Annotated in this window: 63 protein-coding genes and 1 other RNA gene (1 of these 64 cut by a window edge); 37 read left to right on the top strand and 27 right to left on the bottom strand. The window is 67.0% G+C overall.

Going from position 1 to position 53,314, the window contains the following annotated elements; translation table 11 throughout:
• The 7 genes from VSO01S_RS03200 to flgB all read right to left on the bottom strand — a co-directional run.
• A partial coding sequence (locus VSO01S_RS03200) for a flagellar basal body L-ring protein FlgH (RefSeq protein ID WP_174544703.1) occupies nt 1–270 on the bottom strand: 270 nt, incomplete at its 3' end.
• On the bottom strand, nt 267–1,049 hold the full coding sequence (flgG, locus tag VSO01S_RS03205) for a flagellar basal-body rod protein FlgG (RefSeq protein WP_068640357.1): 783 nt from the start codon (nt 1,047–1,049) through the stop codon (nt 267–269). The genes VSO01S_RS03200 and flgG, both read right to left, overlap by 4 nt.
• A gap of 35 nt (nt 1,050–1,084) precedes the next feature.
• Nucleotides 1,085–1,828 carry a flagellar basal body rod protein FlgF gene (locus tag VSO01S_RS03210; protein ID WP_068640358.1) on the bottom strand — a complete coding sequence of 248 codons (744 nt, stop codon included), beginning with the start codon at nt 1,826–1,828 and terminating at the stop codon, nt 1,085–1,087.
• A gap of 22 nt (nt 1,829–1,850) precedes the next feature.
• On the bottom strand, nt 1,851–3,065 hold the full coding sequence (gene flgE / locus VSO01S_RS03215; protein ID WP_068640359.1) for a flagellar hook protein FlgE: 1,215 nt from the start codon (nt 3,063–3,065) through the stop codon (nt 1,851–1,853).
• A gap of 61 nt (nt 3,066–3,126) precedes the next feature.
• Nucleotides 3,127–3,804: a flagellar hook assembly protein FlgD gene (locus VSO01S_RS03220; protein WP_068640360.1), complete on the bottom strand. Its 678-nt coding sequence runs from the start codon at nt 3,802–3,804 to the stop codon at nt 3,127–3,129.
• A gap of 76 nt (nt 3,805–3,880) precedes the next feature.
• On the bottom strand, nt 3,881–4,276 hold the full coding sequence (gene flgC / locus VSO01S_RS03225; protein WP_068640440.1) for a flagellar basal body rod protein FlgC: 396 nt from the start codon (nt 4,274–4,276) through the stop codon (nt 3,881–3,883).
• Nucleotides 4,277–4,303: 27 nt separating this feature from the next.
• A complete protein-coding gene (flgB, locus tag VSO01S_RS03230) occupies nt 4,304–4,711 on the bottom strand; it encodes a flagellar basal body rod protein FlgB (RefSeq protein ID WP_068640361.1) in 408 nt (135 codons plus the stop codon).
• 177 nt (nt 4,712–4,888) lie between these two features.
• On the opposite strand from flgB, the gene flgA reads away from it, so the two are divergent.
• From flgA to VSO01S_RS03260, 6 genes are all read left to right on the top strand, one after another.
• Nucleotides 4,889–5,608, top strand: a complete 720-nt coding sequence (gene flgA, locus VSO01S_RS03235; protein ID WP_084241656.1) for a flagellar basal body P-ring formation chaperone FlgA — start codon at nt 4,889–4,891, stop codon at nt 5,606–5,608.
• A gap of 60 nt (nt 5,609–5,668) precedes the next feature.
• Nucleotides 5,669–5,959, top strand: a complete 291-nt coding sequence (gene flgM / locus VSO01S_RS03240) for a flagellar biosynthesis anti-sigma factor FlgM (protein ID WP_068640362.1) — start codon at nt 5,669–5,671, stop codon at nt 5,957–5,959.
• On the top strand, nt 5,956–6,411 hold the full coding sequence (locus VSO01S_RS03245; RefSeq protein ID WP_153305119.1) for a flagella synthesis protein FlgN: 456 nt from the start codon (nt 5,956–5,958) through the stop codon (nt 6,409–6,411). Before flgM ends, VSO01S_RS03245 begins: the two co-directional genes overlap by 4 nt.
• A 114-nt stretch (nt 6,412–6,525) precedes the next feature.
• A complete protein-coding gene (locus tag VSO01S_RS03250) occupies nt 6,526–6,930 on the top strand; it encodes a GFA family protein (protein WP_068640363.1) in 405 nt (134 codons plus the stop codon).
• A 96-nt stretch (nt 6,931–7,026) separates the two neighbouring features.
• Nucleotides 7,027–7,623, top strand: coding sequence for a DUF6088 family protein (locus VSO01S_RS03255; RefSeq protein ID WP_068640364.1), 597 nt, complete (start codon nt 7,027–7,029; stop codon nt 7,621–7,623).
• On the top strand, nt 7,616–8,650 hold the full coding sequence (locus tag VSO01S_RS03260; RefSeq protein WP_068640365.1) for a nucleotidyl transferase AbiEii/AbiGii toxin family protein: 1,035 nt from the start codon (nt 7,616–7,618) through the stop codon (nt 8,648–8,650). The genes VSO01S_RS03255 and VSO01S_RS03260 overlap by 8 nt, the downstream gene beginning before the upstream one ends.
• On the opposite strand, the gene VSO01S_RS03265 is transcribed toward VSO01S_RS03260, so the two are convergent.
• Complete coding sequence (locus VSO01S_RS03265; protein ID WP_068640366.1) at nt 8,647–9,174, bottom strand: GNAT family N-acetyltransferase; 528 nt, start codon at nt 9,172–9,174, stop codon at nt 8,647–8,649. The genes VSO01S_RS03260 and VSO01S_RS03265 overlap by 4 nt on opposite strands.
• A 66-nt stretch (nt 9,175–9,240) precedes the next feature.
• Here VSO01S_RS03265 and VSO01S_RS03270 point away from each other — a divergent pair, with 66 nt between their 5' ends.
• From VSO01S_RS03270 to moeA, 5 genes are read left to right on the top strand one after another with little or no spacing between them, the layout of a single operon-like run.
• Nucleotides 9,241–10,674, top strand: a complete 1,434-nt coding sequence (locus VSO01S_RS03270; RefSeq protein ID WP_068640367.1) for an aldehyde dehydrogenase family protein — start codon at nt 9,241–9,243, stop codon at nt 10,672–10,674.
• Nucleotides 10,667–11,590, top strand: a complete 924-nt coding sequence (locus VSO01S_RS03275) for an NAD(P)-dependent oxidoreductase (RefSeq protein WP_068640368.1) — start codon at nt 10,667–10,669, stop codon at nt 11,588–11,590. Before VSO01S_RS03270 ends, VSO01S_RS03275 begins: the two co-directional genes overlap by 8 nt.
• Nucleotides 11,591–11,638: 48 nt before the next feature.
• The gene (gene moaA, locus VSO01S_RS03280; protein WP_084241657.1) at nt 11,639–12,781 is read left to right on the top strand and encodes a GTP 3',8-cyclase MoaA; all 1,143 of its coding nucleotides are present in this window, start codon (nt 11,639–11,641) and stop codon (nt 12,779–12,781) included.
• Between the two features lie 23 nt (nt 12,782–12,804).
• Nucleotides 12,805–13,443, top strand: coding sequence for a molybdenum cofactor guanylyltransferase MobA (mobA, locus tag VSO01S_RS03285; protein WP_068640369.1), 639 nt, complete (start codon nt 12,805–12,807; stop codon nt 13,441–13,443).
• A gap of 16 nt (nt 13,444–13,459) precedes the next feature.
• Nucleotides 13,460–14,776 (top strand): molybdopterin molybdotransferase MoeA, encoded by a 1,317-nt coding sequence (moeA, locus tag VSO01S_RS03290; RefSeq protein WP_068640370.1) that lies wholly within the window; start codon nt 13,460–13,462, stop codon nt 14,774–14,776.
• Nucleotides 14,777–14,796: 20 nt separating this feature from the next.
• On the opposite strand, the gene VSO01S_RS03295 is transcribed toward moeA, so the two are convergent.
• Entirely contained in the window at nt 14,797–16,161 is a 1,365-nt protein-coding gene (locus tag VSO01S_RS03295) for a M20/M25/M40 family metallo-hydrolase (protein ID WP_068640371.1), read from the bottom strand.
• A 141-nt stretch (nt 16,162–16,302) separates the two neighbouring features.
• Here VSO01S_RS03295 and VSO01S_RS03300 point away from each other — a divergent pair, with 141 nt between their 5' ends.
• A complete protein-coding gene (locus VSO01S_RS03300) occupies nt 16,303–17,886 on the top strand; it encodes a phospholipase D family protein (protein WP_068640444.1) in 1,584 nt (527 codons plus the stop codon).
• Here the strand turns inward: VSO01S_RS03300 and VSO01S_RS03305 are convergent.
• Genes VSO01S_RS03305 through VSO01S_RS03325 form a run of 5 tightly spaced genes read right to left on the bottom strand, consistent with a single transcriptional unit; the run spans nt 17,883 to nt 21,000 of the window.
• The gene (locus VSO01S_RS03305) at nt 17,883–18,548 is read right to left on the bottom strand and encodes a YceI family protein (protein WP_084241658.1); all 666 of its coding nucleotides are present in this window, start codon (nt 18,546–18,548) and stop codon (nt 17,883–17,885) included. The two genes, VSO01S_RS03300 and VSO01S_RS03305, sit on opposite strands and share 4 nt — an antisense overlap.
• 25 nt (nt 18,549–18,573) lie before the next feature.
• Complete coding sequence (locus tag VSO01S_RS03310; RefSeq protein ID WP_068640372.1) at nt 18,574–19,152, bottom strand: YceI family protein; 579 nt, start codon at nt 19,150–19,152, stop codon at nt 18,574–18,576.
• A complete protein-coding gene (locus tag VSO01S_RS03315; RefSeq protein WP_068640373.1) occupies nt 19,152–19,712 on the bottom strand; it encodes a cytochrome b in 561 nt (186 codons plus the stop codon). Before VSO01S_RS03315 ends, VSO01S_RS03310 begins: the two co-directional genes overlap by 1 nt.
• 35 nt (nt 19,713–19,747) lie before the next feature.
• A complete protein-coding gene (gene rnhA, locus VSO01S_RS03320) occupies nt 19,748–20,197 on the bottom strand; it encodes a ribonuclease HI (RefSeq protein ID WP_068640374.1) in 450 nt (149 codons plus the stop codon).
• On the bottom strand, nt 20,194–21,000 hold the full coding sequence (locus tag VSO01S_RS03325) for a class I SAM-dependent methyltransferase (protein ID WP_174544704.1): 807 nt from the start codon (nt 20,998–21,000) through the stop codon (nt 20,194–20,196). Before VSO01S_RS03325 ends, rnhA begins: the two co-directional genes overlap by 4 nt.
• Here VSO01S_RS03325 and gloB point away from each other — a divergent pair.
• Nucleotides 20,999–21,784 (top strand): hydroxyacylglutathione hydrolase, encoded by a 786-nt coding sequence (gene gloB / locus VSO01S_RS03330; protein WP_068640376.1) that lies wholly within the window; start codon nt 20,999–21,001, stop codon nt 21,782–21,784. The two genes, VSO01S_RS03325 and gloB, sit on opposite strands and share 2 nt — an antisense overlap.
• Entirely contained in the window at nt 21,781–23,283 is a 1,503-nt protein-coding gene (locus tag VSO01S_RS03335; protein ID WP_068640377.1) for a transglycosylase SLT domain-containing protein, read from the top strand. The genes gloB and VSO01S_RS03335 overlap by 4 nt, the downstream gene beginning before the upstream one ends.
• A gap of 51 nt (nt 23,284–23,334) precedes the next feature.
• Here the strand turns inward: VSO01S_RS03335 and VSO01S_RS03340 are convergent, their stop codons facing one another.
• The 7 genes from VSO01S_RS03340 to dnaX all read right to left on the bottom strand — a co-directional run bounded on the left by VSO01S_RS03340 (nt 23,335) and on the right by dnaX (nt 29,653).
• Nucleotides 23,335–24,168: an ABC transporter permease gene (locus tag VSO01S_RS03340; RefSeq protein WP_068640378.1), complete on the bottom strand. Its 834-nt coding sequence runs from the start codon at nt 24,166–24,168 to the stop codon at nt 23,335–23,337.
• Nucleotides 24,169–24,189: 21 nt separating this feature from the next.
• On the bottom strand, nt 24,190–25,005 hold the full coding sequence (locus VSO01S_RS03345; RefSeq protein WP_068640379.1) for an ABC transporter ATP-binding protein: 816 nt from the start codon (nt 25,003–25,005) through the stop codon (nt 24,190–24,192).
• Nucleotides 25,006–25,085: 80 nt separating this feature from the next.
• Nucleotides 25,086–26,120, bottom strand: coding sequence for an ABC transporter substrate-binding protein (locus VSO01S_RS03350; RefSeq protein WP_068640380.1), 1,035 nt, complete (start codon nt 26,118–26,120; stop codon nt 25,086–25,088).
• 138 nt (nt 26,121–26,258) lie between these two features.
• On the bottom strand, nt 26,259–26,651 hold the full coding sequence (locus tag VSO01S_RS03355) for an MAPEG family protein (RefSeq protein ID WP_068640381.1): 393 nt from the start codon (nt 26,649–26,651) through the stop codon (nt 26,259–26,261).
• A gap of 23 nt (nt 26,652–26,674) precedes the next feature.
• Nucleotides 26,675–27,265 (bottom strand): recombination mediator RecR, encoded by a 591-nt coding sequence (gene recR, locus VSO01S_RS03360; protein ID WP_068640382.1) that lies wholly within the window; start codon nt 27,263–27,265, stop codon nt 26,675–26,677.
• A 35-nt stretch (nt 27,266–27,300) separates the two neighbouring features.
• Complete coding sequence (locus VSO01S_RS03365; RefSeq protein ID WP_068640383.1) at nt 27,301–27,633, bottom strand: YbaB/EbfC family nucleoid-associated protein; 333 nt, start codon at nt 27,631–27,633, stop codon at nt 27,301–27,303.
• Nucleotides 27,634–27,694: 61 nt separating this feature from the next.
• Entirely contained in the window at nt 27,695–29,653 is a 1,959-nt protein-coding gene (gene dnaX, locus VSO01S_RS03370) for a DNA polymerase III subunit gamma/tau (protein WP_068640384.1), read from the bottom strand.
• Nucleotides 29,654–29,757: 104 nt separating this feature from the next.
• Between dnaX and ffs the strand changes: the two genes are divergently transcribed.
• Nucleotides 29,758–29,854: signal recognition particle sRNA small type (gene ffs / locus VSO01S_RS03375), an RNA gene on the top strand.
• A 131-nt stretch (nt 29,855–29,985) separates the two neighbouring features.
• Nucleotides 29,986–31,605, top strand: a complete 1,620-nt coding sequence (locus tag VSO01S_RS03380) for a site-specific integrase (RefSeq protein ID WP_068640385.1) — start codon at nt 29,986–29,988, stop codon at nt 31,603–31,605.
• Here the strand turns inward: VSO01S_RS03380 and VSO01S_RS03385 are convergent.
• Nucleotides 31,602–32,174 (bottom strand): hypothetical protein, encoded by a 573-nt coding sequence (locus VSO01S_RS03385; RefSeq protein ID WP_068640386.1) that lies wholly within the window; start codon nt 32,172–32,174, stop codon nt 31,602–31,604. The two genes, VSO01S_RS03380 and VSO01S_RS03385, sit on opposite strands and share 4 nt — an antisense overlap.
• A 245-nt stretch (nt 32,175–32,419) precedes the next feature.
• Here VSO01S_RS03385 and VSO01S_RS03390 point away from each other — a divergent pair, with 245 nt between their 5' ends.
• The 4 genes from VSO01S_RS03390 to VSO01S_RS03405 all read left to right on the top strand — a co-directional run bounded on the left by VSO01S_RS03390 (nt 32,420) and on the right by VSO01S_RS03405 (nt 35,132).
• Nucleotides 32,420–33,016 (top strand): SHOCT domain-containing protein, encoded by a 597-nt coding sequence (locus tag VSO01S_RS03390; RefSeq protein WP_068640387.1) that lies wholly within the window; start codon nt 32,420–32,422, stop codon nt 33,014–33,016.
• Nucleotides 33,017–33,312: 296 nt separating this feature from the next.
• The gene (locus VSO01S_RS27005; RefSeq protein ID WP_153305120.1) at nt 33,313–33,627 is read left to right on the top strand and encodes a hypothetical protein; all 315 of its coding nucleotides are present in this window, start codon (nt 33,313–33,315) and stop codon (nt 33,625–33,627) included.
• A gap of 129 nt (nt 33,628–33,756) precedes the next feature.
• A complete protein-coding gene (locus tag VSO01S_RS03395) occupies nt 33,757–34,122 on the top strand; it encodes a hypothetical protein (RefSeq protein ID WP_068640388.1) in 366 nt (121 codons plus the stop codon).
• Between the two features lie 809 nt (nt 34,123–34,931).
• Nucleotides 34,932–35,132 (top strand): hypothetical protein, encoded by a 201-nt coding sequence (locus tag VSO01S_RS03405; RefSeq protein WP_068640390.1) that lies wholly within the window; start codon nt 34,932–34,934, stop codon nt 35,130–35,132.
• A gap of 790 nt (nt 35,133–35,922) precedes the next feature.
• Here VSO01S_RS03405 and VSO01S_RS03410 read toward each other — a convergent pair.
• A complete protein-coding gene (locus VSO01S_RS03410) occupies nt 35,923–36,861 on the bottom strand; it encodes a hypothetical protein (protein ID WP_068640391.1) in 939 nt (312 codons plus the stop codon).
• Nucleotides 36,862–37,073: 212 nt separating this feature from the next.
• Between VSO01S_RS03410 and VSO01S_RS03415 the strand changes: the two genes are divergently transcribed.
• The 10 genes from VSO01S_RS03415 to VSO01S_RS03450 all read left to right on the top strand — a co-directional run bounded on the left by VSO01S_RS03415 (nt 37,074) and on the right by VSO01S_RS03450 (nt 41,713).
• Nucleotides 37,074–37,304: a hypothetical protein gene (locus tag VSO01S_RS03415; RefSeq protein WP_068640392.1), complete on the top strand. Its 231-nt coding sequence runs from the start codon at nt 37,074–37,076 to the stop codon at nt 37,302–37,304.
• A gap of 100 nt (nt 37,305–37,404) precedes the next feature.
• Nucleotides 37,405–37,587, top strand: coding sequence for a hypothetical protein (locus VSO01S_RS27010; RefSeq protein ID WP_153305121.1), 183 nt, complete (start codon nt 37,405–37,407; stop codon nt 37,585–37,587).
• Nucleotides 37,584–37,895: a hypothetical protein gene (locus VSO01S_RS03420; protein ID WP_068640393.1), complete on the top strand. Its 312-nt coding sequence runs from the start codon at nt 37,584–37,586 to the stop codon at nt 37,893–37,895. Before VSO01S_RS27010 ends, VSO01S_RS03420 begins: the two co-directional genes overlap by 4 nt.
• A gap of 180 nt (nt 37,896–38,075) precedes the next feature.
• Complete coding sequence (locus VSO01S_RS03425) at nt 38,076–38,744, top strand: hypothetical protein (RefSeq protein WP_068640394.1); 669 nt, start codon at nt 38,076–38,078, stop codon at nt 38,742–38,744.
• A gap of 115 nt (nt 38,745–38,859) precedes the next feature.
• Nucleotides 38,860–39,342, top strand: a complete 483-nt coding sequence (locus tag VSO01S_RS03430; protein ID WP_068640395.1) for a hypothetical protein — start codon at nt 38,860–38,862, stop codon at nt 39,340–39,342.
• A 12-nt stretch (nt 39,343–39,354) separates the two neighbouring features.
• Nucleotides 39,355–39,705 (top strand): hypothetical protein, encoded by a 351-nt coding sequence (locus VSO01S_RS27015; protein WP_153305123.1) that lies wholly within the window; start codon nt 39,355–39,357, stop codon nt 39,703–39,705.
• Nucleotides 39,706–39,769: 64 nt separating this feature from the next.
• The gene (locus VSO01S_RS03435) at nt 39,770–40,000 is read left to right on the top strand and encodes a hypothetical protein (RefSeq protein WP_068640396.1); all 231 of its coding nucleotides are present in this window, start codon (nt 39,770–39,772) and stop codon (nt 39,998–40,000) included.
• A 74-nt stretch (nt 40,001–40,074) separates the two neighbouring features.
• Nucleotides 40,075–40,539 carry a hypothetical protein gene (locus VSO01S_RS27860; RefSeq protein WP_068640397.1) on the top strand — a complete coding sequence of 155 codons (465 nt, stop codon included), beginning with the start codon at nt 40,075–40,077 and terminating at the stop codon, nt 40,537–40,539.
• An 18-nt stretch (nt 40,540–40,557) separates the two neighbouring features.
• Nucleotides 40,558–41,043, top strand: a complete 486-nt coding sequence (locus VSO01S_RS27865; protein WP_068640398.1) for a hypothetical protein — start codon at nt 40,558–40,560, stop codon at nt 41,041–41,043.
• Nucleotides 41,044–41,053: 10 nt separating this feature from the next.
• Nucleotides 41,054–41,713 carry a BRO-N domain-containing protein gene (locus VSO01S_RS03450; protein ID WP_068640399.1) on the top strand — a complete coding sequence of 220 codons (660 nt, stop codon included), beginning with the start codon at nt 41,054–41,056 and terminating at the stop codon, nt 41,711–41,713.
• A gap of 297 nt (nt 41,714–42,010) precedes the next feature.
• Here the strand turns inward: VSO01S_RS03450 and VSO01S_RS03455 are convergent, their stop codons facing one another.
• A complete protein-coding gene (locus tag VSO01S_RS03455) occupies nt 42,011–42,463 on the bottom strand; it encodes a hypothetical protein (RefSeq protein ID WP_068640400.1) in 453 nt (150 codons plus the stop codon).
• A gap of 200 nt (nt 42,464–42,663) precedes the next feature.
• Entirely contained in the window at nt 42,664–43,245 is a 582-nt protein-coding gene (locus tag VSO01S_RS03460; protein ID WP_068640401.1) for a recombinase family protein, read from the bottom strand.
• A gap of 889 nt (nt 43,246–44,134) precedes the next feature.
• On the opposite strand from VSO01S_RS03460, the gene VSO01S_RS27025 reads away from it, so the two are divergent.
• Both VSO01S_RS27025 and VSO01S_RS03470 read left to right on the top strand, forming a co-directional pair.
• A complete protein-coding gene (locus VSO01S_RS27025) occupies nt 44,135–44,458 on the top strand; it encodes a hypothetical protein (protein WP_153305125.1) in 324 nt (107 codons plus the stop codon).
• 100 nt (nt 44,459–44,558) lie between these two features.
• The gene (locus VSO01S_RS03470; protein ID WP_174544705.1) at nt 44,559–45,404 is read left to right on the top strand and encodes a hypothetical protein; all 846 of its coding nucleotides are present in this window, start codon (nt 44,559–44,561) and stop codon (nt 45,402–45,404) included.
• 354 nt (nt 45,405–45,758) lie between these two features.
• Here VSO01S_RS03470 and VSO01S_RS03475 read toward each other — a convergent pair whose 3' ends face one another.
• Nucleotides 45,759–47,027 carry a TIGR03862 family flavoprotein gene (locus VSO01S_RS03475; RefSeq protein ID WP_068640403.1) on the bottom strand — a complete coding sequence of 423 codons (1,269 nt, stop codon included), beginning with the start codon at nt 47,025–47,027 and terminating at the stop codon, nt 45,759–45,761.
• Between the two features lie 163 nt (nt 47,028–47,190).
• On the opposite strand from VSO01S_RS03475, the gene trxA reads away from it, so the two are divergent.
• Together trxA and rho are read left to right on the top strand one after the other, a co-directional pair.
• Nucleotides 47,191–47,523 carry a thioredoxin TrxA gene (gene trxA / locus VSO01S_RS03480; RefSeq protein ID WP_068640404.1) on the top strand — a complete coding sequence of 111 codons (333 nt, stop codon included), beginning with the start codon at nt 47,191–47,193 and terminating at the stop codon, nt 47,521–47,523.
• A 207-nt stretch (nt 47,524–47,730) separates the two neighbouring features.
• The gene (gene rho, locus VSO01S_RS03485; protein WP_068640405.1) at nt 47,731–48,996 is read left to right on the top strand and encodes a transcription termination factor Rho; all 1,266 of its coding nucleotides are present in this window, start codon (nt 47,731–47,733) and stop codon (nt 48,994–48,996) included.
• A gap of 64 nt (nt 48,997–49,060) precedes the next feature.
• Here the strand turns inward: rho and VSO01S_RS03490 are convergent, their stop codons facing one another.
• Nucleotides 49,061–50,119, bottom strand: a complete 1,059-nt coding sequence (locus tag VSO01S_RS03490) for an oxidoreductase (RefSeq protein ID WP_068640406.1) — start codon at nt 50,117–50,119, stop codon at nt 49,061–49,063.
• 115 nt (nt 50,120–50,234) lie between these two features.
• Between VSO01S_RS03490 and VSO01S_RS03495 the strand changes: the two genes are divergently transcribed.
• The 3 genes from VSO01S_RS03495 to VSO01S_RS03505 form a co-directional block, all read left to right on the top strand.
• Nucleotides 50,235–50,492 carry a type B 50S ribosomal protein L31 gene (locus VSO01S_RS03495; protein WP_068640407.1) on the top strand — a complete coding sequence of 86 codons (258 nt, stop codon included), beginning with the start codon at nt 50,235–50,237 and terminating at the stop codon, nt 50,490–50,492.
• Between the two features lie 105 nt (nt 50,493–50,597).
• Entirely contained in the window at nt 50,598–52,355 is a 1,758-nt protein-coding gene (locus tag VSO01S_RS27935) for a hypothetical protein (RefSeq protein ID WP_068640408.1), read from the top strand.
• Nucleotides 52,352–53,314: the 5' portion of an MATE family efflux transporter gene (locus VSO01S_RS03505; RefSeq protein WP_245684094.1), read on the top strand. It continues 423 nt past the right edge of the window; only the first 963 of its 1,386 coding nucleotides appear in the window; the start codon lies at nt 52,352–52,354; its stop codon lies beyond the right edge, outside the window. The genes VSO01S_RS27935 and VSO01S_RS03505 overlap by 4 nt, the downstream gene beginning before the upstream one ends.

The following is a 53,314-nucleotide window of genomic DNA, read 5'->3' on the forward strand; positions in this document are numbered from 1 at the left end:
TGCGCCCGAGGTCTTGGTGGCGTTCATGCGCTCGGCGATGACGATGGTGAGGATGTCGCCCACGTTGCGCGGGCGGTTGTCCTCGAACAGGCCGTTGCTGCGCCCACCCCCCAGGAAGATGGAGCCGCTGCGGGACTGGCCGCGTGCGGCCATCTGCGCGTCGGCGCGGGCCGTCATCGGCTGCTGCGTGATCGGCTCGCGCGGAATCTGCGTGCAGCCGACCGCGAGCAGCGCCGCCAGCGAAGCGAGGAGCCGCCTGACAAGGCTCATAGCTGAGACAGCCGCTGCAGCATCTGGTCCGACGCCTGCACCGCCTTGCTGTTGATCTCGTAGGAGCGCTGGGTGGCGATCATGTTGACCAGCTCTTCCACCACGTTCACGTTGGACGCTTCCACATAGCCCTGGCTCAGGATGCCCGCGCCGTCCACGCCCGGGTTCACCTGGTTGGGCGCGCCGGACGAATCGGTTTCGGCATACAGGTTCTCGCCCAGGCTCTGCAGGCCGGTCGGGTTCAGGAAGGTCGCCAGCTGCAGCTGCCCCACCTGCACCGTGTTGCTGCTGCCCGCCTGCGTGACCGACACCATGCCGTCGCGGCCGATGGTGAGGCTGGTGGTGTTCTGCGGCAGCGTGATGGCCGGCTGGATGAGAAAGCCGCTGGCGGTCACCAGCTGGCCATCGGCGTCGGCCTGGAAGGAGCCGTCGCGCGTGTAGGCGGTGGTGCCGTCGGGCATCTGGATCTGGAAGAAGCCCTGGCCGTTGATGGCCACGTCCTTCGGGTTCTCGGTCTTGGTGAGGTTGCCCTGCGCATGAATGCGCTCGGTGGCCACCACGCGCACGCCGGTGCCCACCTGCAGGCCCGAAGGCAGGCGCGTCTGGTCCGAGGTCTGGCCGCCCACCTGGCGCAGGTTCTGGTACATCAGGTCTTCGAACACCGCGCGGCTGCGCTTGAAGCCGGTGGTGCCGACGTTGGCCAGGTTGTTGGAGACGACGTCCAGCTGCGTCTGCTGCGCGTCCAGGCCGGTCTTGGCAATGCTGAGGGAACGGATCATGGGAAAGGATTTCTCTCGTTGTTGGGGGTTGCTGCTCAGCCGTAGGCGAGCAGCTTGTTGGCCGATTGCGCGCCTTCGTTGGCGCTCTGGATGGACTTCATCTGCAGCTCGAAGCGGCGGGCGTTGGAAATCATGTCCACCATCGCTTCGACCGGGTTCACGTTGCTGCCCTCGATCACGCCGCTGACCAGGCGCACGGCCGGGTCGGCTTCGGCGGGCGGCAGCCCATCGCGCATGCGGAACAGGCCGTCGTCGCCGCGCACCAGGTCGGTGGTGGGCGGGTTGACCAGCTTGAGCCGGCCCACGTCGCCCACGCCGGTGAGCGGGTCGCCCATGCCGCGCGCGGTGACCAGGCCGTCGGCCCCCACCTGCGCCTCGGCGCCCGGCGGCACGGCCATCGGGCCGGCATCGCCCAGCACCGGCAGGCCGCCCATGGTGAGCAGCTGCCCGTCGGCGCCCACCTGCAGGTTGCCCACGCGGGTGTAGGCCTCGCTGCCGTCGGCGGCCTGCACCGCCAGCCAGCCCTCGCCCTGCACCGCCACGTCCAGCGCGCGGCCGGTGTCGGTGAGCTGGCCATGGCGGAAGTCGGCACCGGGCGTGGTGGCCACCACGAAGGCGCGGGTGCGCGCCTCTTCGCCCACCACCGGCACCGCGCGGAAGGCGTTGACCTGCGCCCGGAAGCCGGGCGTCGACACGTTCGCCATGTTGTGGGCCACCACGGCCTGCTGCTCCATGGCCTGTTTGGCGCCGCTCATGGCGACGTACAGCATGCGATCCACTGCGCGCTCCTGTCCGGTCCGCTCAGCGGATGTTCATCAGGGTCTGCATGACCTGGTCCTGCGTCTTCACCGTCTGCGCGTTGGCCTGGTAGGTGCGCTGCGCGACGATGAGGTTGACCAGCTCGGAGGTCAGGTCCACGTTGGAGGACTCCAGCGCGCCCGAGGCCAGCGCCCCCTGCTTGGTGCCCGCGCCCGGCGTGCCGGTGAGCGGCTGGCCCGAGGCCAGCGTCTCGGCCCACACGTTGTCGCCCTTGGGCTCCAGGCCGTTGGGGTTGGCGAAGGAAGAGAGCACCACCTGGCCGAGCAGCTTGGTCTGCTCGTTGGAGTACTTGCCGGTGATGGTGCCGTCCTCGTTGATCGAGAAGGACGTGAGCTGGCCGGAGGTGTAGCCGTCCTGGCCCAGCTTGTTCACGGCGTTCACGTTGCCGAACTGGGTGGTGCCGCGCAGGTCCACGGCCATGTTCAGCGGCGCCGAGCCGTTGGGGAAGGTCAGCCCGGCGATGTTGAAGCCGCCGCTGGCCGGCGCGGTCATGTTGCCGTTGGCGTCGAAGCTCAGCGTGCTGATGGCCGCGCCGCCGTTGAGCGGCGCACCGTCCGCAGTGGCGTACACGTCCCAGGTGCCCGCGCCCGTCTTCACGAAAAAGGCGCCCAGCTCGTGCGGATTGCCCAGCGAGTCGTAGATGGGGCCGAGCGCGTTCGAATAGTTGTAGGTGCTCGAGTCGTTGGCGTCGAAGGGCGTGGCCGTGGGGGTCACGCTGCGCGAATCGAGGTTGAACTGCGCGTCGATCGCGGTGGTGGCGTTCGGGTTCATCGCCGCCGTCTGGATCTGCAGCGCGCCGGGCGTGCCGCCGTTGATGGTGCCGTTGGCCGACACGCCGTAGCCCGTCAGGCGCAGGCCGGCCGAGTTGACGATGAAGCCGTCCTTGTCGCGGGTGAACTGGCCGTTGCGCGAGTACATGACCTCGCCGCTTTCGCTGGCCAGGCGGAAGAACCCGTCGCCGTTGAGGATGGCCACGTCCAGCGGACGCGAGCTGGACTGCACCGACCCCTGCGCGAAGTTCTGCACCACGCCCGACACCGCAACGCCCAACCCGACGCGCGAGCCGGCGTACACGTCCGCAAAGGTGGCGGCGGCCGACTTGAAGCCGATGGTGCCGGAGTTGGCGATGTTGTTGCCGATGACGTCGAGGTTCGCGGCGGCGGCCGACAGGCCGCTGATGCCCTGGGAGAAGCTCATGTGTGGTTCCTTGGGTTCTGTTCTGTTCGGTTCGGGAGAAGAAATGAGAAGCGGCGCGGCCTCAGAGGAACATGCGCACGTCCGCCAGGCCGATGCTTCGGCCGGCCGTGAGCTCCAGCGCCACGCTGCCGCCGCTTTGCTTGACGGCCGCCACCTGCGAGAAGCTCAGCGCCGTGGCGTTGACCGCCACGCCGCCGTTGGCGGCCACCACGCTGTAGCGGTAGCTGCCCTCGGCCACGGCATCGCCGGCGTCGTTCTTGCCGTCCCAGGTGACGCCGTTCACGCCCGAAGGCAGGGTGCCCAGCTCCATGGTGCGGACGGTCTTGCCGGCGGCGTCGGTGACGACCACCTTCACATCGGAGGCGGACGACGGCAGCTCCACCGCAAAGGGCACGGCCGCCTGGTCCTTGGACACGGTCAGCTCGTTGCCCGGCGAGAGCACCGAGTAGCCGATCATCGAGGCGGCCTGCAGCACCTGGCTGGCGCTGCTCTGGCTCACCAGGCCCGACAGGGCGCTGTTGAGCTTCTCGATGCCGCTCACCGTGCTCATCTGCGCCAGCTGCGAAGTGAGCTCGGCGTTTTCCATGGGGTTGAGCGGATCCTGGTTGTTGAGCTGCGTCACCAGCAGCTTGAGAAAGCGCTGCTCGATGTCGGCGCTGGAGGTGGCGTTGCCCATGGCCGCTGCCGCCGCGTTGGCGGAGGCAGCGGATGCGGCGGAAGTGGTGTCGCTGACGGCCATGACGAAAAAGGCTCCTCGGGCCCGCGCTCACGGCGGGCGTTGAAACAGGTGATCTGAAAAAGGGACGGCCGGGCCGCTACTGCCCGACGCTGAGCGTCTTGACCATCAGCGTCTTGGCGGTGTTGAGCACCTCGACGTTGGCCTGGTAGCTGCGCGATGCGGAGATCATGTTGGTCATCTCCTCCACCACGTTCACGTTGGGCAGGCTCACATAGCCCTCGGCATTGGCATGCGGGTTCTTCGGGTCGTACACGGTGCGCAGGGGCGAGGCATCCTCCACCACCGAGGCCACGCGCACGCCGCCCACGTCGTCGCGCGAGTCGGCATCCACCTGGAAGACCACCTGCCTGGCGCGGTAGGGCTGGCCGTCGGGGCCGGCCACGCTGTCGGCGTTGGCCATGTTGCTGGCCGTGACGTTCATGCGCTGCGACTGCGCCGCCATGGCGGAGCCGGCAACGTGGAAGATGTTCATGGGCATGGGGCCTGGGTCCTTGCTTTGTTATTGCTGCACGGCGGCCAGCAGCGTCTTGATCTTGGAACCCAGCACCGTCAGGTTGGATTCGTAGCGCAGCGCGTTGTCGGCGAAGTTGACGCGCTCGGCATCCATTTCCACCGTGTTGCCGTCGATGCTCGACTGCGAAGGCACGCGATACAGCAGGTCGTGGTCGGGCATGCTGGCGGCCTGCCCGGCCAGGTGGCGCGCGGAGGTGGTGGACAGCGAGAAGGAATCCGACCTGCGGCCCTGCTCCACCGCCTGGCTCAGGCGGCTGGCGAAGTCGAAGTCGCGCGCCTTGTAGTTGGGCGTGTCGGCGTGGGCGATGTTGGCGGCCAGCACCTCCTGGCGCTGCACGCGCAGGTTGAGCGCCTCGCGCTGAAAGCCCAGCGCCGCATCCAGCTTGTCGATCATGAAAGCTCCATCCTTTTGGCGACGCCACACCCGGCGGGGGCTGGCGACAGATGGAAAGCAAGTCTATGCACGAGGCGCGTTCGCAATGGGCCGAACAGCGGGGGGTTTGGCCTGCACTTCATCACTTCCGGCGCGGGGCTGCATTCCTAGAATGACCGCACCGACCCCGGGGTCCCAATGCACGACTACACGCTTCGTATTCAGATTCGCCGCCTGGCACTTGCCGTGGCGACCATGGCCGTGGTTGCCGGTCCGGGCGCGGCCGTGGCCGGCCAGCCGGCCGAACCGCTGCCCGAGGCCAGCCGGCTGGCCATCGAACGCCTGGTGCAGACCCAGTCCAGGGGCCTGCCCGGCGAGATCTCCCTGCAGTTGCTGGCCGCGCGCAACCTGCCGCCCTGCGACGCGCCCGAGGCCTTCCTGGCGCCGGGCACCGAACTGCGCGGGCGCATCTCGATCGGCCTGCGCTGCGTGTCGCCGGCCCCCTGGAAGCGCTTCGTGCAGGCTTATGTCGGCGTGCAGGGCCGCTACTACGTCGCGGCGCAACCCATCGAAGCCGGCCAGCCGCTGGGCCCGGCGGACATCAGCGAACGCCGTGGCGACCTGGCCGCCCTGCCCCGCTCGGTGGTGACGGACCCCTCGGCCCTGCATGGCGTGGTGTCGGCCAACCGCATCGCCGCCGGTGCGCCGCTGCGCAAGGAGCTGCTGCGCGGCACGGTCGTCATCCAGCAGGGGCAGACGGTGAAGGTGGTGGCGCAGGGCGCGGGCTTTTCGGTGAGCACCGAGGGCCGCGCCATGACCCGCGCCGAGGTGGGCGCCACCGTGCAGGCCAAGACGCGCGACGGGCGCCTGGTGAGCGGCATTGCCGACCAGGAGGGGCAGATCCGGCTGGCCCAGTAGGCGCTCCCTAAATTTTCGCCAAAGGCTGCCGATAAAAGGGGCAGCCCTCTAGGAACCATCTTGAAAATCGATCCACCTGCCCCGCCGGCCGTTCTCTTCACCCGCCCCGCCAAGGGCGGCAGTGCCACCGCGGCCCCCGCCGACGCCGCATCGTCCCCCAAGGAGGCCGCCGCCTCCGGCCAGGTCCGCCTGCTGCCCAGCGTGGCCGGCGGCAGCGACTTCGATGCGGCCCGCGTGGCCGCCATCCGCGAAGACATCCGGGCCGGCCGCTACCAGGTCAACCCGGAGCGCATCGCCGACGGCCTGATCGACAGCGTGCGCGACCTGCTGAACGGGAAGAAGCCGTCATGAGCGCATTGCTGCAACAGCTGCGTGCGGAAAGCGCGGCCATCGAGCAGTTCATCGCCGTGCTCGGCCAGGAGGAGCAGGCCATGGTCGGCGGCCGCTTTTCCGAGCTGCCCGCCATCACCAGCCGCAAGGCCGACATGCAAAAGCGCGTGACCGAGCTGGACCATCAGCGCGAAGCCCTGCAGCAGGCGCTGGGCTTCGCGGCCGGGCGCGCCGGCGCCGATGCGGCAGCCGCCGCCCAGGGCGAGGAAGTGCAGGCGGCCTGGACGCATCTGCTCGACCTGGCGGCCCAGGCCCAGGCCGGCAACCGCCGCAATGCGTCGATCGTCTTCACCCACCTGGATTTCACGCAGAATGCACTGCGCTTCCTGCGCGCCAGCGGCCAGCTCTTCTACGGGCCGGACGGCGCGCGCCGCGCCGCCCCCGGGGCCGGCAACCGCCTGGCGATGGGCTGAAGCCCACCGCGGCACCTCATGCCAGGCTCCTGACAGGGCGTTGTCAGGAGGCCGGCCGGATGATCATGATCGCGCTGCCAAGCAGCCGCACACATCATTCAAGGAGACCCCGGCATGAAAAAGACCTACCACGGCAGCTGCCACTGCGGCGCCGTCCGCTACGAAGCCGACATCGACCTGGCGGCCGGCACCGGCAAGTGCAACTGCAGCATCTGCACCAAGACCCGCAACTGGGGCGCCACCATCAAGCCCGGGGACTTCCGCCTGCTGGCCGGCGAGGAAGCCCTGAGCGACTACCAGTTCGGCACCGAGAGCTGCCACCACCTCTTCTGCAAGCACTGCGGCGTGCGCCCCTTCGGCCGGGGCTACATCGAGCAGATCGGCGGCGACTACGTGTCGGTGCAACTGGGCACGCTGGACGACGCGGAGCCGCAGGAGCTCATCGCCGCACCGGTGCACTACTCGGACGGGCGCAACAACGCGTGGTGGAACGCGCCCGGCGAGACGCGGCACCTGTAGGCCTTCAATTCTCTTGGTCTGTGTTTTTCGGTGGAATCTTTGGTGCGCCCGAATTGTCAGAAACAGTGATAATATTCTGACATCATATCCAAGACCATGAGCACGCTTCCCGCTTCAATCCTGGCGCATGCCCAGTCCCTGCCCGAGGGGGGCGTGCTCTCGCCCAAGGAATTCCTGCACCTCGGGAGCCGCGCGGCCGTCGATCAGGCGTTGTCCAGGCTCACCAAGGGAGGCAAGCTGCTGCGTGCCGCGCGCGGCACCTATGTGATGCCGGTATCCGGCCGCTTCGGAACCCGTGCGCCCGCTCCGGAAAAGGTCGTGGAGGCGCTGGCCAGCCAGAGCGGAGAAGTCGTGACGCCGCATGGGGCCAATGCAGCCAACGCACTGGGCCTCACGCAACAGGTGCCGATCCGGGAGGTCTACCTGACCTCCGGGCGAACGCGCAAGCTCAAGCTCGGCCGCTCGGAGGTCACGGTCAGGCACGCACCACGTTGGATGCTGGCCTTGGGCGCCGGGCCGGCAGGGGCTGCCGTGCGCGCGCTCGCGTGGATGGGACCTGCCCACGTGGCCAGGTCGCTGGCCGCCCTCCATCGCACCTTGCCCACCGCAGAATGGCAGACCTTGATTTCGGCACGCGCCACGCTGCCATCGTGGATGGCCAAGGCGATCGGCGAGGAAGCCGTTCGTGCCTGAGTCCTTCTTCGCGCTTTCCAGGCAGGACCAGGGCGAAGTACTCGAGCAGGCCCGCGAGAACACGGGCCGTCCGACGCATCTGCTCGAAAAGGATGTCTGGGTCGTGTGGACGCTCGGCGCCCTGTTCGGCTCGGCCTCTCCCCTGGCGGCCGACCTGACGTTCAAGGGCGGTACATCCCTGTCGAAGGCCCACCGGATCATCGATCGCTTTTCCGAGGACATCGACCTCACCTTCGACATCCGCAAGCTCATCGCAGATCTCACCGGCGGGGAGCAATTTCTGCCTACCAGCCGAAGCCAGAGCGCCAAGTGGACCAAGGCCGTTCGGGATCGGCTGCCCGGCTGGATCGAGAACGACGTCATGCCACTTCTTCGGTCCGCGCTGGAGCGATCGAAGCTCGACGCCACGCTGGAAATGGCCGGCGCTGAACAGGACAAGCTGCTGCTGCGCTATCCGGCCATCAAGCAAGGCACCGGCTATGTGCAGCCCGTCATCGCCCTGGAATTCGGCGGCCGCGCAACCGGCGAACCACGCCAGCCCGTGCCGATAGCATGCGACATGGCGGGGCACGTCGATGGCGTGAGCTTCCCCGTCGCTACGCCAGTGGTGATGAGCGTCGCGCGCACCTTCTGGGAAAAGGCGACGGCCACGCATGTCTACTGCGCCCAAGGCCGGATCCGCGGCGAACGGTATTCACGGCACTGGCACGACCTGGCCGCCATCATGCGCAGCGCCCACTTCGACACAGTCCTGCGGGATCGAGAAGTCGCCCAGGCTGTCGCCGAACACAAGTCGCACTTCTTCAGCGAGAAGAAAGCTGGCGGCGAAATCATCGACTACGCCGCAGCGGTCCGAGGCGAATTGCAGATCGTGCCCCAAGGCCCGGCGCGCGACGCGCTCTCGGCAGACTACGCGCAGATGCTCGAAGACGAAGTCATGGTCGGCAATGCGATGGGCTTCGACGAACTGATGCAGGCTTGCGCCGAGCTCTGCGCGCGGGCCAATGCCGCAGCCGCAGCGAACTAGCCTTCCATCGCCCGCAAGTCACACCACATGTGGACCTTGGCATAGAAGCGCCCGTCCACCTGCACCGCCATCGGCTCTTCGCCAAACACCTGGAACCCGCAGCGCGCGTACAGCGCCTGCGCCGCATCGTTGCCCTTGGTGACCGTGAGCTTGACCGTGCGCAGCTCGGGCCTGGCCCGCGCCGCAGCCAGCACGCCCTGCACCAGCTGCTCGCCCAGGCCCTGGGCGCGCGCCTCAGGCACCACGTACATGCCGAACAGGGTGCCCTTGTGCCGGGCCTTGATCTTGTCCTCGACCGACAGGCCCGCCACGCCCACGAGCCGGCCGGCATCGTCGAAGGCACCCAGCACCAGGCTGTGCGGGTTGTCGCCCGGCGGCAGGCGGTCGACCCACCGCGTCATGGGCGCGTTCACGTATTCGGAGGGGCTGCTGGTGAAGGCCTCGGGATGCCTTTCGTAGGCCTCCAGCATCAGGTCGCGGTTGGCGGGCGCGTCGGCGGCGGTCAGGCGGCGAATTTCAGGCATCGGGCGAAATTCTGCCCCAAGGCCCCGCCCAGGCGCCCGCCCCACGGGCTCGCGCACAATCGGGCCATGCAACTCAATTTCATTGGCAATTCAAACGTACTGTCTTCCTCAGGCAAGACCCTGCCGGTGCTGGATCCCTCCGACGGGCAGCCTTTCGACGAGCTGCAGCGCAGCAACGCGCAGGACATCGACGCCGCCGTTCGCGCCGCGCGCGACTGCTTCGACACCACCTGGCACAAGGTGAGCGCGGCCGAGCGCGGCCGGCTGATGATGAAGCTGTCCCAGAAAATCGCCGCCCATGCCGACGAGCTGGCCCTGCTGGAGCAGCGCGACTGCGGCAAGCCGGTGAAGCAGGCCCGCGCCGACGCGTTGGCCCTGGTGCGCTATTTCGAGTTCTATGCCGGCGCCTGCGACAAGCTGCACGGCGAGACCATTCCCTACCAGGACGGCTACAGCGTCTTCACCTGGCGCGAGCCGCACGGGGTGACGGGCCACATCATTCCCTGGAACTACCCCATGCAGATCTTCGGCCGCAGCGTGGGCGGCGCCCTGGCCGCGGGCAATGCCTGCGTGGTCAAGCCGGCCGAAGACGCTTGCCTGTCGCTCATCCGCGTGGCGCAGCTGGCGGCCGAGGTGGGCTTTCCGGCCGGGGCCATCAACATCGTGACGGGCTACGGCCACGAGGTGGGCGACGCGCTGGCGCGCCACCCCGGCATCGACCACATCAGCTTCACCGGCAGCCCGCGCGTGGGCACGCTGATCCAGCAGGTGGCGGCCGAGCGCCACTGCCCGGTGACGCTGGAGCTGGGCGGCAAGAGCCCGCAGATCATCTTTGCCGATGCCGACATCGACGCGGCCATTCCGGTGCTGATCAATGCCATCGTGCAGAACGCCGGCCAGACCTGCTCGGCCGGCTCGCGCGTGCTGATCGAGCGCGGCATCTACGAGCCCCTGCTCGATCGCCTGGGCAAGGCCTTCGAGGCGCTGCGCGTGGGTCCGGCCGCCATGGACCTGGACGTGGGCCCGCTGATCCGCCAGTCGCAGCAGCAGCGCGTGTGGGACTTCCTGAGCGACGCGCATGCCGCCGGCATTCCCATGGTGGCGCAAGGCACCGTGGTGGACGAGGCGCCCGAGACCGGCTTCTACCAGGCCCCCACCCTGTTGCGCGACGTGCCGGTGAACCACCGGCTGGCGCAGGAGGAAGTGTTCGGCCCGGTGCTGGCCGCGATGCAGTTCGCCGACGAGGACCAGGCCGTCGAGCTGGCCAATGCCACCCAGTTCGGCCTGGTGGCCGGCGTGTGGACCGAGAACGGCGCGCGCCAGTTCCGCATGGCCAAGCGCCTTCGCAGCGGCCAGATCTTCATCAACAACTACGGCGCCGGCGGCGGCGTGGAACTGCCCTTCGGCGGCGTGAAGTCCTCCGGCTACGGCCGCGAGAAGGGTTTCGAGGCGCTGTACGGCTTCACCACCCTCAAGACCGTGGCGGTCAAGCATGGCTGAAGTGCAAGCGAAGACCCCCCGCACCGTCGCCATCATCGGCGTCGGCATGATCGGCACCGCCGTGGCGCAGCGCTTTCTGGATTGCGGCCACACGGTGCGCCTGCACACCCGCAGCCCTGAAAAGCTCAAGCCCCTGGTGGAGCGCGGCGGCATCGCCTGTACCTCGGCCGCCGAGGCCGCCCAGGGCAGCGAATTCGTCATCACCAGCCTGAACAGCGTGGAGATCGTCGAAGACGCGGTGTTCGGTACCCGCGGCGCCGCGCAGGGCATGGACGCCTCGGCCGTGCTGATCGACATGTCCTCCATCAACCCGCCGGCCACGCGCCGCCTGGCGCAGATGCTGACCGAGCGCTGCGGTGCCGAATGGGTGGACGCGCCCCTGTCCGGCGGTGCGCCCAAGGCGGTGATAGGCAAGCTCACCGTCATGGCCGGCGGCACCGCCGAGGCCGTGGCCCATGCCCACGAGCTGATGCGCGACCTGTGCGCCAACTACACCCACATGGGCCCCTCGGGCGCCGGCCAGACCACCAAGCTGGTCAACCAGGTGCTGTGCGCGCTCAACAACCAGGCGGTGGCCGAGGCGGTGCGCCTGGCCGAGGCCGGCGGCGTGGATGCGAGCAAGCTGCCCGCAGCCCTGGCCGGCGGCCGCGCCGACAGCGCCGCCCTGCAGGAATTCGGCCCGCAGATGGCCGCCCGCCAGGCACCGCCCACCGGCGCCATGCGCAACATGGTCAAGGACATGGAAGGCGTGCAGGCGCTGGCCCAGGCCCACCGCGTGGCGCTGCCGCTGTCCAGCACGGTGGCCGATGTGCTGCGCACTTTCCTGGCCGCGGGCCTGGGCGATGCGCAGGTGGCCGAGCTCATGCTGCAGTTCGACGGCTACCAGCGCCAGCCGGCGCGGGCCTCGCGCACTTGACCTCGGTCAGCGCCAGGGCAGCCCCGTTGCGCTAAATTGGCCCCAATCATGTCGTCCGAAGTCCGTGTTCCCCTCAGCGCCGTGGGCCGCCCGCTGCGCCTGGATTCCCTGCCCAGGGTGGCCGGCAGCGGCAGCCTGCTCGACCGCCTGGGCCGGCCGCTGACCGACCTGCGCATCAGCGTGACCGACCGCTGCAACTTCCGCTGCAGCTACTGCATGCCCAAGGAAGTCTTCGACAAGGACTACCCCTACCTGCCGCACAGCGCGCTGCTGAGCTTCGAGGAGATCACGCGGCTGGCGCGCATCTTCGCCTCGCACGGCGTGCACAAGATCCGCCTGACCGGCGGAGAGCCGCTGCTGCGCAAGAACATCGAGCTGCTCATCGAGCAACTGGCCGCGCTGCGCACGCCCGACGGCCAGCCGCTGGACCTGACGCTGACCACCAACGGCTCGCTGCTGGCGCGCAAGGCCAAGGCGCTGAAGGATGCGGGCCTGCAGCGCGTCACCGTCAGCCTGGACGGGCTGGACGACGCGGTGTTCCGCAGCATGAACGACGTGGACTTTCCGGTGGCGCAGGTGCTCACCGGGCTGGACGCGGCGCATGCGGCAGGCCTGGGGCCGATCAAGGTCAACATGGTGGTCAAGCGCGGCACCAACGAGAACGAGATCCTGCCCATGGCGCGGCGCTTTCGCGGCACGGGCATGGTGCTGCGCTTCATCGAGTACATGGACGTGGGCGCCACCAACGGCTGGCGCATGGACGAAGTGCTGCCCTCGTCGGAGGTGGTGCGGCGCATTGCCGAAGAATTTCCGCTGGTGCCGCTGGAAGCCACCGCGCCCGGCGAAACCGCGCAGCGCTGGGGCTATGCCGGTGCCGACGGCGCGCACGACCCGTCGCTGGGCGAAGTCGGCGTCATCAGCAGCGTGACGCAGGCCTTCTGCCGCGACTGCACGCGCGCGCGCCTGTCCACTGAGGGCAAGCTCTACCTGTGCCTGTTCGCCCACGGCGGACACGACCTGCGGCCGCTGCTGCGCGAGCAGCAGGCCAGCGACGAGGACATTTCGTCGGCCATCGCCCACATCTGGCAGGGCCGGGCCGACCGCTATTCCGAGCTGCGCGGCCAGCGCGCGCCGGACGACAGCGCCACGCCCGGCGCGCGCCGCGTCGAGATGAGCTACATCGGAGGCTGATGCAGCCTCCCCACAAGAAACCAATGCCAATCACACACGAGGACATCACCGGCCTGGTGCTCGCCGGCGGGCGCGGATCGCGCATGGGCGGCGTGGACAAGGGCCTGCAGAACTTCAACGGCACGCCGCTGGCGCTGCACGCACTCTTGCGCCTTGGGCCGCAGGTGGGCCAGACGATGGTCAACGCCAACCGCAACCTGTCCGCGTACGAGTCCTTCGGCTCCCCGGTCTGGCCCGACGGCCTGGCCGACTATGCCGGGCCGCTGGCCGGCTTCCTGGTGGGGCTGGAGCGCTGCGAGACGCCCTACCTGCTCACCGTGCCCTGCGACACGCCGCTGTTCCCGCTCGACCTGGCCCATCGCATGGCCGAGGCACTGGCGCGGGAAGACGCCGAGATCGCCATGGCCTGCGGTGCCGAGCCGCAGGAAGACGGCAGCGTGCAGATGCGCACGCAGCCGGTGTTCTGCCTGCTGCGCGCCGACCTGCTGGAAAGCCTGGTGCGCTTCACCCAGGCCGGTGGCCGCAAGATCGACGCCTGGACGGCCACCCACCACACCGTGCAGGTGCCCTTCGACCGCGAAGGCGATGCGCGCGAGGCCTTCTTCAACGCCAACACCCTGGCCGAACTGCATGCGCTGGAACGCCAGCGCACCACGCCCTGAGCCCTCGACCACACCCATGAGCCGCATCGAAGAAATCGCCGCGCAGTTGGCCGGCTACGACCCCAAGGCCCTGGGCGTCGACGGCGTCCAGTCGTTCCTCGCGCAACTGGTGCAGCCCGCCGTGGTGACGCAGCAGGAAGAAGCCGCGCTGTTCGACGCGCTGGACCGTGTGCTGGGCGAGGACATCATCTCGCCCTTCAGCGTGCCGCCGCACGACAACTCGGCCATGGACGGCTTTGCCTTCGACGGCGCCGTGCTGCAAGCCGCGGCCCCTGACCAGGACATCGAGTTGCGCGTGATCGCCACCGCCCTGGCCGGCGCCGCCTGGCGCGGCAGCGTGGGCACGGGCGAAGCCGTGAAGATCATGACCGGCGCCGTGATGCCCGCCGAGCTCGACACCGTCATTCCGCAGGAGTTCTGCAGCGTGGACGGCGACACCGTGCGCTTCCCGGCCAAGGCGCTCAAGCGCGGCGACAACCGCCGCCTGATGGGCGAGGACCTGCGCCAGGGCGAGCCCGCGCTGCGCCGCGGCGACCGCTTCACGCCCGCGGCGCTTGGCATGGCCGGCAGCCTGGGCCTGGCCCGCGTGCCGGTGCTGCGCCGCCTGCGCGTGGCCTACTTCTCCACCGGCGACGAGATCCTGAGCGTGGGCGAGCCGCCGCGCGAAGGCGCGGTGTACGACAGCAACCGCTACACCGTGTTCGGCCTGCTGCGCCGCCTGGGCTGCGACGTCATCGACCTGGGCCTGGTGCGCGACGACCCCGCCACACTGCAAGCCACGCTGCAACGCGCCGCCAACGAGGCCGACGCCATCATCACCAGCGGCGGCGTGAGCGTGGGCGAAGCCGACCACACCCGCGCGGTGATGCAGCGCCTGGGCGACATGGCCTTCTGGCGCGTCGCCATGCGGCCGGGCCGGCCGATGGCGGTGGGCCTCATCCCGAAGAGTGACTCGAAGGAACCACAAGGCAACGCCGTGCTGTTCGGCCTGCCGGGCAACCCGGTGGCGGTGATGGTCACCTTCCTGGCCTTCGTGCGCCCCGCCCTGCTTCGCATGATGGGCTGCAACGAAGCCGCCAGCACGCCGCCGCCCCTGCTGCGCGCCAGGAGCACCATGGCCATCCGCAAGAAGCCGGGCCGCACCGAATACCAGCGCGGCTTCGTGCAGCCGGTGCCGGGCCAGATGCCGCAGGTGAGCATCGCGGGCAACCAGGGCTCCGGCGTGCTCAGCTCTATGGTGCAGGCCAACGGGCTTGTGGTGCTGCACCATGAGCAAGGCAACGTCGCGGCGGGCGACGAAGTGGATGTGATGGTGTTCGAAGGCGTGATCTGAGCCACCACGCCTGAGCCGCCTCAGCGCGCCCGCGGCGGCCGCTTCTCCAGCAAGGGCTGCGACACGCCCTCCACCCCCACCAACCCCAGCACCGTCACCAGCGAGCTCTGGGCGCCCTTCCATGCGTCGGTCAGGTCGATCCACTCGCTCAGCGCGTGAAAGCCGCCGGTCTTGCCGCCGCCGCCGATGATGATGGCCGGCACCCCCAGCGACATGGGCACGTTGGCATCGGTGCTGGCGCCGGTCAGCACGCTCTTGCGGTCGAAGGCGGTGTTGGCCCGCACCGCCGCCTCGACGATGACCGAATCGGCCGGCGTCATGCCGCCGGGCCGGTCGCCGATGAGCTTGTTGCTCACCGACAGCGTGTTCACGTTCCAGCGCTTGTTCTCTTCCGCCACCGCCTGGTCGACGGCGGCCAGCACCTTCTTCTCGGTCTCCAGCAGCGGCGCCATCTGGTTGGAGCGGATGTCCACCGCCATCCTGGCGTCCGGCGCAATGGTGTTGACCGAGGTGCCGCCCGACACGGTGCCCACGGTGAAGGTGGTCTTGGGGTCGCTCGGCGTGTGGATGTCGGCGATCTTGGCAATCGCACGGCCCATGCCGTGGATGGCGCTGGGCACCTCGCCGAAGGCGCCGAAGCTGTGGCCGCCCGGCCCCTTGAAGTTGAATTCGTAGCGATGGCTGCCCGTGCCCAGGATGAGCACGCCGCCGTCCGGCACGGGCTCCAGCCCCACCATGCCGTCGATGTCGCGATGCTCGGCAAAGATGTGCTTGATGCCGCGCAGGTTGCCCAGTTCCTCTTCGCCCACGTTGCCCACGAAGACGAGGTCGCCCACGGTCCGGATCTTGTTGTCGTTGAGCACCTTGAGCCATGACAGCAGCACCGCCAGGCCACGCGTGTCGTCGGAGATGCCGGGCGCATGCAGCTTGCCGTCGCGCTCCTTCACCTTCACGTCGGTGCCGGCCGGGAACACGGTGTCGAGGTGGGCCGAGATGATCAGCTTCGGGCCGTTGCCGCTGCCCTTGCGGATGCCGATGGCATTGCCCTCGGCGTCGATCTTCGCGTCGGCCAGGCCCAGCGCCTTCAGGCGGGCCAGGAAGGCTTCGGCGCGCTTTTGCTCCTTGAAGGGCGGCGCCTCGATCTCGGTGAGCATCTTCAGGTCTTCGATCGAACGCTCGTGGTCGGCCTTGACCGCCTCCAGCAGTTTCTGGATCTGCGGCGCGGCCATGAGCTGCGTGTAGGCCTGATCCACCGCCGGGCGCACCTGCGCGGGCGTGGGCGCAACGGCGTTGAAGGACTGCGCTTGCGCCGCGCCCGCGGCACACAGCGCGGCCAGGGCCACGGCAATGGCGGCCAGCGGATGGCGATTCGATTCGAAGGTCATGAATGGATAGGAAGCGTTGGAAAAGACAGGAGCCCCAAGCATGCAAGAACGGCGCCCAAAGGTCGAGTCCGCAGCGCTCGCCCTGCCCTACCATGCCGGCCTGTGTCTTTCAAAAACCACCATCCGGCGCCGCCGCGCTCGCTGTGCGCCCACCTCGCCTCGGCCCTCGTCCTGGTCCTGGCCGCATGGCTCATCAGCGGCTGCGCATCCCTCCCCGACGGCCTCGCCGGCCCGCCCGCCAAGGCCCTGCGCGCTTCGTCCGACACCGCGCTGGGCCGCATGGCACTGGCCGCGCGGCCCGACCCGGACCTGAGCGGCTTTCGCCTGATGCCCGGCGGCGACAACGCACTCAACACCCGGCTCGAACTGGCCCGTCGCGCCGAGCGCACGCTGGACGTCCAGTACTACCACATCGAGAACGACGAAACAGGCCGCTACTTCCTGCGCACCCTGCGCGACGCGGCGCTGCGCGGCGTGCGCGTGCGGCTGCTGATGGACGACCTCTACACCTCGGGCGAGGACGCGCTGCTGCTCGGCCTGGCCGCCACGCCCAACCTGGAGCTGCGCCTGTTCAACCCCTTTCCGGCCGGGCGCAGCAGCATGGCCCGGCGCTTCGGCGCATCGCTGTTCAATTTCGACCGCGTGCAGCGGCGCATGCACAACAAGCTCTTCATCGCCGACGGTGCGATGGCGGTGGCGGGCGGGCGCAACATCGGCAACCAGTACTTCACCCGCACCACGGGCGAGAACTTCATCGACCTCGACACCTTCGTGACGGGTGCGCTGCTGCCGCGGCTGGGCGCTTTGTTCGACCAGTACTGGAACAGCCCCTACGTGGTGCCGGTGCAGGCCATCGTGAAGAGCGATGCCACGCGCGAGGAACTGGCGGCACGCTTCGAATCCCTGACCGGCCCCGACACCACCCCGCCGCCGCCCGCCCCCGCTCCCAACGACCTGCTCGGCTACGCGCCCATGCAGGGCGAACTGCGCGCAGGCAGGCTCGGGCTCATCTGGACACGCGGCGAGGCCTATGCAGATTCGCCGGAACGCGTGGTGGGCAAGACCGCGTCCTACGGCGGCGTGCCGCTGCTGGACGTGGACAGCGTGCGCTACAACGTCACCGAGCAGATGCGCCGCGCGCGCAGCGAGATCAGCATCACCTCGCCCTACCTGGTGCCGGGCCGCGGCGGCCTGGAGGTGATGCAGGAGGTCCACGCCCGCGGCGTGAAGATGAGCCTGGTGACCAATTCGCTCGCAGCCACCGACGAGCCGCTGGTCCACACTGCCTACCGGCGCTACCGGGCCGACATGATGCGGCTGGGGGTGGAGCTGTACGAGCTGAGCACCGAGCGCACGCGCACCAGCGTGCGGCTGGGGCTGCTGGGCTCCAGCATCGGGCGGCTGCATGCCAAGTCGGCGGTGATCGACCGGCGCATCCTCTTCATCGGCTCGATGAACTTCGACCCGCGCTCGGACATGCTCAACACCGAGATCGGCCTGTTCATACAGAGCCCGGAGATGGCGCAGCAGGTGCTCAAGCTGGTGGACGTGCTCAAGCAGCAAGGCGCGTACCGCCTGCAGTTCGCAGCCGACGGCCGTTCGCTCGAATGGGTGGGCGGCCCGCCGGGGCGGCAGGTGGTGCTCACCGAGGAGCCCGACTCGACCTTCTGGAGCCGCATCATGCTGGAGCTTCTCGCGCCGCTCACGCCAGAGAGCGTGCTCTAGTCCGGCAGGTTGATCGCCTCGACCTGCACCAGCAGCCGCACCTTGTCCTCGAAGCCGAAGTTCAGGCCCCACAGCATGCCCCACTGGCTGCGCTCGATGGTGGTCTCGAAATCGCCGCCGCAGACCTGGCGCTTGAACATCGGGTTCATGTAGCAGTTGAAGCGGCTGGCCTTGAGCAGCACGGGCCGGGTCTGGCCCAGCATGGTGAGCGTGCCGGGCACCTCGCTCACCTTGTCGCCCGCGAGCGTCATCTTCTCGGCGCGAAAGCGCGCGGTGGGAAAGGCCGCCACGTTGAAGAAGTCCTTGCTCTGCACATGCCGGTTGAGCAGGTCCACGCCGGTATTGATGGAGCTCATGTCCATGGTCACGTCCACCGCACCGCTCGCGCCGCTCGCATCGATCTGCACGCTGCCGTCGCTGGTGCTGAAGCGGCCGCGGTTGGTGGTGGTGCCGTAGTGGCCGATCTCGTAGTTGACGAAGGTATGGGTCGGGTCGATGACATAGCGCCCGCCCTTGATCGGACCGCCCGAGGGCTGCATGGCCATGGGCGGGGCCGTGAAGTCGGGTGCGGTGGGAATGGCCTGCGCCAGGGCGGCCAGGGGCCACGCGCATGCCAGCAGCGCGGCACCTGCAGTGGCGAGTTTCTTTGTCGACTGGATCATTTTCCTGCTCGGATGTGTCTCTGGCTCAGAGCGGTCCGAGGCCGCTCAGGGTGAACTTGAATCGCACCAGCACATCGTTGGCCACCAGCGAGGTGTCGGCCCATTCGCCGTCCCCCACCTTGAAGGCCAGCCGCTGGATGGTCAGGCTGCCGGTGGCCACCGACTGGCCCTCTGCCTGGGTGATGGCGAGCGGCACCACGAGTTCCTGCGTGCGGCCCTTGATGGTCAGGCGCCCGGCGACCTCGAAGCGCCCGTTGCCCAGGCCCTTGATGGAGGTGGAGGCGAAATCCGCCTGCGGGAAGCTCGCGGTGTCGAACCAGGCGGGCTTGGGCAGCTCGGCATCGCCCTCCGGCACGCCCAGCGTCGCGCTGCCCGTGTCGACGAGCAGGCGGATGCTGCCGCCTTCGGGCTTGCGCGGATCGAACGCCACCTGCGCCGAGAAGCGGCCGAAGCGCCCTTCCACCGGCACCCCCATCTGCTTGCTGACGAACTGGACCTGGCTCTTGTCCGGCACGAGGCGCACCGCGGGGGCATCGGCCCGTACCCACGGCACAGCCGCCGCCAGGGCCAGGCAGCAGGCCAGGTTCAGTACTGACCGCCTCATCACACGCCCTCCTTGCCAGGCCACATCCGAACCAGCAGGTTGGCATGATCGATCCAGCGGTGCTTGAGCACGCCGGCCACGTGAACGACCACCAGCGCGGCCAGCAGGTAGGCCCCGCCACGGTGCAGCGGCAGCAGCACCGACTTGGCGAACGCCTCGTCGGGTGCCACGAAATCGGGCAGCGGCAGCATGCCCATCCAGACCACCGGGAAACCCATGGCCGAACTGTAGGCCCAGCCGAGCAGGGGCACCGCGAAAAACAGGAGGTAGAGCGCGGCCATCGTGCCCTGGTGCAGGCGCTGCTGCCACGGCGGCATGGCGCGCAGCACCGGCTCGGGCAGCGGCGGCGGCGCATGCCGCAGGCGCCACGCCAGCCGCAGCAGCGACAGCGCCAGGATGGTCACGCCGGCCCACTTGTGCCAGTTCATGAGCCGCAGCCGCCAGGGCGAGATCGGCAGCCCGGCCACGTACAGGCCCATGCCGAAGGCGCCGGCGATGAGCAGCGCCAGAAGCCAATGCAGGCCGATGGCCGTGCGGCTGTAGCGGTTGCGTGGCGGCATGTGGCTGTCTTGCTTGAGACTTGGGGTGCGCGGCCCTAGAGCCGCCCGAGCGCCTTCTGCACGCCCTTGTTGGCCAGGGCGTCCGCGCGCTCGTTGCCTGGGTCGCCGGAGTGGCCCTTCACCCAGCGCCATTCGATCTGGTGACCGCCGCTGCTCACCAGCGCGTCCAGGCGGCGCCAGAGCTCGGCGTTCTTCACCGGCTGCTTGGTGGAGGTGATCCAGCCCTTGGCCTTCCAGCCCTTGATCCACTCGGTGATGCCCTGGCGCACATACTGGCTGTCCAGGTACAGCACGACCTTGCAGGGCCGCTTGAGCGCCGCCAGGCCCTCGATGACCGCGGTGAGTTCCATGCGGTTGTTGGTGGTGTTGAGTTCGCCGCCGAACAATTCCTTCTCGGTGGCGCCCGACTTGAGCCAGGCCCCCCAGCCGCCGGGGCCCGGGTTGCCCTTGCAGGCGCCGTCGGTGTAGATCTGCACTTCCGTCAACTTGACTTCTCTTTCTCTGCTTTCTTGTGTTTCTTGTGATGGTGCTGTGGCACGCGGTGCACGCGCCCGGTCACCGGCATCGGCGCGGCGCTGATCGCCGGCTTGCGCTTCCAGTCCGCCTGCAGCATGGTCATGCCGCGCACCCTTTTCACGGCCACGATGAAGTACACCGCGCCGAAGATGGGCCACCAGCGCTCGCCGGCCTTGTCGACCCAGCGGTAGCGCTCCAGCCACGACTGGCTTCGCACCGCCGGCCGGTACAGGCCGAAGTTGCCCGACTCCACCTCGAAATCGAGCAGGCGCAGCCAGTCGCGCATGCGCCAGTAGCCGATGAATTCGCCCGCCTCGGGCAGGAACAGCTCGCCGAAGCCCAGCCGCCGGTACAGGCGCGCGCGCCGCTGGCGCATGCCCCACAGGCTCGCGGGGTTCAGCCCGCAGATGACGACCCGGCCCTCGGGCACCAGCACCCGCTCCACCTCGCGCAGCGTGGCGTGCGGGTCGTGGCTGAGCTCCAGCGCATGCGGCAGCGCCACCAGGTCGAGGCTGTTGGCCGGGAACGGCAGCGCCGTGAAGTCGGTCAGGAGCGCCGAGCGCCGCAGCGGCGACGGCCGCTCGGTGGCCAGCCAGCGCCGCGGCATGCGGTTGGTGCGCAGGGCGTCGACCTCCGCCAGGCCCAGCTGCAGCGCGTGGTAGCCGAACAGGTCGGCCACCGCCTGGTCGAACCGGGCTTGCTCCCATTCGAGCAGGTAGCGCCCCGGCGGGGTCTCCAACCAATCTTGCAAACCTATAATTTGACCGCTCATGACCCTCGTTCCGCTGCCCGCCTTTGCCGACAACTACATCTGGATGCTGCACGACGGGGTCGGCGCGATCGTGGTCGATCCCGGCGACGCCAAGCCGGTGACCGATGCACTGGTCCGCGGCAATCTGAAGCTGGCCGCGATTCTAGTCACGCACCACCACGCCGATCACGTCGGCGGCGTCGACGAATTGCGCAACGCCACCGGCGCGCCCGTGTATGGCCCCGCTGGCGAGGTCATTCCCGAACCTTACCAGCCGCTGGCCCAGGGCGACAGTGCCCAGGTGATGGGCCTCACCTTCCAGGTGCTGGACGTGCCCGGCCACACCGCCGGCCACATCGCCTACTATCTGCCGGCCGAAGCCGCCTGGGACGGCACGCCGCTGCTGTTTTGCGGCGACACGCTTTTTTCCGGCGGCTGCGGGCGCCTGTTCGAGGGCACGCCGCGCCAGATGCTGGCCTCGCTCGACGCGCTGGCCGCCCTGCCGGCCGACACCCGCGTGTGCTGCGCCCACGAATACACACTTGGAAACCTGCGCTTCGCCCAGGCGGTGGAACCCGGCAACACGCAGCTGACTCAGTACATGGCGCAATGCACCGCATTGCGCGAGCGCGGCACGCCCACCCTGCCTTCGCGCATGGGCACCGAGCGTTCCGTCAACCCCTTTCTCCGCAGCCGCGAAGCATCCGTGCGCCAGGCGGTCCAGGCCCAAGCCGGCCTGGCGCCGAACGCCGCCGACGCCGATGTCTTTGCTGCGCTGCGCCAATGGAAAAACGAATTTCGATGAAGTTCCTGATTGCCGCCAGCCTGGCGTTCTCGCTCTTCCTGGCAGGATGCGCCACGCCCGGCTCGCCAACCCCCGAGACATCGGGCAGCACCGCCGTCCTTCCCTCCGGCCCCCTCAAGCCCCTCGCCACCAGCCAGCCCGGCTCGCGCAGCGTGGCCCTGATGGCGCCGCCGGCGGACATGTGGGACCGCATCCGCCGCGGCTTCAACATGCCCAACCTCGACAGCGACCTGGTGCGCACGCAGGAGCAGTGGTATTCGAGCCGGCCCGATTACATCCAGCGCATGACCGAGCGCTCCAGCAAGTACATCTTCCACATCGTCGAAGAGCTGGAGCGGCGCAACATGCCCACCGAGCTGGCGCTGCTGCCCTACATCGAAAGCGCCTTCAATCCGCAGGCCGTATCCAGCGCGCGCGCCGCGGGCATGTGGCAATTCATGCCGGCCACCGGCACCGACTACGACCTCAAGCAGAACCTGTTTCGCGATGACCGGCGCGACGTGATCGCCTCCACCCGCGCCGCGCTCGACTACCTGCAGCGCCTGTACGGCATGTTCGGCGACTGGCAGCTGGCGCTGGCCGCCTACAACTGGGGCGAAGGCAATGTGGGCCGCGCCATCGCCAGGAACCAGCGCGCCGGCCTGCCCGCGGGTTACACCGACATCAACATGCCGGCCGAAACGCGCAACTACGTGCCCAAGCTGCAGGCGGTGAAGAACATCGTGGCCAACCCCGAGCGCTTCGGCACCGAGCTGCCCTACATCGCCAACCACCCGTACTTCCAGACGGTGGCCCTGAAGCGCGACATCGACGTGAGCCTGGTGGCCAAGCTGGCGGACGTGCGCGTCGAGGATTTCCGCGCGCTCAACCCGGCCGCCCACAAGCCGGTGCTGCTGGCCAGCACCACCAGCGACATCCTTCTGCCCTGGGACAACGCGGCCGTCTTCGAGCGCAACTTCCAGGCCTACACCGAGGGCCAGTACGCCAGCTGGACCGCCTGGACAGTGCCCAGCACCATGACGGTGGCCGAAGCCTCGCAGCGCTCGGGCATGAGCGAGAGCGACCTGCGGGCCATGAACAACATTCCGCCGCGCATGCTCATCAAGGGCGGCTCCACGCTGATCGTTCCGCGTACTGCGCGCGTCCAGGAAGACGTGGCCGCCGTGGTGGCCGAGACCGGCACGCTGAGCTTCCAGCCCGAAATCGTCACGCGCCGCACGACCGTCAAGGCCGGCCGTTCCGACAGCGTGGCCAGCATTGCCCGGCGCTACAAGCTCAGCCCGGCCAACGTGGCGGACTGGAACTCGGTCGGCGCCAACCATGTGTTCAAGCGCGGCTATTCGGTGGTCGTGTACCTGCCGGTGCGCGCCGGCGCGGCGGCGCGGGTGGGGAGCGGCCGCAAGGCCACCAGCCAGCGCGCGCCTGTGGTGAAGAGTTCGTCGAAGACATCGGTGGGCACGTCCGCGCGCGGCGGCACGCCTTCGAAGAAGAAGCGCTGAAGCGCCCTCCTTCACGCCGGCGCGATTTCCTCGCGCCGTGCATCGCGCGGCTCAGATCTTCTCGGTCTCCCCTGCCTGCGGCTGCCAGGTCATGAGCCGGCGCTCGATGAGGCCGACCAGCGCATCGAGCACCAGCGCGAAGGCCGTGAGAACGATGATGCCGGCAAACACCGTGTTCACATCGAAGGTGCCCTCGGCCTGCAGGATGAGGTAGCCCACCCCGCGCGCCGAGCCCAGGTACTCGCCCACCACCGCCCCCACGAAGGCCAGGCCCACCGAGGTGTGCAGGCTCGAGAACACCCAGCTGGTGGCGCTGGGCAGGTACACGGTGCGCAGCAGCTGCCGCTGGCTGGCCCCGAGCATGCGCGCATTGGCCAGCACCGTGGGGCTGACCTCCTTCACGCCCTGGTAGACGTTGAAGAAGACGATGAAGAACACCAGCGTGACCGCCAGCGCCACCTTGCTCCAGATCCCCAGGCCGAACCACAGGCCGAAGATGGGCGCCAGGATCACGCGCGGCATCGAGTTGGCGGCCTTGATGTACGGGTCCAGGATCATGCTGGCCATGGGCGAGAGCGCCAGCCACAGCCCGAAGGCCAGGCCCAGCACCGTGCCGATGCCGAAGGCCAGCACCGTCTCGAGCAGGGTCGTGCCCAGGTGCCGGTAGATGTCGGCGTTGCCCGGCAGTCCTTCGGGAAACAGCACGTTGGGCGGCAGCGCCACCGGCAGAAACCAGCTCCAGATGCGGCCCAGCACCTGGATCGGCTGGCCGAAGAAGAAGGCGACCTTGTCGCTGCGCGAAGCCAGGTGCCACAGCACCAGCAGCAGCACCAGCAGGCCGATCTGCCAGGCGCGTGCGTTGCGTTCGTTCGGTTTGAGATTCATGGGCTTCCTCGGGTGTGCCGTTCAGGCGGCCTTCTTCAGCTGCTGGGCGTAGCCCTTGAGCACTTCGTCGCGCAGCACGCCCCAGATCTGCGTGTGCAGTTCCACGAACCGGGCATGGGTGCGCACCTCGGCCACGTCGCGCGGCCGCGCCAGGTCGATCACGAATTCGCCGATGGGCCGCGTGGCCGGCCCGGCGGAAAGCACCACCACGCGGTCGCTCATGGCAATGGCCTCGTCCAGGTCATGCGTGATGAAGAGCACCGCTTTTCGCTTGGCCGCCCACAGGTCGAGCACCTCGTTTTCCATCAACTGGCGGGTCTGGATGTCGAGGGCGCTGAAGGGCTCGTCCATGAGGATGATGTCCGGGTCCAGCGCCAGCGTCTGCGCCAGCGCGGTGCGCTTTCGCATGCCGCCCGAGAGCTGGTGCGGATAGCGGTCGCCGAAACTCGCCAGGCCCACGCGCGCCAGCCATTGCTGCGCCTGCTCGCGCGCCTGCGCCTTGGGCAGGCCGCGGTACTGGAGCCCGACGGCCACGTTGTCCAGTGCGCTGCGCCAGGGCATGAGCGCCTCGCTCTGGAACATGTAGCCGGCGCGTGCATTGACGCCGGACAGCGGCTGCCCGAACACCTTCACCGATCCGGACGAAGGCGCGAGAAGCCCGGCCCCCACATTGAGCAAGGTGGACTTGCCGCAGCCGGTCGGGCCCACCACCGACACGAACTCGCCCGCACGCACGCGCAGCGTGGTGTCGGCCACGGCGGTATAGCGTTGCGATGGATCGTCCTTCGAGCGGAAGGTGCACTGGATGTCGATCAGTTCGAGCGCGAAATCAGACATGTTTTTCGAAGGTGTGCATTCGGAAAAGAAAACGCCCGGCACGGGCCGGGCGGTGGCATGCGTTCATGCGCTCGGGCGCATCAGGCCTTGAAGCGTTCCTTGGCGCGCGCGGCGAAGTCGTTGGTGTAGGTGCGGGACAGATCGATCTTGTCGGCCTTGACCGCCGCGTCGAAGCTCGCCAGCGCCGTGAGCGCGGTCTTGGGTCCGGCCGCGGGAATGAGGCCGTCGGTGGCAATGGCTTCGCGCACCTTGTCGAACGAGGCCAGGTACAGCGCGCGGTCGCCCAGCAGGTAGGTCTCGGGCACGGTCTTGATGATGTCGCCGGGACCGGCCGTCTGCAGCCACTTCAGTCCGTGCACGATGGCGTTGGCCAGCGCCTGGCAGGTGTTGGGGTTCTTCTGCACGAACTCGGCCGAGGTGTACAGGCACGCGGCCGGCATGGGGCCGCCGAACACCTCCTGCGTGCCCTTGAGCGTGCGCGTGTCGCTGATGATCTTCACGTCGCCCTTCTGCTCGAGCATGGTCATCACCGGGTCGGTGTTGCTGATGGCGTCGATCTGGCCCGAGCGCAGCGCCGTGAGCGCGCCCGCCGCCACGCCCACCCCCACGTAGCTCACGTCGGCCGGCTTGATGCCCGCACGCGAGAGCACCAGGTTGGCCACCATGTTGGTCGAGGAGCCCGGCGCCGAGACGCCGATCTTCTTGCCCTTGAGGTCGGCCAGCGAACCGTAGGCCGGCAGGTTTTTGGTGGACACGCCCACCGCGATCTGCGGCGCCCGCCCCTGCAGCACGATGGACTGCAGGTATTGGTTCTTGGCCTGCAGATTGATGGTGTGCTCGTAGGCACCCGAGCACACATCGGCCGAGCCGCCGATGAGCGCCTGCAGCGCGCGCGCGCCACCCGCGAAATCGGAGATCTCGACCTCGAGCCCTTCGGCCTTGAAGTAGCCCAGCTGCTCGGAGATGGTGAGCGGCAGGTAGTAGAACGCCGCCTTGCCGCCCACCGAGATGGCCACCTTGGTCTTCTCGAGCTTCGGCTGCGCATAAAGCGCCGGTACCGCGATGGACGCCGCGGCAGCGGCAGAAGCAGAGACGAAGTGACGGCGATTGAGCATTCGGCAAGACCCGCGAGAAGCCACGACTTGTGGAGGTCGAAGGGAGCTTAGGTGGGCCGATTTTTCAGTACATCAGGAACATCCCGTGCGGGTTTCCACGTAAGCACGAAGGCCGCGTTCAGGCGGCGTTCGCGCGGCTCAAACACCAATGAAAAAGATGCCGATGTTGGCCACGAAAGCCAGCGCCCAGACGGTGCTGCGCAGGCTGCCCATGCCCGCGATGTAGAGGCCCGTGTAGACCACGCGCAGGAGCACGTAGGCCAGCGCGAGAAGGTCCAGCCGTTCCTGGTTGTAGCCCAGCTGGTGCGCGATGAGCACCGCGCCGATGAACAGCGGCAGCCCTTCGAAGCCGTTGGCCTGCGCCGCCATCGCGCGGGCGCGCCAGCCCTGCTGGCGCCCCATCCATTCGCGCGGCTGCTGGTTGTCCTTGAAGCCGAAGCCCCCGGCCTTGCCGATGTAGGCGCTGAGGTACGGCAGCAGCCCAGCGGCCAGCACGCACCAGTAGGCCAGGGTCAGCTTGGAGAAGTCCATGGTTGCGCCTTTCGTCCTCGGTTTCAGCGGCGGTCCACCAGCGCATGCGCGATGGTGCCCAGGTCGACGTACTCAAGTTCGCTGCCCGCGGGCACGCCGCGCGCCAGGCGCGTCACCGTGAGGCCGCGCTGGCGCAGCGCCTCGCCGATGACGTGCGCCGTGGCCTCGCCCTCGGCGGTGAAGTTGGTGGCCAGGATCACTTCGCTCACCTGGCCGTCCTGCGCCCGCTCGAAGAGCCGGGCCAGGCCGATCTCCTTGGGGCCGATGCCGTCCAGCGGGCTGAGCTTGCCCATGAGCACGAAGTAGTAGCCGCGAAAGGCGCCCGTGCGCTCCAGCGCCGCCTGGTCGGCCGGCGTCTCGACCACGCACAGCTTGGTCGCGTCGCGCCGCACATCGAGGCACACATTGCACACCGGCGCCTCGGTGAAGGTGTTGCAGCGCTCGCAATGCCGCACGTTCTGCGCCGCCTGCTGCAGCGCCCGCGACAGCAGCTGCGCGCCGTCGCGGTCGTGCTGCAGCATGTGGAAGGCCATGCGCGAGGCCGACTTGGCGCCCACGCCGGGCAGGCGGCGCAGCGCCTCGACCAGGGCGTCGAGCGAACTGGAATCGGCCATTCAGTGCGGCTGCCTGCCGTGGTGCATGCCGCGGATCAGAAGGGCAGCTTCATGCCGGCCGGCAGGCCCGGCATGCCGGCGGTGATCTTGCCCATCTTCTGCTCGCTGGTTTCTTCGGCCTTGCGCACCGCGGCGTTGAAGGCGGCGGCCACCAGGTCTTCGAGCATGTCCTTGTCGTCGCCCAGCAGGCTCGGGTCGATGCTCACGCGCTTGACGTCGTGCTTGCAGGTCATCACGACCTTGACGAGGCCGGCGCCGGACTCGCCCTCGACCTCGATGCTGGCCAGCTCTTCCTGGGCCTTCTTGAGGTTTTCCTGCATGGCCTGGGCCTGCTTCATGAGGCCGGCGAGTTGTCCCTTGTTGAACATGGTCTGGATCCTGACGTTGAATTGAAGATGAAGAAAAACGAAAAAGTATGGCGCGCGGGGCTCACACCGGCCGCAGGCTGCCGGGCACGATGCGCGCATCGAAGTCGCGCATCATGGCCTGCACCAGCGGGTCGTTGTGGATGGCCTCCTCGGCCTCCCGCTGGCGCGCCTCGGCCGCCTGCTTGTTGCGGCGCGCCGGGCTGTCGCTCACCGCGCCGATCTCGATCGCGATTTTGACGGAATGGCCGAGGGCCGCCAGCGCACCCTGCAATTTGTCGCGGCTGCCGGACTGGCCGAGCGATTCGCGCTCGATGCGCAGCAGCCACTGGTCCTCGTCGCGGCCCACCAGCTGGGACTGCAGCGCGAGTTCGCGCGCCAGGGCGCCGATGAGTTCCTTGGCCACCATGCTCGTGACGGTGGCGTACCAGAAGTCGCCCTCTTCGGTGGGCACGATGGGCGTGCTGCCGGACGGCTGGGCCTGGGGCATGTCACGCATGCCGGCCGTGCCCTGCACGCGCAGCGGCATGGCTTGCGCGCGGCTGGGCGCAGTGGACTGTTCCGGCGCGGCTGCCGCCGGGCGTCCCTGGGGCGCGTCGAGCACGGGCAGCCGGTGGCCAGGCGGCACGGGCTGCTCATCGATGGGCGCCGCATCCGCCATGGACTCGGGCTGCGGCTCGCGTTCGTCGTTCGGGCGGCTCGAGGCCTGCGGATGCGGCTCGCGCACCGGCGGCTCGGGATCGCGCGCAGGTGGATGCACGGGCGCCGGTGCCGGCGCAGGCGGAGGCGGTGCAGAAGGCGACGGTGCCGGCGAAGCCGGAAGCGAAACAGGCGGCGGAACCGAGGACGAATTGGCCGCCGGCGCACGCCGCGGCGCCGCCTCGGCTTCATTCAGAGTTTTTTTTTCCGCCGCGCCCGTGGGTTTGAAGGCCAGGGGCCGCAGCAGCACCATGGTGAGCGCCGCGTACTCGTCGGGAGCCAACCCCAGCTCACCGCGGCCGTGCAGGCACAGGCTGTAGAGCAGCTGCGTTTCTTCCGGGGCCATCGAGGCAGCCAGCCGCGCGGTTTCGCCCGCCTCGGCATCGGACGCGTCCAGCGCCGCGCCGCGGCCGGGCACGGCCTGCAGCACGGCCATGGCCTGCAGCACGGTGGTCATCTCTTCGAGCGTGGAGGCGGCCGAGAGGCCGTCGCGGCGCAGGCCTTCGGAGATCTCGACGACGGTCTTGCCGTCGCCCTGCGCAATGGCGTCGATCAGGCGGAACACATGGCCGCGGTCCACGCTGCCCAGCATCTGCCGCACGCCGGTTTCGACGAGTTCGCCGTTGCCGTAGGCGATGGCCTGGTCGGTGAGCGACAGCGCATCGCGCATCGAGCCGCGCGCGGCGCGCGCCAGCAGGCGCAGCGACCCCGGCTCGGCCGGAACGCCCTCGCCCGCCAGCACGCGCGTGAGGTGCTCGAGGATGGTTTCGGGCGCCATCGGCCGCAGGTTGAACTGCAGGCAGCGCGACAGCACCGTGACCGGCACCTTCTGCGGATCGGTGGTGGCCAGCACGAACTTGAGGTACTCGGGCGGCTCTTCCAGCGTCTTGAGCATCGCGTTGAACGCGGTGTTCGACAGCATGTGCACTTCGTCGATCATGAAGACCTTGAAGCGGCCCTGCACGGGCTTGTAGACGGCCTGCTCAAGCAGCTGCTGCACTTCGTCCACGCCGCGGTTGGAGGCGGCGTCGAGTTCGGTGTAGTCGACGAAGCGGCCCGCATCGATGTCGCGGCAGGCCTGGCACACGCCGCACGGCGTGGCGGTGATGCCGCCGTTGCCGTCGGGCCCCTGGCAGTTGAGCGACTTGGCCAGGATGCGCGACACGGTGGTCTTGCCCACGCCGCGCGTGCCGGTAAAGAGGTAGGCATGGTGCAGGCGCTGCGTGCCCAGCGCGTTGGCCAGGGCCTGCACGACATGCTCCTGCCCGACCATCTCAGTGAAGTTCTTGGGACGGTGTTTGCGAGCGAGCACGAGATAGGCCATCGGCGCATTTTAGGCGGCCCGAACGTCCCTTTTTTCGAAGCGGTGCGCGTTCGCTGAAGACCTCAGCGCCGGTCCGGCAATCGGCGTCGCCTACAATACGAGTCGACGGGCCTCCCCGCATGGTGAAGCGGCCAACCGGGTCAGGTGGGGAACCAAGCAGCCCTAACTGCGTAGTCAGTGCCGGGGGTAAGGCTCGTCACCATATTTTTCGATTTGGGTTCTCCGAGGGAAAACAGGCAAATCCAGCATCCATGCGGCTTTCAGGCCGATCCGGTGTGAGCGTGAGGTGTGCACCTGACCTCTGTTCAACCGGACCTCAGGACCTGACACGTATGGCATCCCCACAGCGCAAGATCACCGGCCTCAAGCGCCGCAAGCTCGGCTTTTATCTAACCATCATTAAGCCGCTGGACCTCCAGTCCTCGCCGGCTGATCGGTACGCCTTTCGCGGCACTCTAAGCACTCGGGATGAAGCCGAGGCCCGCATAAAGGCCATGGCGATCCGGGCCGACCTAGAGGCCCAGTGGGCCGCTGAACGGGAGCGCCGCAGGCCCGCCCCCCTCACAAAGCCCACTGAGGCTCTAATCGATTCCCTCGCGCATGTAGTTCGCCACGCCGTCCTCTCTGGTGATGACCGGTTGCGCGTCGAACCCGAGGGTTTGGACGCAGTGCTCGCCTCCTACGAATGGGAGGGGAATCCGTCCGCACTGGAGCGCCGGCTCTTGCTTCGGCTGGGGCTTGCTGAGGAATGGGCACGGCAGGCGGCCGCAGGCGATCTGACGGCGATCACGTTGCGCGTCAACCGACTGACGGAGCCGATGGGCTTGCATATCGATTGGGGCGGCACGGAGGGCAAGGTGGGCTTGCTGAAGCTCGCCCGTGTCCTGGCAAAGGCCAGCGCCGATGCCGCTGCACGGGATCGCGGGGAGTTGATCGACACCCCGAGGACGCCAGCGCCCATCGCCACGCCGCAGGAAACCCCATGCATTCCGGCGCCAGCCAGCGGGCCCAGCCTGCAAGACCTGTTCGCCGAATGGAAGGCGATCAAGACGCGCAACGCGCCGGCCATCAAGATCACCGAGCGGGCTATGGCGATCATGGGCGAACTGGGCCTAGACATCCCAGTCAACCAACTGGACCGAACGCACGCCGCGAAGCTTCGTGCGCATCTGGTCGCCCAGGGCCTCCGGGGAACCTCGGTGAAGAATCTCATTTCCCCCATTCAAGCGCTACTGAATGTGGGCGTGGACGCGGGCAAGATCAAGGCGAACCCGTGGTTCGGGCTCAAGGTCGATACCTCCGACTCTGTGGAGCGCCAGCCCTGGCGGCTGGAGGACCTGAAAAAGCTTGCCCAGGCCAACGAGAAGCGCACGGACACCCACGCGGAGCACAATCGATGGCTATTCCCGATCCTGCTGCATACCGGTTGCCGTATTGGCGAGGTCGCCCAGCTTGAGCTGGCGGACATTGCGGTCATTGACGGACACTGGGCCATTGAGATTCACGCTCGAAAGACCGAGGGCCACCACAAGCGCACAGTGAAGACCAGGGCCGGTAATCGAATGGTTCCCGTCCACCCTGCCCTAGTCGCCCTGGGGTTCCTAGAGCACGTCCAAGCCCTCAAGGACGCCGGGGAGCGCTTCCTGTTCCCCGCGTTCATCCAGAAGGGCAAGCGCCGGCCTGGCGATCTAGCGGGCATCGACTTTGCCGAGCTTCGCCAAGCGGCGGGCGTTCCTATCGAGGAGTTCTGGACGGCGCACTCGATCCGCCACAACGTCCGCTCCGCCATGGTGGCCGCCAACATCAACGAGACGCAAATTGACCTCACCATCGGGCACGAAAACGGCAAGGTGCAAGGGCGCTACAGCCACGCCATGATGCCGGGGCTAGTCCGAGCTATCGAGGCGCTCGATTGGTCGGCAGTGGGCTACCCCTTCACGAGAGCCGTTTAGCCTTTGGCGCCTATCCCGGGATCGTTCTGGGCGTCCTGCGCTGGCGGCTGGGGGCCCAGTGCCTGCTCCTCGGCTTCCAGCAATTTCGCCTCGGTCCGCATCGCGATGGTGCGGTACACGGAATTGAGGACGTTGAGCCTCGCGAGCACTCTGTCCATAGCCGCAATGGAACTCGCAATGATCCCCGCCATACTGAGCCACATGGCGGACACTATGAGCCACTTGATCGATATGCCCTCGTCTATGGCAGCCGAGGTCAATCTCGCCGCAGACGGCGCTAGGGTGAAAAGCATGAAGATAAGGGCGCACGTGATAGCCATCAGGAACATCACGAGCATGTAGCCTGTGTATATCGGGATCAACTCCGGCGACCGGAGAAGAAGCGCTTTGTCGAAGTCATGTTGCTCCCTACGCGCCTTTGTCCTATTGCCGGCCCAGGTCGCAAGGAATCGCGGCACGGCCGCCAGGCGCCCGTACATCCACTGGCTCGCGAAGTTGACCAAGATGCCAACGATGACCGAACCAAACCAAAAGCCCGGCGTAGACAAAAGCTTCAGTGTCTCTTCCATTTCCCCGTCCTCTTCTCAAACTATGAGCCGATGTTAGACGGGGCTGGGTCCGCGCCATCGAAGCGCGCGATTGGTCGGCAGTGAGCTAACCCGATCAAGCGGCCCCTGCATCGGCGTGACGCCCAGCGCGTGAAGTAGTCCCCCTCCGCGCCCTCTTCGTGTCGTCCCCACAACGGATGACCGTCTCGCGCCGCTGTTCGCGTTAGCCTCAGAGCTCCCCAACAACAGTTCGAAGCCACCCCGATATGCGCCGCATCCTGATCGCTTTTGTTGCCCTTGTCCTCGCAGCCTGCTCCACCAGCTACTCGACGCTGAAGGCCGAGAACTCGGCGACCCAAGTCCTGTACGAAATCCCCGAGCAGCAAGCGTTTCAGATCGCGTTCTCTTCGCTGGGGCGCCTCCTGCCTGGCTATGAAATCACCGACATTGACGGGCCGCTCAAGGGCTACACCGCGACCTTCCGATTCGTCCTCGACACGTACACCCAACAGGTCATGGTCGTCCCGGCGACCGGCAAGGCCAGCGACGGGCGCAACATCCGGGGCTACTACTTCGAGGTCTCGGGTCGCGGCACATCCGGCCAGGGCGTCGCCAAGAACGGCCAGTTGTTCGATATGGTGGCCGAGGCCGCAAAGGCGACCGGCAAAGGCGTTGCGGTTTCCGGAGTCGCAAACAGCTCGTACACGGGCGCCCAATGGAAGCAGGGCCAAGCAGGACAGAAGTCCAGCGGCAGCAACGAAGCCATGGACCAGCTAGAACGCCTCAAGTCCCTCCGCGATGGCGGCGCGATTACCGCCGACGAGTACGAGAAGAAAAAGAAGGAGCTGCTCGACCGCATTTGAGCCCGCTTGGGGCGCAGGGGTGTCGCAGGCGGACGACACGTTGACGCCCCGCAGTGGACACAGGGCGCCGGGCCCTTGCCTCGTTCCCGCTCTGTCGCTCTGTCAGCGACCAACGGACTAGTGCCCCTCTGCGCATTGCGGGCCGCGTGACATCTTTGCGCGAGTGCGCTGTAGTTCCGGGGTTGTCACTTCCACCCGGAGCCATGCCCCAAGGAACACCGTTCACGCACACGCAACAGGTCCTCCTCGACCGGATGCGAAAAGCCCTGGACCGACAGTCACCAAGATCAATTTCAGTGGACTACGGGGCAACCGAAGACCGCCTGATCTTCCCCGCAACGCTGTGCGCCGCAGAAGTGACCGGAGGGACCAAGGAGCCGCTGGTGTCGATCCTGACCGGGCCAGCTATCGGCGGGGACGGCTACGCGGTCTTGGCTGCAGACGGGGCCACTTTGGCCAATCGAGTTAGTTTTGTTCTCGCCGCAGAAGTGGCCCGGGCCGCCGCGTGGCGCGTCCGCGACATGGGCTTATCAGGCTTGACATTCGAGTGTTCGCCCCTCGGGGAAATTCAATTGCGACGTAAGCCCCTGCCGCGAAACAACAAGGCGTAAGTGACTTACGTTCGAACTGCTGAGAGTGATTCGCGCTGAAGACCCTCAACTAGGTGAGTCGTGCTACGACAACGCGCGAACGTTGTCGCAAATTGAAGGCCTCGCACAACTCCATAGGACTTACCGGCCATGCAACCACATACGACCTTCACCGCATCCCATCGCGCAGCTATCGCCGCCCTTTGCTGCGACCTCACCCGACGCCTGCAGCATCCCGTGACCGTCGAGTACGGCGCCACTGATGACGACCGTTTCCACGATGCCGCCTTGTGCGTCGAGGAGCTTCCAGTGGGCTCCTGGGGCTCACCCGGCCCTCTGGTGTCCATCCTCGCCGGCCCAGGGATCGGGGGCGGCCTGGCAGTCATGGCGGCCGATGGTTCCTCCTTGGCCGATGGCGTTGACCTCGGACACGCCGTCCAGGCCGCTCGGGCCGCCGCGTTGCAGCAGTTCCGCAGCGTCACCGATGGCGCCCTCCAGTTTTCCGGGGCCGCCTGATGACAGCACAGACCTTCACCGCAACCGACGCCATCAACCATCCCGCGATCCGCGTAGCGATCTTGGCCGGCCAGAAGGTCGCGGAGGCCACGGGGAACAGGCCCGAGCCCGCAGCGCTGATCAAACTGGTGAACGCGGCCCTGCCAGTGGTCGCCATGATCGAGGAAGCGCATAGACCCCAGGGGACCGAGGATGACCCCGAGGGCGCTGGGTGGACCGAGCGGGTCTTGGTAGCGATGCTTTCCGGGGCGCTGGTAGCTGCAGGGGACCACCCTGGGCAGCTGAATCCCCCCGGCACAAGCGCCCGCCGTGCTGCGCGAGCACATTAAAGACCTCCGAGCCGCGTGCATTCACGAGCACGAGCACACGACTGTGGCGTTTCACTTTGGCGTCCCGGGCCGCGCGGTAATCAAGCGAAGCCCTACAGCCGAATGCCTAGCACTGCCCCGCAAGTTGTGGCCCTCCATCGTCGCTGCGGCGGACTGTGAGGAGCGCGGCTACCGCCCCGAATACTTAGGACCCTGCGAATAGGTTCCCCTCCGCTGTCTCCCCTCCCTGTCCGGCCTTTGTGCCGGACTTTTCGCTTTTCGGATAGTCTCCGCTGATTTAGCTCCGGACCGTCAAGAATGAAAAAGTGCCTACTCACCGTGGCCGCAGCGGGGGCCAGCGTGTGCTGCTTTGCCGCTGCGCCTGTTCAACCGGAGCCTACTTTCGCGATCAGTGGGGCGGGGTCTCGTCCATGCAGCGCATGGCTTGAGGCGCGAGGAAAGCGGGCCAGTCGGGACCCCGTTGCAATCATTGATGAGTCAATGATGGTGAGCTGGATTCAGGGCTTCTTCAACGGGATGAATGTCATGCGAGCCAGCAGCGGCAAGTTGGCCGTTGAACCCCCGAATGGGCAGGCCATGAACGAATTCATCGACCGCTATTGCAGCGGCAAGCCCAAGAGCAGCATCCTAGATGCCAGCATCGAGCTATATGTCTCCACGGAGCGAAAAACAGGCCGATAACTCGCCCCGCCGGGGCGTACCATGCGCCCCATGTGGACCTGCCGCACCTGTGGCCTCTCGATGATCTTCCGCGCTGCCCAGCCGGAGGTAGACGAGGACGGCCCCTACTTCCTGTGTGTCGGGTGCGGCGCCAGGAATGCGCTGGTGAACATTGCGGGCCACTTGGGTAAGACAGTTCTGAAGCAGCCGGAGGAGTGACCGTGGGCGCGGCCAAGTGCCCTATACGGCCCAAATCGGCCGTACTCCTTCTCGCAGCAGCATGGCTGCATGAAACGCGCCCGTAGCGTGTATCAGAAGGCCCGTTCCGTCCTCGTCTCGCTCCGCCTCGCACGATGCTCCCGACCTTTCCGCCTCTTCTTGAACAAGCGCGGCCAGGTCCGTTTGTGTCGGATCAAAGTGGTAGTACAGCTTCTGCATGCGCTCGCATTCTGGCCTTCATCGCGCGGCCCCGCGAAGTTAGCAGACCAACTGATTGCAAATCCGTCGAGAGGAGTCAGGTGGTTCTCGCGAGTAATCCCTCCCAAGGCGACGGCTCTAACGCCGCAGCCCTCGTGCTTCTATCGCACGGATTTGTTTTCGATCTCGTAGCCGCCCGCGTGCCGGGTCGCGCTGCAGCAGTTCCGCAGCGTGACCGATGGCGCCATCCAGTTTTCCGAGGATGACCCCGAGGGCGCCGGGTGGACTGAGCGTGTCCTTGTGGCAATGTTGGCGGGGATGCTCGTGGCCGCCGAGTCGCCCCGCTGAACCTCTCGCCCTTCTGCCGTATCTCGCTTTCGGCCTGGCGAAGCAGCTACCCCGGGTCACCGGTCAATAGCGCCGCCCGCTTCGGCCCTGCCGCCCATTCGCGAAGCGCTTCCGCCGAACCTTGTAGGTGTGGCGGAAGCCACAGCGCAACGAGTTCTAAGTTGTCCGGTGACAGGAAGCGAAGGACAGAGGCGGCGGCCTCTTCTGCAGCTGCGACCTCGGCATCCAGCTCCTCGAAGGGCTTGAGCAGCAGACGCAGCTTCGGCGTGGACAGCTGCTCGGGGTCGAGAGTCTCAAAGGATCGAAGGGCGTCAACGAAACGCTTTAGAAGCCGTCCGGTGAAGTCGAATCCGATCCACGGCATGGCTTCAAGAGTGCCGATGCTCTCGGTCGAGTACTTGGCACGCTCGCGGGACAGGCCCGGCGTCAGCGCCATCACGTTCTGAATCTCTTCTTCAGTCCGCTCCACCGAACGCGACACGACGAGTTCGCGACGAAGATGCGCGGCTTCTAGAGAAGTCAACAGCGCCGGCCCAAGCACCTTGACCATGCTGGACTCAACCTTCCGGACCCATTTGCCTCCGAACGCCCTGAACACAACATCCTTCAGCCTGTCTGCAATAGGGTCGGCCCCAGCTTGAAGGGAGCGGAAACGCGCGATCAAGTCGGCCCGCTGACGCCTGCGCTGGTATTCCGCGTGCACGGTCGAAAAGACCTCGTCGCCGAAGAAGCTCCGGCCGCAGTCCTTGCCCACGTTCGTCTCGACGCCATCCTCGGTGATCACCAAGAACCCGTTGTTGTGCGGCTGCCGGCACCCCTTCAATCCACAGGGGACCTCTCGTTGGAAGTGGTAGTCAGCTAGCACCGCCTTCAAGGCGTGCTGCTCATGATCCAGCGGGGCCACGAAGCCGGCTCGTGCCAGCAAGTCCTCGTAGGACTGCGGGCGATCCACCAGCGGCGCAAGAGGCTCTTGGGTGTCAATCATGAGCTGTCATTTTATACAGTACCTCAAAAATGACCACTTGGAGCTTTTAACTATTCATTAGTTATCAATAATAGCCAAAATAAAACATACCCAGGGTAGAGACCCTATGGCCCGGCGCCCTCTTCCCGCGCCTTCGCGACGCCCCCGAGGCCCGAATAAAGACGCACAAGGTGAACACCCCATCGCCAAGCGACCTCACCACATGCAACACCATGACCTCACAGCACTACTGCAAGGTCTGCAAGACCATGCACCCTTCCACTGAGTTCTATCGGTACGGCGGAACCGGGCCCAGCGCCGACAGGCTACGCACGTACTGCAAGAACGCCCAGAACGAACTGAGCGCAGCGCACCGCGCCAAGCGCATCGGCAGGCCATACAAGCCCGGCCGGTTCCTCCACGTCACCAAGGGAACGCCAATGTTCTCGAACCTCATCAAGTGACGCCGGCCGCAACTACGCGGCCTCCCCTTTTTGCTAGGCACTTCATTCCACGCCCCAGCGCCGCTAGGTCCTGGGGCTTTTCTTCGCTTTCACCGCACTCATGGACGCACCCACACCCCCCAAGCCCGGCCGCTCAGTGGTCACCTTGCCATCCAGAACCGGCCAGAACGCCCTGCGCGTCACTGTCCCCTACCAACTCGATCCAACCAAGCCGGAAGAGGCCAAGGCAATCGCGCTCAAGCTTGCCGAAGACAACGGCATCGACGTTGAGGACTACCGATGACAGCGGGGTTTCAGGTATTCAAACCTGACGGGGGCACCGCCTTTGATTCCGCCATGCGGGTCGGGCGATTCCTTGGCGTCGTCCAGCCGCCGCTGGGCACCAGCACCTACTACGACGACCGACTGGCAGACGGAGGCATCCCTTTCGCCTTCGCTTGGCCCATCAGCAACTCCTACAGCCTGGGCGACATGCCCGCGCTGTCCTGGCCCGCCATCACTTTCTCGGGTAACGCAATGACAGTCACGCGCTCCAACCCGCGCAGCAACGTCGCAGCCGCCGGATTCACCGTGTACTTCGGTGTCAGGTGACCCGCTCCATCCTATGAACATCCTCATGCTCGCGGCTGTCGCCGCAGTCTTTATCGTGGTCGTCTCCAGCCTCGTGAAGGCGAAGGCGCCCCAATCCACTCAACCCGCCCCCGTGCAGCCTCTGCCTCCGGGCCTCGTAGAGCAGGACGGCCAACTGGTCCCGGGAACACCGGGCGCCTGATGCCGGCCGGACTCATCATCTACGGCGACGGTGGGCAAATGCAGATCGACGGCTCGACGCCGATGGTCACGCTGCGCCGCTCGGGTGTCGTGGCGACCTCCGCAGTCAGCGGGGTTCCCAGCATGTACACCGGGGCCCTGAGCGTCAATGGCGATGAGTTCGTCGCCTTCCGGCCCCAGGGCTTCAACTGGGGAACCATGTGGGGCAACGGTAATGGCCAAGCCCTGTTCGCCTCGACTGGCGGCCCTGTGGCCTTCGACTACTGGGTCTTCGGGCCGCACCAAGACTCCGGGATCAACTACGGTCTCCGGGTCTGGAACGAGAGCGGCGGGCTGATCTACGACACCGGCAGGCCCATGTGCAACGTGCTGGGCTCCCATGACGGCACAGGCGGCCCCACCTTCTGGGGCAACTCCAGCGTCGCTGTTGTGCCCAAGAACATCCACTGCTTCTTCGAGATCGGCGTGCCGCCGAACTACGTCGCGTCGTGGCAGCGTCAAACGATGGGTGGCGTCCAGATCAGCGGAAACCAGATCACGACCTCAAACCGCGTGATGGCCGCGAACGGGCCCACTGAATCCCCAATCGGCAAGACGACTCCTGACAGTTCCTGGACCAACAACCAGGACAACAGCTTCATGGTCGTGGGCTTGGACAACCTGTTCTAAGGCTCGTCACGGGCCCCCGCCGACAGATCGGCCCTCCTAACCCCCACGGTGCCCCCGCTCGCTTGCATGCCGAGTGGGGCCGCCGCATGAAACAACGCATGCCTGAAAGACTCCCATGGATACCGAAAAACCCCGGCCCCTCGTGGCCCTCCCCCCGCCCTTTGACGGCCTCAAGGTCTACGCTGATTCGCCGGAATACGCTCACTGGATTGAAGCCAAGGAGGCTCAAGACTGGGGCAACAAGTTCCTGACCGACATCGAGACCGGCCAGGTCCAACAGGCCGAAGGAATTGCGCGGATCGACGCGTTCTTGGCAAAGGAGCCCTCCCAGGGGCTCAGCCAAATGGCACAAAGCCTGAGCTACATCCGCGCCTCCTACGCGGGCAACGCTGAAGTCCGATTGGGTCGGCATCTGATGGCCCTCCGTCGTCACCTAGACGCTCTCAACTACGTTGTGGGCGCTACGTCCTTCATGCCACGCCCTGATGACGAAGGCGGGTCTCCGCAGTACCGCCGCAATGTCGTACCCGATCATGCGCGTATCGCACAACGCGAGCGCCAGGCGCAAGAGTTGGACCGGCTCTCCCGCATCAGCTAAGGACCCCAGAACATGCAAACGATCTACACCAGCCGGGACGGCCGCCAGTTCGCCGACGCAGGGTCTCGCGACCGCTACGAGTCGTACCTCACCGAGCAATCCAAGCCACGAGGCGCCATCAACGCCGGCACCGTAGCCCAAGGTCGTCCCCTTGGTGGCCCGAGCCCCTGGGCCGCACCGACGCACAGCTACACCATCGGCGGCTCCGGCGGCACTCTGCCGGTGGATCACTACCGCCGAGCTGGCGAGAGCCGAGAGCGTGCAGCCGACCGGCTTGCGCACGCGGCCGATCAATTCGAGGTCATCAAAGGCCGCGCTGTGCGCGTGCGTGACGACCACGGCCGCCCCCTTGGCCCTCTGTAGGCCACGCGGCCATCGCTGTGCTCGCGCAGCTTCCCTTCCCACCAACAACTAAAGACCCTGAAACATGACCACCATCAACCTGACCACCGCCACCTACGAAGGCCAGAACACGGCCTCCGCCCCGATCACCAAGTACATCGCTGTGGTGAACCGCACCAGCGGATTTGTTCACGCGCTGGAGACGGACGCCGACACGTACCGCCCCAGCTACGGCATCGAAGTGGACCGCATCGAGTACCCCGTCGAACTGGGCATCGTGCCCCAGGTCGGCCAGCCTGCCCCGCCCCTGAACTGACATAGCAGTCCGCGTCCCCGCAGCGTCATCGCGGGGCCTCTCATCTATCGCCCGGCTCCCTGGGTGCCATCCCCATGACTCACCCTGATTCGCTGGACGCGGAGGCGCCCGGTGTCTCTGCGCTCGTCCGTCGTCCTCGGGGGCGCCCGGCGAAGACGCACGACAACCGAGCAGTCCGCGCCTGGCTCCTTACCTACTGGGACTGCAGCGACTTCCGGGTTGCCAATCGGCGCGGCGACGACGTGCTGGTAGGCGTAGCCAGTGCGCGAAGCGAGAAGGACACGGGACGCGGCCTAAGCGTCCGGCGCCTGTTCAACGTCCTGCGCTCGCTGGACGAACTCAGCGCCTCGGGTGTTGCAGACCGCCTGCAATGCGCGAAGTCCACCGCTGCGGCCTACAGCCTCGCGGCTCGGGTAGCTAGTCGCTTCCTAGAACCGCTTGCGCTCCACGGCCCGAAAGGCGAACTGGTCCTCGGAGGCGGCTTCGACTACGCCGTCCCCGACGACTTCGGCGCCGACCACCGGCCGCAATTTATCTAACCTTATTAAGGGGACACGATGTCCACGAGCAACGACCACCAGACCGTAACCATCGAAGCTCCAGCATGGCTGGACGACCCCAAGGCCATTCAGTTCCTTCATGCCCTCAAGCTGGACCCTGATCGGCTTTGCCTGGAGGAGGATGGGCTTCTTCATTGCTGCCGCCAAGGGAGCGACGAGACGCACCCTGCGCCCGTAGAGACTCTCCTGGCAGCCGCCGGGATTCTCAAGACGGAGCCCGTTGTGGTCGCAAAGGAGGAGAAGCCAGAAGCCCCCTCATCCAAGACCTGCAGAACCTGCGAGACCACGAAGCCCCTTAGCTCCTTTCGCAAGCACACCGGCATGGCTGATGGCTACATGTCCAACTGCATGACGTGTCAGGTCAGGGCCCGTAGGGCCCGCAAGGCCGCCTTTGAGGCCAGCGCTGCACTTGTCGGCAAGACAAGCGCCCCGAGACCCGGGGGACGCCTGGACACCTTCCTAAAGACCGGTCGGGCACGTTGATTCGCCACCCATGAAACTGCTTCCCTTCACCTTCGATAGCTCCACCGTCCGCACCATCCTGCGCGATGGTGAGCCGTGGTTTCACGCGGCCGACGTGTGCGCCGCCATGGGCCACAGCAACCCGTCCGATGCAGTAAAGACGCATGTGGACGAACAGGACCAAGCCTCAGTTTCCTTAGGCTTGCCCGGTAGTCCGCCGACTTTCGTGAATGAGTCCGGCCTCTACGCGCTGGTCTTTGGATCAACCGTCCCCGGTGCCCGCAGATTCCGCCGCTGGGTGACTGACGAGGTCATCCCGAGCATCCGCAAGAGCGGCGGTTACGGTCTCCCGGAGACCATGCGGGCCTACTTGGACGATCTGCACGCCCGACTGACCGAGGCCGACCGTATGACCGAGCGGGCAACTGACCGTATCGCCCTCGCTGGACGATTCACCGCAAGCGGCGAGCGAAAGAAGGCCGAGGCAATTGCTTCCGCCGCTGAGCAGCTTGGCCTAGACCCCTTGCTGGTCGCGCAAGCGCATCAAACAAACGCGCTGGATGTCATGGCTACTGTCGTGGGCGATCCCCGCGCCATTGAGCAACGCAAGCAAATTGCAGCGGACACTGCGGCCCGTGCTGCACTCCTGGCGCCGGCCAAGAAGACCGCCCGGCGGAAGGCCAAGCGATGAGCGCCTACCGCAAGCCCCTCGGGGCCGCCCATGATGAGCCTAGGACCGCGCGGGCGGCCCAACTCGCCCCCGTAAGTCCCTGGGCCTCCGAGCGGCCTCCCCAGGCCCATGAGGTCCCCGAGCGCAACAAGCGCGATGCAGTGCAGGAGGTCATGCGACGGACAGCCTATCGTGACCCCAGGGGCGCCGTGAATGCCGTGAATGCCGCGTACCACTTGCTTGCCTTGAAGGGCCCGGGGTACGTCCCGAGCGCTGAGGAACTGGCCGAGAAGGTCCTGAGCACCTGGGGCGAAGCGATCAACCAGTCACCCGGTACATCTCCAGTACGCGCCAGATGATGAAGAAGACAGCGCCAGCCAGCAGCATCCGAAGCTGCCATGCACTGGCGCTGCCGGACTCCTTCGATAGCCTGTCCATCGCCTGTCGTACACCTTGCTTGGCTGCGCCGACTAGCTGAGGGTGGCCGGGCTGTTGCGGGTGACTGCCCTGCTGAAGCTGCAAATAGTCGAAGTTCGCCATCAGGATGCCCTGCGCACGATCAACGGCCCGAAGGCCAAACCAGAAGCTCAACGCCCAGCAAACTACGGCAAGTCCAACGGAAATCAGCCACCACGATAGCGGAAGCCCTTCCGTCTTTTGTACGGCGAAGCCGATGGACGCGCCGGATGCAGCCAGAAGGAAGTACGTGTACTTGTCCTGGCTGGCTGTGTGGAGCTTGTGAAGTTCGGAGATGTTTTGGTCGAGTGCCATTCCTGAGCCCTTCGGGGAAGGCCCGAGGTTAGCGAATCGATCAGAACCCGGACTCGAAAATCAACGAGAAATTCCAGAGCAGTGCCTGCGGCCCGCCGCCTGCCTGCCAGGCCCCCCGTGGGGGTGGGGTCTCCTGGCTGCAGACGCGAAAAAGCCGGCGCTCAGGCCGGCTCGGGGGTCGTCGGGAGACCTGGCGCCCGCTATGCGCCCAGGCTGTCCCTGGCCCGCATGATGGTCTGCCGGCTGGTGCCCATGGCCCTAGCGATGGCTGCGATTGCCTCGCCTGCTGCGAGTCGCTGGGCAACCTCCTGCACCTGGGCAGCCGAGAGGGCCGAGGGGCGCCCCAGGGCCTTCCCTTCTGCCTTGGCACGCGCTAGGCCCGCCTGGGTCCGCTCCACCAGCAAGTCCCGCTCGAACTCCGCCACGGCCGCAATCACGCCCATGGTCATCTTCCCGGCTGGGCTGGTCAGGTCCACGCCACCCAGGGCCAGGCAGTGAACACGGATACCCAAGCCGCTCAGGGCCTCCACGGTTGCCCGCACGTCCATAGCGTTCCGCCCCAGGCGGTCCAGCTTCGTAACCACCAGCACGTCCCCGGCCTCCATCTTGTCCAGCAGCCTGGAGAACCCAGGGCGCTCCGAGGTCGGCACGGAGCCCGAGACGGTCTCGGTGATGGCCCGAGATGGCTGGATGGCAAAGCCGGCCTGGGCTATCTCCTGAAGCTGGTTAGCGGTGGTCTGCTCTGAGGTCGAGACGCGGCAGTAGGCGAAGACACGGGACACAGCGACTCCTGTACGAAAAGGGAGTCCGAATTGTGCGGCCTGTACTGAATGCCGTCAAGCTAGTTTTTGGACACTGCCGCCGCCACTGTCCGTAATCGGTCGATTTTGGACACATGCCTGTCGAACTAACATGGTTGCATGCCGTACAGACAAATCCTGATCCAGACCTATCGAGCTTTCGGGGAGCCGTCTGCTCATTCCGTCCGCGCCCGGCCTGTGGCAGGACAAGGCCTCGACGCCGGAATGCACGTCGAATGCTCATCAAAGATGCGCAACGCTCATCCCGTTGGGACGTTCTTTGTGGTTCGCGCGAAGGTGACCAACAGAGAAGACGGCCCCAGCTTCCTCTACACGTCCTGGCAGTGGCCTTACAAGGTGTTGGACGCGGCCCGAGCGAAAGCCTTCATTGAAGAAGGCGGTTGGCGATAGCGATCCCTCGATCCCAGGAGGGCGCAAACGCCCCAGGAGCCGCGCAGCCCTCCCGGCGCACCCTTGGCCCTCCTTGATCGCTTCGGCGACTCTGCCAGGCCCCTATTGCCTCCCACGAACACGCTCGCCAGCACGTCTGCGCCTGCGGTTCGCGCCCGGCCGGACCTTCAGGCCGGATCACGGCAAACCTAGAAATTTCCTAGCTTTGCCCTTCACTGCCCCTTCCATGATTGATCCTCGAATCCCACCCATGACTCACCGGGTCTGCAAAGGACCCTGCGCCCGCCTGCTTGCCCTGTCGCCCGAGAACTGGCCCGTAAAGCGCGGGAAGGGCCGCTATCCCTGGCAGCCCAGCTACTACCGGCCGTTGTGCCACGAGTGCCAGCGGGGCCACCTGAGGGCCCTGCGAGACTCCAAGCGGCCCCAGGACAACGCAAAGCGCACGGTGCGCCGCCGGGCCATGCGCGAGGCCGTCAAGGGCTCCCTAGGGATGACAGAGGCCCGCATCCGGGCCAGCCGGGCGCAAGACGCCGCAAAAGAGGCCGAGCTGCTGCGCCGCCGCCAGCTCAAGGCCGAGGCGAAGCGTGCGTTGTATCGCCCCTACGACCCCAACATGGACGGCATCAAGCGGCGCATCCTTGAGACGACGAGGGCGGCATGGGCGAAGCGGTCTCGGCGGGGCTTGGAGATGGCCCGGGAGTCCAGGGGGGCGCAGGAGCCCAGGGAGGTCTTGGACTACGCCGCGAGGCTTGAAGAGATGCGACGAAGGCACCGGGGCGCGTGAGAGGGGCCGCCGCCCGCCGAATATGATGTATCCGGAGAAGAGAGACGCTAACCCTTTCGCCCCGACGTAGGGAAGAACAACAATGCCCACATGCTTTGTCATGCAGCCGTTTGACGGCGCAGCCTTCGATTCGCGCTATCGCGAGGTGTACGCGCCGGCCATCGTCGCAGCCGGACTGGAGCCCTATCGGGTTGACCAAGACCCGAAAGTGAGCATCCCAATTCAGGACATCGAGCGAGGGATTCGGCAGGCACATATTTGCTTGGCCGAAATCACGACGGACAACCCAAACGTCTGGTTTGAGCTTGGCTACGCGATTGCCTGCGGGAAAGAGGTCGTCCTGATCTGTTCGGATCAGCGCACATCGAAGTTCCCGTTCGACGTGCAACACCGCACCATCATCAAGTACGCCACGAGTTCCCCGAGCGACTTCGAAGCGCTGAAGACGAACATCACAGCCAAGATTCAGGCATTCGTCGAAAAGGCCGAGGCCCTAGGGAACGTGTCCGAGATAACACAGTTGGCGGCGCCGAGTGAGGGATTCGCAGATCACGAAGTAGTTGCCATTGCTGCAGTCGTGCAGAACCTTATGCACGCGGAGGATCACGCGACAGGATGGCAGATTCAGAGAGACATGGAGGCCAGCGGTTACACCCGAATCGCGTGCAACTTCGCGCTCAAGGCCCTGGAGCGGCGCGAGTTCCTCACCACCCGCCGTTACGAAGACGAAGCAGGCGAAAGCTACCTGGGCTATCACCTGACTACAAGCGGATGGGATTGGGTGCTGGCGAACCAAGATCGATTCGCGCTCCGCACCACCCCGCCCCGTCCACCTGCCTCCAGCTTCACCGTCGCCCGTCGTTCCTTGCCGTCCGCGCCCGCACCGGCTCCGGTTCAGGCTAAGAAAACGGCATTTGACGACATGGACGACGACATTCCGTTCTAGGGCCCGCGGTCCGTTCTTGCGGCCTCTGCTACCATCCGAGTAGGTGTGCACCTGACGTGCCACCCGGACGGTGTCAACTGTCTGATTTCCCTAGGGAATCGGGTCCTTCTTCTAAGGCTCGTCACCTTTCACACACACATCAGTTGCCCTGCGGCAAGGCCTTCAGCAAGGCCTGATGCTGGGCTCGGTGGTCCTTCCCTTCTGCATCTATGCGGTGCTCATGCTCAAGCGCGCCATCGCCAGGCGCACCGTGGCCTGGGCATCAACATCGTCTCGCACGTGCTGAACAATCACCTGGACGCCGCCGAGCGGCGCTTTGCCCGCCAGCACGCGGCCGACGACTGAACCCGGCCTTCAGGCGCGCGGCTGCGCGAGCCAGTCCAGCGAACCCCGCGCCGCGACCACGCCGCTGGCCATGCTGGCCGTCAGCAGGTAGCCGCCGGTGGGCGCCTCCCAGTCCAGCATCTCGCCGGCGCAGAACACGCCGGGCAAGGCCCTGGCCATGAGCCGGGCATCCAGTGCATCGAGCCGCACGCCGCCCGCGCTGCTGATCGCCTCGTCGATGGGCCGCGCCGCCATGAGCTTGAGCGGCAGCGCCTTGATGGCGGCGGCCACTCTTTCCATGTCGTGCATGCCCTCCCGGCCGAGGACCTCGAACAGCAGGGCCGACTTGATGCCCTCCAGCCCGAGCCGCCCCTTGAGGTGGTTGGCCAATGAGCGGGAGCCGCGCGGGTGCAGCACTTCGGCCCGCACCTGCTCGGCGGAGCGATCGGGCAGCAGGTCCACCATCAGATCGGCGCTGCCGTGGGCCGCGATCTCGTCGCGCAGCAGTCCGGAGGCGGCGTAGATCAGGCTGCCCTCCACGCCCGAGGCGGTGGCGATGAACTCGCCCTTCCTGTGGGTGAAGGCACGCCCGCGCGAATCGCGGAACTCGATGGCCACTGACTTGAAGGGCTGGCCGGCAAAGCGTTCGGAGAAATAGGGGCTCCATCCCACGTCGAAGCCGCAATTGGCCGGAAGAAGCGGCGCCACGCCGACGCCGCGATCGGCCAGCCACGGCACCCAGGCGCCGTCGGACCCCAGCCGCGCCCAGCTGCCGCCGCCCAGCGCAAGCACCACGGCGCGGGCCTGCACGGCCACATCGCCTGCCGGCGCGGCAAAGCCCAAGGTCCAGGGAGCGCCTGGCATGTCCGCGTTCGCGTCCAGCACGCCCAGCCAGCGGTGCCGCATGTGAAACTGCACACCCGCCGCCCTCAGCCGATGCAGCCAGGCCCGCAGCAGCGGCGCGGCCTTCATGTCCTTGGGGAAGACGCGGCCCGAGGTGCCGACGAAGGTCTCCACACCCAGCCCGTGCGCCCACTCGCGCAATTGCTGCGGCCCCAGCGCCGCGAGCCAGGGCTCGACCTGCGCGCGCCGCTCGCCGAAGCGCGACGCGAAGGGCTCGGCCGCCTCCGAATGGGTGAGGTTCAGGCCGCCGCGGCCGGCCAGCAGGAACTTGCGCCCCACCGATGGCATGGCGTCGAACAGGTGCACCTGCGCGCCGGCGGCGGACAGGGTCTCGGCGGCCATCAGGCCGGCCGGGCCGCCGCCGATGACGGCGATGTCGGCAAGAAGGGAATTCATCGGGGCTTTGCTACTCGCGTTGCTGCAGTGGGTGCAACAGGGCTCGGGCTATGGGCGTCATAGCTTCGGACGCCACGCCAACACTTGGTTTCTGTCACAATGACCTGCACTTTAGCGGCACCCAACCAAGCGCCGCGCAGCTCCGCGCAAAAGGACTACTTCAATGGCCTCTGATCTCATCAAACACATTTCCGACTCCTCCTTCGAAGCCGACGTGCTCAAGTCCGGCCAGCCCGTGCTGGTGGACTACTGGGCCGAGTGGTGCGGTCCGTGCAAGATGATCGCGCCCATCCTCGACGAAGTGTCGTCCACCTACGAAGGCAAGCTGACGGTCGCGAAGATGAACGTGGACGAGAACCGCGACATCCCCGCCAAGTTCGGCATCCGCGGCATTCCCACGCTGATGCTGTTCAAGGACGGCCAGCTGGCCGCCACCAAGGTGGGCGCCATGAGCAAGGCTCAGCTCACCGCCTTCATCGACCAGCAACTGGCCTGATCGACGCTGTCATGATGCCGGCGCGCAACGCGCCGGCGCTTTCGTCTCAAGTTCCTTTTCCCCTCGCGCTTTTTTTGCTGTCATAATCAGCGCGAATCACCGGCTAGGCCCGGTTCGAATTCCCAAGGTTTGAGAGGCTCCTCTCGCCTCTTGCTCAAACCTCCCCCCGTTTTTCAGTCAGAACTGCCCCATCCGAGGGGTCATTCCATGCACTTAAACGAACTCAAGGCACTGCACGTGTCTGAAGTCCTCAAGCAAGCCGAGGCGCTTGAGATCGAGAACGTCGGCCGCATGCGCAAGCAAGAGCTCATGTTCGCCATCATCAAGAAGCGCGCGAAAGCGGGCGAACAGGTGTTTGCGGACGGCGTGCTCGAGATCCTGCCCGACGGCTTCGGTTTCCTGCGCAGCCCCGACACGAGCTTCACGGCCAGCACCGACGACATCTACATCAGCCCCAGCCAGGTGCGCCGCTTCAACCTGCACACCGGCGACATGATCGAGGGCGAGGTGCGCATCCCTAAAGACGGCGAGCGCTACTTTGCCCTGACCAAGCTTGATTCCGTGAACGGCGGCCCGCCCGAGCAGAACAAGCACAAGGTCATGTTCGAGAACCTGACCCCGCTCTTCCCGAAGCAGCTCATGCGCCTGGAGCGCGAGAACTTCAAGGGCGACGAGAACATCACCGGCCGCATCATCGACATCATCGCCCCCATCGGCAAAGGCCAGCGCGCCCTGCTGGTGGCCCCGCCCAAGAGCGGCAAGACGGTGATGATGCAGCACATCGCCCACGCCATCAGCGCCAACTACCCCGAGGTCCACATGATGGTGCTGCTGGTGGACGAGCGGCCTGAAGAAGTGACCGAGATGCAGCGCACCGTGAAGGGCGAGGTGATTGCCTCCACCTTCGACGAGCCCGCCGCCCGCCACGTGCACGTGGCCGAAATGGTCATCGAGCGCGCCAAGCGCCTGGTCGAGCTCAAGAAGGACGTGGTGATCCTGCTGGACTCCATCACCCGCCTGGCCCGCGCCTACAACAACGTGGTGCCCTCGTCGGGCAAGGTGCTCACCGGTGGCGTGGACTCCAATGCGCTGCAGCGCCCCAAGCGCTTCCTGGGCGCGGCCCGCAACGTGGAAGAAGGCGGCTCGCTCACCATCATCGGCACCGCGCTGATCGACACCGGCAGCCGCATGGACGAAGTGATCTTCGAAGAGTTCAAGGGCACCGGCAACTCCGAAATCCACCTGGACCGCCGCCTGTACGAGAAGCGCGTGTTCCCCTCGATCCAGCTCAACCGCAGCGGCACCCGCCGCGAAGAGCTGCTGCTGCCGCCCGAGATCCTGCAGAAGACCCGCATCCTGCGCCAGCTCATGTACAACATGGACGAGATCGAGGCGATGGAGCTCATGCTCAAGAACATGAAGGCGACGAAGACCAATGTCGAGTTCTTCGACATGATGCGCAGAGGTGGTTGATCCAGCTTCCGCGCTCGCCTTCCGGAGAAATGCCCGCCGCTCACGCCGCGGGCATTTTTCTTTTTCAGGTGGGCAACGCGCGCCCTTCCTCGGCACTTTGCGCGCCCAGGTCCAGCAGTTCCATGAGTTGCACCGCCTCTTCCGGCGTCACCGGCGCGGGCCCCTGGCCTGCAATAGCATCCCGGATGGCGGCGTAGTAGCGCGTGTAGTCGCCCGCCAGGGTGGGCACGTTGCTGGGCTCGGGCTGGCCGGTGTCGCCGATGAGGGTGAGCAGGCCGTCGTCCGCATCGACGCCCCAGCCCTCCCCGCCCGGCCTGGCGCCGGTGCGCAGCGCGTCTTCCTGCGGGTCGACGCCGTACTTGACGTAGCTCCCGCGGGTGCCGTGCAGGATGTAGCGCGGCGCGGGGTCCGCGGCCAGGGTGGTGGCATGCAGCACGGTTCGCAGCGGCGCGTGCGGGCCTTTGTCCCAGCGCAGCACGGCATGGAAGTAGTCCTCGACCACGGCGCCTTCGCGCAGGGCGGCGCTGTCCAGTTGAATGCTGTCGGGCTTGCCGAAGAGCTGGACGGCCTGGTCCATCAGGTGCGAGCCCAGGTCCACCCACAGGCCCGCCCCCGGCACCTTCTGCTCCCGCCACCGCACCCGGACATCCGGACGGTAGCGGTCGAAATGGGACTCGAAGAACACGGGCCGGCCGACCCGGCCTTCGGCAAGGACCTGCTTCAGGGTCAGAAAATCAGAATCGAATCGGCGATTCTGATAGACGGAAACGATCTTTCCCCGGGCACGCGCCAGGTCGGCCAACTGGCGGGCCTGGCGGGCGTCCAGGACGAAGGGCTTGTCTACCACCACATGGCGTCCGGCCTCCAGGGCCGCCTTGGCCACCGGGAAATGGGCCTCATTGGGCGTGGCCACGACGACCAGTTCGACGGCTGGCTGCGCCGCAAGCAAGGCGTGAACGTCCGGGAAGACGGCCGCCTCGGGCCAATCGGCCTGGACCTTGTCCGGCTGGCTGCTCGCCACGGCGGCCAACTGCAGGCCGGGCACCGCCGACAGCACGGGGGCGTGGAAGGTCTGGCCGGCAAAGCCGTAGCCCACGAGGCCGGCGCGTATTGGCTGAGTCATGACGAATACTTTCCAGGAACGAGCCCGTTATGCGATAATGGAAGGCTAACAGCGAAAAGTGCAGTCGACCTTCTTTACGAACTGTGGCTCTCGCATTTGACCCTAAGGAAAGACCATGAAAGAAGGCATCCACCCCAATTACCGTGAAGTTCTGTTCGTCGACCTGTCGAACGGCTTCAAGTTCGTCACCCGTTCCTGCGTGAACACCAAGGAAACGGGCAAGACCGACGACGGCCGCGAACTGCCGCTGTTCAAGCTGGATACCTCGAGCGAATCGCACCCCTTCTACACCGGCACGCAAAAGTCGGTCGACAACATGGGTGGCCGCGTCGAGAAGTTCCGCAACCGCTTCGGCAAGACTGCCGCCAAGTAAGGCACACGCTTCTCGCACGAGGGCAGCCCGGTTTACCGCGCTGCCCTTTTTGTTTGCTGCAATTCGGTCCTGCCAGGCGCCTCCAAGACCACAATACCTACCGCGTTGAACCACCCCACCCCCGCCATCGTTGCCCAGAGCGCCGTGCGCCGCCTGCCGCGGTTTGCGCTGATCCTGCTGTGCGCGGCCTACCTGATGCCGGGCCTGCTCGGGCGCGGCCCCTGGAAGAGCGAGGACATCGCCTCGTTCGGCTACATGCTGGAACTGGCCCACACGCAGGAGGGCATCGCGCGCTGGTTCGATCCCCTGCTCATGGGCATGCGGCCCGAAACGCTGGCGCTCGTTCCCTACTGGGCCGGGGCCTGGGCCATCCAGCTGGCGCCCTCGTGGCTGAACCCCGACCTGGCGGTGCGCATCGTGTTCGCGCTGTTTCTCTGGGGGGCCTTCAGCGCGACCTGGTATGCCGTCTACTACCTGGCGCGCACCCCCGGGGCCCAGCCGGTGGCCTTTGCCTTCGGCGGCGAGGCCCACCCCAAGGACTATGCCCGCGCCATTGCCGACGGCGGCTTGATGGCGCTGATCGCCTGCCTGGGCCTGGCCCAGCTCGGGCACGAAACCACGCCCGCGCTCACGCAGCTCTTCTTCGTGGCCAGCATGTTCTACGGCATGGCCGCCCTGCCTTACCGGCTGCGCACGGGCTCCGTCGCCATGGTGCTGGGCGTGGTCGGCATGGCCCTGAGCGGCGGTCCCAGCGTGGCGATGATGCTCGGCGCCGGCTGCGCCCTCTACGCCGCCTACGAATGGAAGCGCGGCGCCTCCGCCCGGGCCGCGGACGAAGACGGCCTGGACACGGACGATGACGTCCACGGCTACGGCACCGCCTCGCTGGCCGTGATCGCCGGCGCCACGTTGCTGGCCGGCGTGCTCGCTTTTTCGCTCGACCTGGTGCAGTGGCGCATCGAGCTGCCCGGTTCGCGCCTGGGCACCACCGTGGGCGGCGAGCTCGGGAGCCTGGTGCGACTGCTCATCTGGTTCACCTGGCCGGCCTGGCTGCTGGTGCTGTGGGCGCTGTGGCGCTGGCGCCGGCAGCTCAAGGCACGCCACGTGGCGGTCCCGCTGTGGTTCATGCTGGTGCCGCTGGCCGCCACATGCACCACCGATTTCGCGCAACGCTCGCTGCTGCTGGCCCTGCCGCCGCTGGCGACCCTGTCGGCCTTCGCGCTGCCGACCTTCCGGCGCAGTGCCTCGGCGCTCATCGACTGGTTCACCCTGCTCTTCTTCAGCGGCTCGGCCCTGATCATCTGGGTGTACTACGTGGCCATGCAGACGGGTGTGCCCGCCAAGCCGGCCGCCAACGTGGCCCGCCTGGCGCCCGGCTTCGTTCCGCACTACTCGACCATCGCCCTGCTCTTCGCCGTGGCAGCCACCATCGCCTGGGCCTGGCTGGTGCGCTGGCGCACCGGGCGCCATCGCGCGGCGCTGTGGAAGACGCTGGTGCTGCCGGCCGGCGGCGCCGCGCTGTGCTGGACGCTGGTCATGACCCTGTGGCTGCCGCCGCTGGACTACGCGCGCAGCTACGTGCCACAGGTCGAGGCGGTCAAGCAACTGGTGGGCGAGGACCCCGGCTGCATCGCCGAGCTGGAACTCGAGCGCGCGCACATCGCCGCGCTGCGCTACCACGGCAAGTTCACGCTCCAGACGCTCAAGCCCGATTCCAGGTGCCGCTGGCTGCTGGTGAACCCCGAGGCCATCGGCGGCCTGCACGACATCATCGACCTGCACCAGTGGCGCCTGATCCGCACCCTGCGGCGCCCCACGGCCAAAACCGACGACCTGCTGCTCTACCAGCGCCTGACGCCGTGACGCGCCAGTTGCAGAGCGACAGCGACGTCCGCCCGATTGCACAGCACGCCGGCACGGTGCTGGTGGGCCAGCTGGCGGTGATGGCCTTCAGCGTCACCGACACCATCGTCGCCGGCCGGTTTGCCGAGGGCGCGCTGGCGGCGCTGTCGGTGGCGTCGGCCATCTTCATCAGCGTGTTCGTCTCGCTCATGGGCGTGCTGCAGGCGCTGCTGCCGGTGTGGGCCGAGCTGCACGGCGCCCGCCGCGAGCACGAGGTGGGGCAATCGGTGCGGCAGTCGCTCTACCTGTGCGCGGCCACCATCGTGATCGGCATGGCGATCCTGCTGAATCCTGGCGCGCTGCTGCGCTGGACCGAGGTGCCCGATGGCATGCGCGAGGAAGTCGAACGCTACCTGGGCGTGCTGGCCTTTTCGCTGGCACCGGCCCTTCTCTTTCGCCTGTTCAGCACCCTGAGCCAGAGCCTGGGGCTGCCCAAGGTGGTCACCACGCTGCAGATCGGCGCGCTGTTCATCAAGCTGCCCTTGTCCATCTGGCTGACCTTCGGCGGCGCCGGCCTGCCGGCCTTGGGGCTGGTGGGCTGCGGCTGGGCGACGCTGGTGGTCAACTGGCTTCTGCTGGGCAGCGCGGTCTGGCTGCTGCGCCACGAGCAAAGCTACCGGGCCTGCCGCATCTGGCAGCGCATCGAAGCGCCCGATTGGAAGCAGATCGGCCAGTTCGTGCGCCTGGGCGTGCCCGCGGGCCTGGCGGTGCTGGTCGAGGTGACCTCGTTCACGCTGATGGCGCTCTTCATTGCCCGGCTGGGTACCGCCGATTCGGCGGCGCACCAGATCGCCTCCAACCTCACCGCGCTGGCCTACATGGTGCCGCTGTCGCTGGCCATCGCCACCAGCGCGCGCGTGAGCTGGTGGCTGGGCGCGCAGGAGCCGGTGCGCGCCCGGCAGGCCTGCCGCACCGGCCTG

Source organism: Variovorax soli NBRC 106424 (assembly GCF_001591385.1).
Taxonomy (GTDB): Bacteria; Pseudomonadota; Gammaproteobacteria; order Burkholderiales; family Burkholderiaceae_C; genus Variovorax; species Variovorax soli.

Coding starts and splice junctions, on each gene's coding strand:
- flgG (WP_068640357.1), bottom strand. CDS start 1,049: ATGATCCGTTCCCTCAGCATTGCCAAGACCGGCCTGGACGCGCAGCAG.
- VSO01S_RS03470 (WP_174544705.1), top strand. CDS start 44,559: ATGCAGCCGTTTGACGGCGCAGCCTTCGATTCGCGCTATCGCGAGGTG.
- VSO01S_RS27025 (WP_153305125.1), top strand. CDS start 44,135: ATGCGCGAGGCCGTCAAGGGCTCCCTAGGGATGACAGAGGCCCGCATC.
- VSO01S_RS27860 (WP_068640397.1), top strand. CDS start 40,075: ATGACTCACCCTGATTCGCTGGACGCGGAGGCGCCCGGTGTCTCTGCG.
- flgC (WP_068640440.1), bottom strand. CDS start 4,276: ATGAACATCTTCCACGTTGCCGGCTCCGCCATGGCGGCGCAGTCGCAG.
- VSO01S_RS27865 (WP_068640398.1), top strand. CDS start 40,558: ATGTCCACGAGCAACGACCACCAGACCGTAACCATCGAAGCTCCAGCA.
- moaA (WP_084241657.1), top strand. CDS start 11,639: ATGTCGTCCGAAGTCCGTGTTCCCCTCAGCGCCGTGGGCCGCCCGCTG.
- VSO01S_RS03270 (WP_068640367.1), top strand. CDS start 9,241: ATGCAACTCAATTTCATTGGCAATTCAAACGTACTGTCTTCCTCAGGC.
- VSO01S_RS03220 (WP_068640360.1), bottom strand. CDS start 3,804: ATGGCCGTCAGCGACACCACTTCCGCCGCATCCGCTGCCTCCGCCAAC.
- trxA (WP_068640404.1), top strand. CDS start 47,191: ATGGCCTCTGATCTCATCAAACACATTTCCGACTCCTCCTTCGAAGCC.
- VSO01S_RS03325 (WP_174544704.1), bottom strand. CDS start 21,000: ATGAGCGGTCAAATTATAGGTTTGCAAGATTGGTTGGAGACCCCGCCG.
- VSO01S_RS03495 (WP_068640407.1), top strand. CDS start 50,235: ATGAAAGAAGGCATCCACCCCAATTACCGTGAAGTTCTGTTCGTCGAC.
- VSO01S_RS03335 (WP_068640377.1), top strand. CDS start 21,781: ATGAAGTTCCTGATTGCCGCCAGCCTGGCGTTCTCGCTCTTCCTGGCA.
- VSO01S_RS03430 (WP_068640395.1), top strand. CDS start 38,860: ATGGATACCGAAAAACCCCGGCCCCTCGTGGCCCTCCCCCCGCCCTTT.
- VSO01S_RS03420 (WP_068640393.1), top strand. CDS start 37,584: ATGACAGCGGGGTTTCAGGTATTCAAACCTGACGGGGGCACCGCCTTT.
- VSO01S_RS03245 (WP_153305119.1), top strand. CDS start 5,956: ATGAGCGCATTGCTGCAACAGCTGCGTGCGGAAAGCGCGGCCATCGAG.
- VSO01S_RS03315 (WP_068640373.1), bottom strand. CDS start 19,712: ATGCCGCCACGCAACCGCTACAGCCGCACGGCCATCGGCCTGCATTGG.
- VSO01S_RS03255 (WP_068640364.1), top strand. CDS start 7,027: ATGAGCACGCTTCCCGCTTCAATCCTGGCGCATGCCCAGTCCCTGCCC.
- VSO01S_RS03275 (WP_068640368.1), top strand. CDS start 10,667: ATGGCTGAAGTGCAAGCGAAGACCCCCCGCACCGTCGCCATCATCGGC.
- VSO01S_RS03405 (WP_068640390.1), top strand. CDS start 34,932: ATGATGGTGAGCTGGATTCAGGGCTTCTTCAACGGGATGAATGTCATG.
- rho (WP_068640405.1), top strand. CDS start 47,731: ATGCACTTAAACGAACTCAAGGCACTGCACGTGTCTGAAGTCCTCAAG.
- VSO01S_RS03475 (WP_068640403.1), bottom strand. CDS start 47,027: ATGAATTCCCTTCTTGCCGACATCGCCGTCATCGGCGGCGGCCCGGCC.
- VSO01S_RS03490 (WP_068640406.1), bottom strand. CDS start 50,119: ATGACTCAGCCAATACGCGCCGGCCTCGTGGGCTACGGCTTTGCCGGC.
- VSO01S_RS03395 (WP_068640388.1), top strand. CDS start 33,757: ATGCAACCACATACGACCTTCACCGCATCCCATCGCGCAGCTATCGCC.
- VSO01S_RS03340 (WP_068640378.1), bottom strand. CDS start 24,168: ATGAATCTCAAACCGAACGAACGCAACGCACGCGCCTGGCAGATCGGC.
- VSO01S_RS03310 (WP_068640372.1), bottom strand. CDS start 19,152: ATGAGGCGGTCAGTACTGAACCTGGCCTGCTGCCTGGCCCTGGCGGCG.
- dnaX (WP_068640384.1), bottom strand. CDS start 29,653: ATGGCCTATCTCGTGCTCGCTCGCAAACACCGTCCCAAGAACTTCACT.
- moeA (WP_068640370.1), top strand. CDS start 13,460: ATGAGCCGCATCGAAGAAATCGCCGCGCAGTTGGCCGGCTACGACCCC.
- VSO01S_RS03305 (WP_084241658.1), bottom strand. CDS start 18,548: ATGATCCAGTCGACAAAGAAACTCGCCACTGCAGGTGCCGCGCTGCTG.
- recR (WP_068640382.1), bottom strand. CDS start 27,265: ATGGCCGATTCCAGTTCGCTCGACGCCCTGGTCGAGGCGCTGCGCCGC.
- VSO01S_RS03355 (WP_068640381.1), bottom strand. CDS start 26,651: ATGGACTTCTCCAAGCTGACCCTGGCCTACTGGTGCGTGCTGGCCGCT.
- VSO01S_RS03390 (WP_068640387.1), top strand. CDS start 32,420: ATGCGCCGCATCCTGATCGCTTTTGTTGCCCTTGTCCTCGCAGCCTGC.
- VSO01S_RS03250 (WP_068640363.1), top strand. CDS start 6,526: ATGAAAAAGACCTACCACGGCAGCTGCCACTGCGGCGCCGTCCGCTAC.
- VSO01S_RS03410 (WP_068640391.1), bottom strand. CDS start 36,861: ATGATTGACACCCAAGAGCCTCTTGCGCCGCTGGTGGATCGCCCGCAG.
- VSO01S_RS03425 (WP_068640394.1), top strand. CDS start 38,076: ATGCCGGCCGGACTCATCATCTACGGCGACGGTGGGCAAATGCAGATC.
- VSO01S_RS03380 (WP_068640385.1), top strand. CDS start 29,986: ATGGCATCCCCACAGCGCAAGATCACCGGCCTCAAGCGCCGCAAGCTC.
- gloB (WP_068640376.1), top strand. CDS start 20,999: ATGACCCTCGTTCCGCTGCCCGCCTTTGCCGACAACTACATCTGGATG.
- flgE (WP_068640359.1), bottom strand. CDS start 3,065: ATGAGCTTCTCCCAGGGCATCAGCGGCCTGTCGGCCGCCGCCGCGAAC.
- VSO01S_RS03350 (WP_068640380.1), bottom strand. CDS start 26,120: ATGCTCAATCGCCGTCACTTCGTCTCTGCTTCTGCCGCTGCCGCGGCG.
- mobA (WP_068640369.1), top strand. CDS start 12,805: ATGCCAATCACACACGAGGACATCACCGGCCTGGTGCTCGCCGGCGGG.
- VSO01S_RS27015 (WP_153305123.1), top strand. CDS start 39,355: ATGCAAACGATCTACACCAGCCGGGACGGCCGCCAGTTCGCCGACGCA.
- VSO01S_RS03455 (WP_068640400.1), bottom strand. CDS start 42,463: ATGGCACTCGACCAAAACATCTCCGAACTTCACAAGCTCCACACAGCC.
- VSO01S_RS03295 (WP_068640371.1), bottom strand. CDS start 16,161: ATGACCTTCGAATCGAATCGCCATCCGCTGGCCGCCATTGCCGTGGCC.
- VSO01S_RS03385 (WP_068640386.1), bottom strand. CDS start 32,174: ATGGAAGAGACACTGAAGCTTTTGTCTACGCCGGGCTTTTGGTTTGGT.
- VSO01S_RS27010 (WP_153305121.1), top strand. CDS start 37,405: ATGGACGCACCCACACCCCCCAAGCCCGGCCGCTCAGTGGTCACCTTG.
- VSO01S_RS03450 (WP_068640399.1), top strand. CDS start 41,054: ATGAAACTGCTTCCCTTCACCTTCGATAGCTCCACCGTCCGCACCATC.
- flgA (WP_084241656.1), top strand. CDS start 4,889: ATGCACGACTACACGCTTCGTATTCAGATTCGCCGCCTGGCACTTGCC.
- VSO01S_RS03435 (WP_068640396.1), top strand. CDS start 39,770: ATGACCACCATCAACCTGACCACCGCCACCTACGAAGGCCAGAACACG.
- VSO01S_RS03365 (WP_068640383.1), bottom strand. CDS start 27,633: ATGTTCAACAAGGGACAACTCGCCGGCCTCATGAAGCAGGCCCAGGCC.
- VSO01S_RS03345 (WP_068640379.1), bottom strand. CDS start 25,005: ATGTCTGATTTCGCGCTCGAACTGATCGACATCCAGTGCACCTTCCGC.
- VSO01S_RS03265 (WP_068640366.1), bottom strand. CDS start 9,174: ATGCCTGAAATTCGCCGCCTGACCGCCGCCGACGCGCCCGCCAACCGC.
- flgB (WP_068640361.1), bottom strand. CDS start 4,711: ATGATCGACAAGCTGGATGCGGCGCTGGGCTTTCAGCGCGAGGCGCTC.
- VSO01S_RS03415 (WP_068640392.1), top strand. CDS start 37,074: ATGACCTCACAGCACTACTGCAAGGTCTGCAAGACCATGCACCCTTCC.